The organism is Glutamicibacter soli (genome assembly GCF_003309065.1).
Lineage (GTDB): Bacteria > Actinomycetota > Actinomycetes > Actinomycetales > Micrococcaceae > Glutamicibacter > Glutamicibacter soli.
Genome location: NZ_POAF01000002.1, coordinates 343,638 through 400,958, shown reverse-complemented (window position 1 = coordinate 400,958; position 57,321 = coordinate 343,638). Strand labels below are relative to the sequence as shown.

Genomic DNA, 57,321 nt, shown 5'->3' with positions numbered 1-57,321 from the left:
AAGGCCCGGCGGGTGAGGATCAGCCGGTGGCTGAGCACCATTTCCGCCACCGCGCGCACGTCCTCGGGCAGCACGTGGTCCCGCCCGGAGATCGCGGCGTGGGACTTGGCGGCGCGCACCCACTGCAGCAGCGCGCGCGGCGAAGCGCCCAGCTGCACCTGCGGGTGCTCGCGCGAGGCTCGCCCCAGATCCACCACGTAGGCGCTCAGCCGGTCGGTGACCGTGACGAGCTTGACCTGCTCGATCATCCGGACCAGCTCCTCCAGCTGCAGCACCGGAGCCAGCGACTGCAGCGGCTCGTCCCGGTGGTGGCTGCCGAGCATCGCCAGCTCGTCGTCCCGCCGCGGGTAGCCCATGGAAATCCTGCCCATGAACCTGTCGCGCTGGGCCTCGGGCAGGGCGAAGGTGCCTTCGGAGTCGATGGGGTTCTGGGTGGCGACCACCATGAACGGGCGCTGCAACGGGTGGGTGATGGAATCCACGGTCACCTGCTGCTCCTCCATGCATTCGAGCAGCGCGGACTGGGTTTTGGCGTTGGCGCGGTTGATCTCGTCGGCAATGACGATGTTCGCGAAGATGGGGCCCGGGTGGAAGGTGAACTCGTGGGTCTGCGGGGAATACACGGAGACGCCGGTGACGTCGCTGGGCAGCAGGTCCGGGGTGAACTGGATGCGGTGCACCGAACCGTCCACGCTGCGCGCCAGGGACTTGGCCAGCATGGTCTTGCCGACCCCCGGCACGTCCTCCACCAGCAGGTGGCCTTGGGCCAGCAGCACCACCAGGGCGTTGGTGACCGCTTCGGGTTTGCCGGTGATGACGGTTTGCACCGCTTCGAGGACGCGCTGGCAATTGTGCCTGAACGACGAGTCGAGCGAAGGCAACGTTGGGTTTGCGCTCATGCGCATCCTCCTGACGGGTTCAGCCTGTCCGCAAGGTCGTTGCGGACAGTCGAATCCTGATAGCTGTTGCACATATCGTATGGGGTTCTTTTATCCAGTAACAGACTCTAATTGCCCGAATCCAGCCCCGTCGGCTTCACCTGCGCGCGGGCGGGGTGAGAGAATGACTGGTGGGCCCAGCGCCCGGAAGACCAGCGGATGTGAAGGACCAGCGGTGCCAGCAAAGAACGAAGCGACGAACTCCGGCGATATCTACGCCGGCATCCCCACGGCCTACCGCCCCGACGCCCAGCAGGCTGCGGCCGCGGACGGGGAGCGGGGCCGCTCCGGGACCAATGAAAAGGGCGGATCGAAGCGCAACCTGCGGTATCCCGAAGCGCCGGACCCGCTGCCGGTGGCGGTGGTGGACAACCACACGCACCTGGACTTCCTGGACGGAGAGGTCCGGGTCGAAGCCGCCGACGCGCTGGCCGCCGCGGCGGCCGTGGGGGTCAAGGGCCTGATCCAGGTCGGCTGCGACGTCGAGTCCTCCGAATACGCCGTCAAGGCGGCCAACGATTTCCCCAACGTGCTGGCCGCCGTGGCCATCCATCCCAACGATGCGGCGCGGCTGGCCGAACACGGTGCCCTGGATGGGGCAATCGCCCGGATCGAGCAGCTGGCCGCCGACGGGCGGGTGCGCGCCATCGGGGAGACCGGACTTGACTACTTCCGCACCGGCGAAGAAGGACACGGCGCCCAGGAATACTCTTTCCGCGAGCATCTGCGCATCGCCGTTGAGCAGGAAAAGGCCCTGCAAATCCACGACCGTGACGCACACGACGATGTGGTGCGGATCCTGAAGGATTCGACCCTGCCCGAGCGTGTGGTCTTCCACTGCTTCTCCGGCGGCGCCGAGCTGGCGCGGATCTGCAACGAGAACGGCTGGTACATGTCCTTCGCCGGGGCCGTCACCTTCAAGAACTCGCACGAGCTGCGCGAGGCATTGAGCCTTGCCAAACCCGAGTTGCTGCTGGTGGAAACTGACGCGCCGTTCCTCACCCCGCACCCCTTCCGGGGGCGTCCCAACGCCAGCTACATGATCCCGTACACGGTGCGTTTCATGGCCGAAACCCGCGGCGCCCAGCTGGCGGAATTCTGCGCGCAGCTGGAGGTGAATACCCGCGAGGTGTACGGGGCATTCTAGACCCGTCGAATGTGTTGATGGCCATATGACTGTTGCTTGAAATATAACAATTCGGTTACGGTAGATGCAGATGTGTTGCACGACGGCGCCCAATTACAGGGCGGCTGGTTGACGCGCAGCCTGATCCTGGTTCCACAGCTTGGGAAACACGGCGCAGAAACTGAATGATAGACAGGCGGCCAAGCCGCCGGGCCGAACAGCATTTCCGGGGCACCTTCCGGAGCCCGGCCTACAAACGATGGGGATCTCACTACCGTGACTCACTTGCTCAAGAACCGCTGGGCTAAATACCTGGTCCAGGCGCTCGCCGTGGCCCTGGTGATTGCCGGAACCGTTTTCTATATCGCCGGCCAGAAATCAATCACCATCTCCGTCGATGGCGAGAGCAAGGTGGTTACCACCCGCGCCGCCACCGTAGCCTCCGTGCTCGAGCAGCAGGACATCACCCTGGATGAGCGCGACGAGATCTCCGTGGCAACCGACGCCCCGGTGGTCGACGCACAGAACATCGAGATCAAGCGCAACAAGTCGGTCCAGGTCAACCTGGACGGCACAGAACGCGTGGTGCACACCACCGGCATGACCGTCGCCGATCTGGTCGAGGAGCTCGACCTGGAAACGGGCGCCGAGATCTCCATGGATGAATCGCAGAACCTGGCCGCAGTCGCCAGCGACATCGAGATCATCACCCCGAAGGCAGTCACCCTGCAGGTGGACAAGAAGAAGACCGAGGTTTCGACCACCGCGCAGACCGTCAAGGAACTGCTCGCCGAGGAAAACGTCTCCCTGGGCAACGACGACGAGGTCAACGTCAAGGTTAAGAAGGACACCGAGAAAGACGTCGAGACCAGCACCAAGATCGCCGACGGCCAGCAGATCGAGGTCATCAAGGTCAGCATCAAGACCTGGGATGAGACCCGCGACATCGCCTTCGAGACCGAGAAGGTCAAGGACAAGAACCTGGCCAAGGGCAAGACCAAGGTGGAAACCAAGGGCGAAAAGGGCGAGCGCGAGCTGACCCTGCGCCAGGAGACCCGCAACGGCAAGAAGGGCGAGGAAGAAGTCCTGAAGGCCAAGGTCACCAAGAAGCCTGTTGCCGAGGTTGTCAAGGTCGGCACCAAGGAAGAAAAGAAAGAAGAGAAGAAGGAATCCTCTTCCAAGTCCACCAAGGCCCCGTCCGGCAGCGTCTCCTCGACCTGGGCGGCCCTGGCCAAGTGCGAGTCCGGCGGCAACTGGTCGATCAACACCGGCAACGGCTACTACGGCGGCCTGCAGTTCTCGGCTTCCTCGTGGCGTGCAGTGGGCGGCACCAAGTACGCGCCGCTGCCGCACCAGGCAACTCCTGCCGAGCAGGTTGCCGCAGCCGAGAAGCTGCGTGCCAGCGGCGGCTGGGGCCACTGGCCAGCCTGCTCGTCCAAGCTGGGCCTGCGCTAAGCACCGCCCCGGACACTTCATTGAGCGCAACGCGCCGGTTCAGCGAACCGGCGCGTTGCGCTTTTTCCGCGCCCGACTCAGGCTGAACTAGAATTGAGAACGTGATGTCTAAGGAATCTTTGCCGCTGCTTGGGGCCACCGAAATCCGTCGCCTGGCTGATGAGCTGGGGATCCGGCCCACCAAGACCCTGGGCCAGAACTTCGTGATCGATGGGAACACCATCCGTCGCATCGTGGCGGCCGCCCACGTCTCCCCGGAGGAAACCGTGCTGGAGGTCGGGCCGGGGCTCGGTTCGCTGACCCTGGGCATCATGGACGCCGCCGACAAGGTGGTCGCCGTGGAGATCGATCCGCCGCTGGCCAAGCGCCTTCCGCAGACCATGGCCGAGTTCCGTCCGGGCCGTGAAAAGGACCTGACGGTGATCCTCTCGGATGCCATGAAGGTCACCGAGCTTCCAGGGGATCCCACCGCGCTGGTGGCAAACCTCCCCTACAACGTCGCGGTCCCCGTGGTGCTGCACCTGCTGGAGCACTTCCCCTCGATCCGCCACGGCCTGGTGATGGTCCAGGACGAGGTGGCCGACCGCATGAGCGCGAGCCCGGGCAGCAAGATCTACGGCGTGCCGTCGGTCAAGGGCGCCTGGTACGGAACCATGCGCAAGGCCGGGGTCATCGGCATGAACGTCTTCTGGCCGGCCCCCAAGATCCATTCAGGCCTGGTCGGGTTCACCCGCGACAAGGACCGCAGCGATGCGCCGGACCGCAAGCAGGTCTTCGCGATCATCGACGCCGCTTTCGCCCAACGCCGCAAGACCCTGCGCGCAGCGCTCTCCGGCTGGGCAGGGTCCGGCATGCGCGCCGAGCAGATCCTCACGTTGGCGGGCATCGACCCGAAGGAACGCGGCGAGAAGCTGGATATCGACGGGTTCATCGCAATCGCCCGCGCCGCCGAGCAGGTCCCGGCCGAACCGAAGCCAGAGTCCTAGGCATGGCCAAACAGCGAGTTATTGCCACTGCGCCGGGCAAGATCAATGTCTATTTCCGTGTCGGCCCGCCCCGCGAAGACGGCTACCACGAGGTCGCCAGCCTATATGTCGCGGTGTCGCTGCTGGAGCAGATCGAAGCGACGCTGCGCGAGGATAACGAACTGCAGCTGAGCCTTGAACCTGGTTCCGCGGTGGTTTCAGACCCGGAGAACTTCCCGCTGGGCGAGCACAACCTGGTGTACAAGGCCGCGCAGCTGCTGCGCGAGCACACCGGCTGCACCCTCGGCGCGAACCTGCATATCACCAAGCGGGTGCCCATTGCCGGCGGCATGGGCGGCGGTTCCGCGGATGCTGCGGCAACCCTGGTGGCCTGCAACGAGCTGTGGCAGACGGGCCTGGACCGCGAGGAGCTTGGGCGCCTCGGAGCCCGGCTGGGCGCGGACGTGCCTTTCGCGTTGATGGGCGGCGCGGCCATCGGCTTGGGGGTGGGGGACAAGCTCGCCCCGCTGCTGACCCGCGCCAAGACCCAGTGGGTGCTGATCCCCGCCAGCTACGGGCTGTCTACCCCGCGCGTCTACGCCATGCTCGACCGGTTGCGCAGCGGGCAGGAGATCGCGGTACCCCAGGAAGTGGACCCGGATGTCATCGAGGCATTGATGCACTCGGACGCCCAGGCCCTGTCGCAGGTGCTCGTCAACGACCTGACCCAGGCCTCCCTGGCCCTGGCCCCGGAGCTGGGCACCGTGCGCGACTTGGCCGAAGGCGCCGGCGCGCTGCGGGCCATGGTCTCCGGCTCCGGCCCGACCCTGGCTCTGCTGGTGCGCGATGCCGAGCATGCCGAGCAGGTGCGAGCCCAGCTGGGCGATGAAGTGGGAGTAGCCACGCTGGCTGTCAGCGCTCCGGCGCCCGGCGCGAAGGTCGAGCTCTCCGAGTAACCTCCGGTTATTTTGCCCCAAGCTCTTGTCAGGCTGTTGCCTGGATCATAGGGTGAATCCTGAACCCACAAAGTGAAGCACGTTCATTTTGCGATGCGGCAGTGAAGGATTCTCATGATCAACGGACACGTGTCCCATTGGTGGGAGCACATCGGTCTGCCCGAAGCCCGTCCGACCCTCACCGGCCACCACACCGCCGACGTGGCCATCGTGGGCGCCGGATTCACCGGACTGTGGACCGCCTACTACCTGGCCAAGGCGCAGCCGGGGCTGAAAATCACCGTGGTCGAATCGCGCCATGTAGGCTACGGCGCCTCGGGGCGCAACGGCGGCTGGCTGACCAACACCGTCACCGGCGGCCGCGAACGCTATGTGAAGAGCCACGGCCGCAGCGCGGCCGAGGCCTTCCAGGACGCCATGAACCGCACCGTCGCAGAGGTCATCGCCGTCTGCGAAGTCGAAGGCATCGACGCGGATATCCAGCAGGGCGGCGAATTCGAGGTCGCCTACACCCCGGCTCAGGAACACCGCCTGCGCTCGCACGCGAAAGCCGAAGCCCAGTGGGCGCACACGGACACCAAGCTCCTTGAAGCTTCCGAGGCCTCCGCGAAAATCAATGTCGCCGGAACCCGGGCGGCGCTGTGGCACCCGCATGCAGCGCGCATCCACCCGGCGAAGCTGGTCAAGGCCCTGGCCGAGGTGGTTGAGCAGCTCGGCGTCACCATCTACGAAAACACCCACGTCACCACCATCCGCCCGCGCCAGCTGGAATTCGAGGGCGGAACGCTCAATGCTGAATTCATCCTGCGCGCCACCGAGGGATTCACCTCCGGCATCAAGGGCCATAAGCGCCTGTGGCTGCCCATGAACTCCTCGATGATCGCCACCGAGCCGCTGAGCCAGGGCATCTGGGATGAGTTGAACTGGAGCCAGGGCGAGGTGCTCGGCGACTTCGCCCACGTCTACATGTATGCCCAGCGCACCGCGGATGACCGCATCGCCATCGGCGGGCGCGGGGTGCCGTACAAGTTCGGCTCGCGCACGGACACCGACGGCCAGACGCCGCAGGTCACCGTCGACGGGCTGACCGAGGTGCTGCACCGGATGTTCCCGCAGACCGCCTCCGCCCGCGTCGACCATGCCTGGTCAGGTGTCCTCGGGGTGCCGCGCGACTGGGCGGCCACCGTGGGACTGGATCCGGCCACCGGCCTGGGCTGGGCCGGAGGCTACGTGGGCACCGGCGTGGCCACGACCAATCTCTCCGGGCGCACCCTGCGCGACCTGGTGCTGGGCGACTGCACAGAGCTGACCGCGCTGCCGTGGGTCAACCACCGTGTGCGCCAGTGGGAGCCGGAACCGCTGCGCTGGATCGCCACCAAGGGGCTGTACGCAGCGTACGGCAAGGCTGACCGCAGCGAGCTAGACGGGCGCAGCACCACCTCGCCGATCGCCCGCATGGCGGACTTGATTACCGGCAAACCCTAGCCAGGACACCTGTTGCGTGGAGGGGTCGGAAGCACCGCCTGAGATTAGCTGGCCTCCGGCTCGGGACCGGCCACGTAGAGCAGCGCCCTGTCGTAGTCGCTGTGCAGGTCAATACGTGTCAGATGCTTGAACCGGACATTAACGACGTTGTCGTACCAGCGTGTGTTCGGATTGATCATGTGGATCCACGCTGATTTCCGGCGCAATTCGACAACCGTGCCAATCCACAATTGGTCCGGGGCACGCACTTCCTCGTAGAGCAGGATCAGCGGCGCGGCGGCAGAAGCCGTAGCGTAGATGCTCCCGGCAGATCCCAGATCGATGTCGTTGAGGTTCAGCTGAGGTGCTGCCGGTGCCTGCGATTCAATGAACGGCATGAATTTGCGCGTGAGCTTCACCCTTTCGAGGTCTGCAATCCGCAGGATCATGTATCCGTTGAAGTACGCCCTGTCGCGCAATTTCACGAGCAGGACCCAGTCCTCGCCCAGCTTGCGGACGATTCCTTCCTCGCGTTCGTCCGGCGCAACACTGCGTGTGAGCCTCACTGGAATCTGCCCGTCGAGCGAATGGGCCAGCTTCCGCCGGATTTTTGATTTCGACTGTTCCTTGCTCACAATCCATCCGCCTTCGATGCGGCCTGTCCCATGCGCTTGACGGCTTCGACCAGGATCGGGCGGGGGAGCGCGAAGTTCATGCGAACGAACCCCTCGGACCCTTCGCCGCATTGGGCGCCCTCGACCAGTGCCACGCGGGCCTGGCTGAGGAAGAACTCGGCCGTTCGTTCGCCGTGCCCCAACGCCCTGGCATCCAGCCAGCTCAGATAGGTCCCCTCCGGCGGGAGCCAGAACACCCCGGGCAGATGCTCTTCCAACAGCTCGGTGAGCAGATCCCGGTTGTCCCGAAGATAACCCAAGACCTGCTGGCGCCACGGTTCCCCGCTGTTGTACGCCGCGATGGTAGCCAGTTTGCCAGGCGTGGAGGCTCCATGACCGATGAAGAATCCCTTGTCCCGCCAGAGGTCCAGATCGGCCGGGTTGGAAAAGACCAGTTGCGCGCACTTGAGGCCCGGCATGTTGAATGCCTTGGTCGCCGAGGTTGCCGTGATGGCGTGCGCAGCAGTTTCCGGCGACAGCGAGGCATAGGGCGCATGGGCCCCCTCGAAAACCAGCGAGGAATGGATCTCATCCGAGAAGACCCTGGCTCCCTGCTCCTGGACGACTTCCGACAGCGACTGCAGTTCCTGCCGCGTGTAGACCTTGCCGATGGGATTGTGCGGAGTGCACAACAGCACCAGACCGCCGCCGTTCTGCAGCGCTTCGCGGATGCCGGACAGATCCATCTGCCATCCGGAGTCGCCGCGCAGCATCGGCACCTGGATAATTCGGCGGTTCTTGAGCGCCGGATAGGTCAGGAACGGCATGTAGGCCGGGGTTGGAACCACGACCGCGGCATGCGGTTCCAGGAAGATGTCCAGCACGGCACCAAGCCCGGCCAGCACATCGGCAATTGGCGCGATGAAATCAGGATCGGGCGTCCAGCCGAAGTTCCTGCCGTAGTAGTCGCTGGCCGCTGCCGCCAACTGCGCATCGAGCGCCGGAGGCGGGTAGCCGAAGAGTTCCGACTCGGCGTAGTCGCGCAGCGCTCGGCGGATGGGGGTGGCCAACGGGTAACCCATCTCCGCCACCCACGCCCCGATGGCGTGCTCATGGGCGGTCCACTTCAGCGATCCGTTGGCGCGCAGCTGCTCTTCGGTCAGCCCATCCCACTCAGCGGTAGACACGGAAGCCCACCCTTGCCGGGAGGTGTTCTCCCAGCACCATCTCAACTTGTGCCCGCGCCTGGTCCTCGATCGAGTCAGGGCTCAAGGCCGCGAGGTATTCGCGGTGTTCGCTTAATGCGGCGATGGCGGCATCGATGTCCTGCTGTTCGATCTGGACGCAATGCGTCGGCGCCCCGTCGGCGAAAACAGCGATCATCTGCACTTCGGTATGCGGTGGATCGGTGAGTTCGGGGAAGATCCAGGAGTTGGCTGCGTCGGAGACCGCATCGAGAACGGCTCGGCCCACGGCCTGGTGGTCTGCTGAGTTCCGGTAGACGCCGCCGAAGGTGCGTTCAAAGTTCAGTGTGATGACCACATCGGGGCGGTGGCGTCGGATCGCTGCGGCAAAGGCGCGGCGCAGCTCGATGCCGTATTCCAACCTGCCGTCGGGCAGACCCAGGAATTCAAGCTCCTGAACTCCGACGTGGGTTATGGCCCGCCGCTGCTCTATTTCGCGCAGCGGTCCGGCCTGCGCCGGGGCCATGGTCTCGATTCCTGCTTCGCCGGCGGTCGCCAAGACGTAGGCTACCTCTTTGCCCTGCCGGGTCCAGCGGCTCACCGCCAGTGCGGTCCCGTACTCGGGGTCGTCGGGGTGCGCCATGAGCACCAGCGCCCGCTGCCAGTTCTCGTCGAAGACTTCCAACTCGGGTTCGTCGATTCGCGTGGTATCCATGGGCTCGATTCTTCCCCAAAGGGCTGCGCAATACCAGCAATGGCGGATACGCTAAACGGCATGGACTTGGAACTTGATGGAAAAATTGTGCTGGTTGTCGGCGGGACTGGGCTGATCGGCTCCGCGGTGGTCCGCTGCCTGCGGGCCGAGGGAGCGATCGCCATCAGCGCCGCACGTTCTGCCAGCACGGACCTGCAGCTGGATGCAAGCGATGAGCACTCGGTGCAGGCTGGCATCCAGCAGGTGATGGACATGCATGGACGGATCGACGGCTTAGTGCATGCCGCCGCACCCAGCGCCAGGACACTGGATCCGGCCGGGAACTCCGACCCGGCCCGTGTCATGGAAGCGGTGCAGGGAAAGGCTCTGGGGTTCTTGCGCATGGCCAACGCGGTGCTGCCGCATATGCGGGCAGCCGGCTCCGGACGGATTGTCGGGGTCTCCGGCCAGAACGCACTGGTGACCGGAAATATCGCAGGTTCGGTGCGCAACGGGGCGCTGATCACCATTGCGAAGCACCTGGCCGATGAGCATGTGGGGACAGGGATCGGCATCAATACCGTAAGCCCGGGAATCGTCAGCGAGCATCCGGCGACCTCGGTAGCGCCTGGCGGTTTCGGCGATACTACGCCGACGCAGGTCGCCGAGGTGATCGCTTTCCTGCTCTCGCCGCGGGCCGCGGGGCTCAGCGGTGAATCGATGGCGATCGGGCACCGGGTGCGCGGCGTTGTGTCGTTGTAGCAGCGAAAGCGGTCGTTTTTGGTGTCCCATAAGCCGAACCTTCTGTGGGACAACGTGAGTTGCCTATTCGTAGAGCGACGCTTTGGACTAAAAACACCTGATTGAGGTGCCTGCCGTTCACTTCGCATCGTGGCAAAGAATTGATAAGGATGAGAAGATAAACCGCTTGGCATTTCAGCTTGAATATATGCAAGACCCCGAGGCAGTCCGCCGCATCTTGAAAGCATTGCCGGAATGGTTCGGAGATCCGGAAGCGATCGAACAGTACGTTGTAGATGCAGGAAACGACGATTATCTGAGTATCGTCGCTCGCCAATCCGGAACCACGATTGGCGTGGCCCTTATCCGTCGACACTTCCCCGAGTCCGCAGAATTACACCTCGTCGCTTTGTCCCCCGAAGCTAGAGGTAAAGGAGCCGGACGGGCACTTATCGATAGGGTGGCAGCTGACCTTGCCAACGACGGGTGCGCATTGCTCTCCGTTCACACTGTCGGTCCGTCCTTCGATAGCGAGTCATACGCCGAAACTCGGGCATTTTACCGAGCTACCGATTTTTATCCTCTGGAAGAGCACCACAACCTCGACTGGGCGGGACCGACGCTTATTCTTGTCCGGCGGCTAGCATCAGTTTCATAAGACGAACCCTCTGCAGGACGAATATGAACGAGCAACCGCGGATTCGCAGAGCCCAGCCACGACTTGGCGATGACCGGACAATTGCGGCTACGCGCCAAGGGCCAAATTCGGGTGCCCACCCGCTATTCATGGTCTACATTAGAACGACAGTTGACCCTGAACGCGTGAGGACACCACCGAATGAGAACATCAACGCTGGCCTCCTACCTCAGTACCGTTGACCACGGGAATCTGATTTACAACAGATACAGCGCCATCGACTTAAAGAACTTGGCCGAGCTAAGACCGCTGTGGTCTGTGGGTGTGTTTTACGCAAAGGTAACGAGCCTTCCGGCTGGATACGACTGGTCCCCGGTGACAGCCGTTGGTTTTCGGTGGCATGAATGTTGGGTCCCGGTGCTCCGACAGCCCCAGATCAACGACATCTGGATTTTCAACGCGACGCAGGATGCACTATCGACGCTGGACAGGAAGCTCACTAACAAAGACGCCCCTGGCGTGCTTGAGTTAGTCAGGCCTCGAATCTCGGCCTGTGATTCCTGGTTCATGCCATACTTTGAAGCTGACCGCGTTGGGATAGTGAGGTGTCCAGAGGTCGATTTTGCCGGAGCTGGAGCCTTTGGCCGCATTGAACGTCTGGAGTTCTCAGAGGTTTCGAGGGTGCGCAATCTCGCCCACTTCTCCGACCAAGGAGAACTGAACCTCCTGGTCCTCGAGAACATCGAAATTCCGGATCCCGAAACTTTCTGGGACATTCAAGCCCAACGCATCGTCGTGAGGGGCTACGGCAGGAACCTTCTGTGGTTGTACAAAATTTGGCCCGATCGACCTGATGATTGGGCTGATCGGGTCCGTCTTGATGAAAGACTGGCTGCCGACCTAGACCCTGAGGGAAGCTCTGGGGATCTATTTGAGGGCTACTGCGGACCTGTTGTCGAAGGGGACTCTTCCGCTCAGGACGCCGATATCGAAGCCACCGCGGTTGTACTCGAAGAAATCACCGAGCAGAGGTTCTGGCACATCATCGGCCGGGCACGGGAATCCTGTGACGGGGATGCTGAGGGTCTGTCCGAGGCACTGCGCGAAGAACTACGGCAATCCACCCAGCAAGAGATCGTGGCCTTCGACCGGCTGTTCGCCCTCAAGACCCATGCCTTGTACTCCTGGGAGCTGTGGGGTGTGGCGTACTTGCTGCTAGGTGGATGCGGCGACGATGAATTCACCGACGTGCGCACTTGGGTCGTGGCGCAGGGTCGGGACTTTTACCACTCCTGTCTCGCGGATCCGACGCTGCTGGGCAACGGGCAACTCAAGGACTCGGCCGTGGTGATGGACGCGGAAGAGATTCGATACATCCCCGAGGAGATCTTCATGGAGATGACCGGAACCTCAATCGAGGAGCAATATCGCGACCAGCCCTCGGCATCGATGGCAGGGCAGGCCCCGGCTGGGATGCCCTGGGATGAGTACATTGGAGGGCTCGAAGCCCGATTCCCGCATATCCGTGCGCTTGAAGGATTGTGACTGCAGTTGACAGCTCTGGGAGGGCAGTTGATTCACCGGTCCGATAGCGGTTTCCGTGTCCCGCAGTCCAACCCTCTATGGGGCGAGAACTGTGCTTGTACGGCATGGACATGAATGGCTGTAGCCTTGTGGGTACGACCGAGGCTTGGGTCGAAAGAAACCCGGTTACCGGCATGAAAATTGAAGGGCAACTATGAATACTGACCAGCAGCCTGAGCCTCCTAGCCCGCCCCATTTGGATAGAGAAAAAGTAGTTGAGCTAGTTTCCTACGCAGAGCGTAACGTCTTGCTGTTGCAGTGGGAGGAGCGCGAGCTCCGTAGGCTGAATCGCGATTCTTCAGATCTGCTGCCGATCATCCAGGGCTGGGAATTCATGTCCATTGCTCTTCGAGAATCCTACGATTTAGAAGAAACCGATTTTCCTCGGTAGATCTCGTAGCCCTGTCCCAATTCGGCAGATTTAGATGCTGGGTGACCTCTAAAGTTCGATTTCATGTCCATAAGAGGAACGCTAAGCGGGAACGCCGTTAAGGGATGGGGTGAACCTGTCCCCGCATTGAAGCCCCTGCCATGGTGCTCAATTCCCATCGCGCGCGTGTACAGGTTCTAGCGGCCCGAGTCTTTGTCATTGCGACTGCGTCGAATGAAAAACAGAGTCAGGGCAGTTACCGAAACGGCCAACAGGATCCAGACGGGAATTAGCCTTGCCCAAGTGGGAGCCTCGACCAGTATCAGGACTACGTTTGCAGCTGCGAAGGCAAGCAGAAAAAGCCCAAACGGCCACCACTTGATGGGTTTTCGCTGATGAGAATCCATAGCTAGTCCTGTCGATTTCGGAGGTCGAAAGTTGAATTCCTGGTGAGGACGGTTCTGGCTCAGACTGTAGCAGCTGCTCTGAATAGAAATGTCTCCCACAGCCTGTGCGTCGTTTTTTTATTTGTCACTGTTAGTCGTATGCCAGCAAGGAACCCCACCGAGTAGCTTCGTAGACGGTTGGACAGGCTTCAACCTCGGTTGCACAAATGGCCCTGCGGCCGAGGCGGCGGGAAATTAGCGCGCGTCGACGAGAGAGTGCAGGGAACGCTTCGAGATATGGAGAAAGCAAAGGGTAGTAAGTACGCTCCCAAAGAGCAAAGCTAATGACAAGAGGTAGAAGAATCCCGTGTTGGTGGCAATGAATTGAACAAGGGGGTTTGGATTTCCAACTACATACCCCCCCCATACGGGAACACCCACCCTGACTAAGTGTCAGTTTCCGAAGTCGTCAGCACTTCTGTCCACAGTCCTCAGCACTGAGCCGCACCGCCCGCAAGCGGAACCTTCTACGGGGACAGTGAGGCTGGACAGGTGCAAGCCGCGGGGTCGTTAGCAACTTTGGTTGACAGGAGGATCTTCAGCAACGTAGGTTGACAGTATGGAGTCTTCACAAATCGCGGCAGTGGCAGCCGACACCAGCGACCCGAGAGCGGGGCTGCGGGCGGTGTCGTCGTTGCGCTTGCTCGCGGACACCCTGGAGCTTCTGCAAGTCGAGGCCGCGCTGCGTTCGGGCATGAGTTGGCAGGACATTGCTGACGCGCTCGGGGTGACACGGCAAGCCGCTCACAAGAAGCACTCCAAACGAATTGACCCCACGATACCGACTCTCAGGAGGAACGCATGAATAAGCTCGTTCGCGCTGCTCAGACAAGTCAATCTCTCTCGCTTGCCGCCATGGAGGAAGCCTCTCGGGTTGGCCTTCGGGAAGCAGGCATTGGGCATCTGTTCCTCGCCCTTGTTATTAATGACCAATCCGCCGGACGCGCACTTCGCAGCATGGGCATTGACCTTGATGCCGCCCGTCGAGCGGTCGAGGAACAACACGAAGCGCAACTTGCTTCGCTCGGCATCGAGGCCTCATTCCCGGAGGCAGGACGGATCGTGTTCCACGAGACGGACGGGTATGCGTGGAGTCCTCGCGCTCTTGACCTCATCACCAAATCAAGTGGTAAAAACAAGACGGGCGATGCCGCGGCTGTATTGCGAGAGCTGGTCGCAGAGCCCAGCGGTTTGATCGCAGAGATCCTTGACCGGCTGGGAACGACGCCCGAAGCTCTGCTCAATCAACTCGACCAGATCGACTCACCAGCTGAGAATACCAAGCCTGTCGCTGCAAAGGTGAAAGGGCGGGCCTCGGGCTCGATGGAGACATTCGTTCCCGCCCCGATGGAAGAGGTCTGGGAATTCCTCGCAGATCCGATACTCGTTCCCGAGTGGGAACCCAGCATCGGCTCCATTGAACACACCGGACAGGAAGCGACGCTCGGTGGGGTCTGGCAGGGTCTCGCACCCGCAAGTCACCCAGACGGGAAGCCGGTGAACATAAAGCCGCAGTATCGCCGCCGCAGCATTGAACTCGTCTCCGCGCACCGGCCGGAAAGGATCGCGTGGAACTTCGCGCATCCCGACGTTTCCCGAAGTAGTTCGGTTCTGATGGAGTTTACCTTGGTGAACACGACCGGTGGCACCCAGGTTCAGATCACTAAGTCATGGTCTCGACGCAATGGTTGGCGGAGTCTCGTCGCATTGCCGTTGCGACCCATCCAGAAATTCCTCGCGTGGATCACACTGTTCCAGACTGGCAGTGCGATCAGCCGGGCATTCCGCTAATCCCAGCGGCAAGATCCAACTGGCTAGTTGGAGCCGCACCTGACGCCTAAAGCCGACATTGGGAACTGCGACTCATAGCCACACGTCATCGACTTCGTCTGCGAATCGCGCCGGCAAGGCCAACCTTGAACGGGACAGAGTCTTGCGGTGCTGGCAAACCCATCAACTTCGATGCCGCTGACCGCACACCCTGCGACCGGACAGTTGAAGATGCAACGCATAGGCGCGGAACAAGCATGAAGCTCAGTCATCTGCAGTAGGCATAACACCTTTCGACTGCTATCTCAGGTGTATGGCTGACTCGATCAAATAAATCACGACTCGACCAAATTCCGATTTCGACAGTTTCGTGTATTCGTTCTCGTAGGTTCCGGACTCGATTGCCATCCCATGGGCGACCACATCCGCGTGCGTCGTTCGACTGGCAGCCACCATGGCGAGTAGTTCGTCAACGAGCCCGAAGGCAATGACACGAGAATCAACAAATTCATCAGATAGGTTCAGTTCGCGCTCAATTTTTCCGTCAAACAGGGTCGGGGGAAACATCATTGACTGAATCGATTCGAGCCGCTCGAATACGAGATTCATCTTCTTGGATTCCCTCATCTTCAATTCCCCTCTTCCCCAATGTGTCTCAACGTTCTACGGGACAGTAGATCTGAGGCTATTGCCTCTTAACGCAATATTCACATGGGTAGACTCTGCAAAAAGGCTTTGGCTGCTCGATATGGTTGACTTGGACGATCTAAATTGAAAAAGTGAGCGATTGTAAGGAGCCACGGTAACAAATGTATATCCGGTACCAATCGAGCGTTCCAAATCATCGAGCAATATACCCAAGGGTTTTCGGTCTTGCCAATGTACTCGCCCACAAAGGCCAACTGAGCGATGCAGAATGGGTTACCTGGAGATCTGGAAATGACTGGTTCAATGCGGCCTACCCAGATCCGACCAAATCGATTCCCGATATCTACGACCCTCAGGTGAACCCTCGCGCAGCAGCTTGGTTCAAGGGCACTGCTACGCATCTGCTAGAACGGGTCGAGCCATATTTGGAACTTCTTAAACGGCATGACGTGCAAGCTGTGCGACTCATCAGCGACGATCCGGGCAAAATCATCTACGAAGATTCGGTGCAGATCGTCGTAGTTCCCTACGGAGCTTCAACCTAAAAACTTTTCAACTTCGATGACATGCTGCCGGCTACCGCCAGTTCGATGAAAATTTATCCGTGTCCCGCAAGACGGTCCGTAGGGGGGAGCCTCTAACGGCCGTGTCTCAATTCTTGCGAGGTAAGCTCACACTATGTCCGAGACTGACCCTTTGTTGGAATTGAATCCCACTCCTGGCACCGTCGTGAAGCTCGTCAGGAAATTAGTCGACGAGCCTTGGCCACGGTCTGATGAAGAACGCGAAAATCTTTTCGCGCACCTTGGATTCATATCAGGGAGCCGGTACGAGCTAGAGAACGAAGAATCACCCCACCAGATGAATGAGCTGGATATCGGCGTCGGTGGACAAGTGCTTGGTTCATGGGACACGTATAACTGTGAGTTCCTAGGCGTGACAATCCACCTCTACAGCACTCAAGAATCCGGTGCACCTGCAGTTCAAAGCGGATTCAACGAACTACGTATCCAACTCACCGAACTCTTTGGAAAACCAGAACATCCGTGGGAGAACGAAGAGACGCCACCCTGCATTTGGGAGGCCAACGGCCGGACGATCACTACGCACCTCTTCAACCGTCGGGACAGCACTGTGATGCTGAGTGTAGAAGATACAACTTTAGCTGCCGTTGCAGAGGCTGATGCAATTTCCGGCTGAGCAATTGTCGTTTTCCAAAGTCGTCTCCACTGATGTCGTTTTCCAAAGTCGTCTCCACTGAGATTGGGTGACCGCAAGCGGAACGCATAGTGGGACAGCGGGGCTTCACCTTGATATGGCCGCCCTGTGCAAAGCTGGAGTACAAGAAGTCCGAGAACCGAAGGGGGTAACGAAATGGAAAGTGCCGACTTCATCATGATCGGCGTAATCGTGACAATCGGATTGATTGGCGCGGGCTTCTTCGCGAAGAAGAAAAATCGAGACTAGTCAGTCTACTTGCACTTCCCTGGACGTATTTACTGGACCTCGGCGGAGGGCAGGCTCCACGGTTCAGTGTTCGCAGAGGAACGCTTTGTGGGACGCCGTTCTCTACTCCAGAGCTAGACTGAGACCGCCTGCGTCCAGCGCTGCGGAGCAGGTTCATGTTTAGATCGTAAGGAATGCGTGTGTCGTCAATGTTGGTAGTGATTCGCGGAAATTCAGGCTCAGGAAAAAGCACGATCGCGCGCATGTTGCAAACCAGGCTCGGCAAACTTACAGCGGTGCTTCAACAAGACCACTTCCGCAAAGTTATTTACCATGAGCGAGAGCAGGAAAGCTTAGCTCACGCAGACCTACTCGAAATCGCAGCAATACATTGCTTAAACCGTGGACACAACGTAATCCTAGAGGGGATCTTTAACGCCTCCAGATACGGCGGTATGTTAGAGCGAGTGGCCGCGCATACTGATGATGCCCGATTTTATTCATTCGATCTCGCTTTCGAAGAAACTGTCAATCGACATTCGACGAGGCCGCAAGCCTCTGAATTCAGCGATAAAGATATGCGCGGTTGGTACCACGGATGGCAGCCTCTTCCGTTCGTTTCAGAGATGCGAATTGTTGCTGATGAAACTCCCGAGCAAATCGTAGAACGTATTTTGCAGCGTCCCACCCGCTAGAAGGAACCTTTCACCTATAGGTGTCCCGTAAGCCGGTCCTCATTCGGGACATAAGTCTTGTTGGCTTGGCATATTTTCGAATCTCCGGGTTTCCAAAGATTTCAGATTCCCGTATACCCCGCCCACAAAAATGCCCGGTGAAGGTGCCTTATGCGGATATCAAAGTTGGTGGGTTTGGGATGGGATCCAGTACAAACATGTCGTAGCTTATTTGCTGGAAATGCATTGGCCATTGACTATTTCGCTCGGCTGATTTCGACCGATTCTGCTTCAAGCGTGAAGTCAGTTTGCTCGGATTTCTTGCCATTTGCTTGAGCCGTCACAGTGTGCACTCCGGGGTAGTACTTGCGTGTCGTAATGGGCCTGAACGAATGGGTTTTGCCCAGGGTGACAGTCTCGCCTGGCCCGATTTTCCGTGTGGCAAGTTTGAATGTCTTGGCCCCATGGGAGCCATTCGCCCTCAGGAAGCCGACGCTGTAATCGATGGCAACGTTGGCTTCAGTGCCACCATGGTTCGTGACCTGTGTGCTGAATGCGATCTCACCGTTCCAGAGGATGCGGTCGCTGGCAAGCAGCGGCGCGGAGATCGAAAGATCGTCACCGGAAAAACCGAGGAGGGACAACGCTTCGGGGTGGCCCTGCTTGGCCAGTGTTCGCAATCCGTGCCGAAGCACCCACGCGGTGTTTTCGTCGGCGTTGCCAGCCCATGCGGTGGCCGTCTCGATGAGGGCTCCCGGATCAACCCGGCTGAGGTCATTGAGGTGGTTCGCGACCGATCGGCGAACGTATTCCGCGGGATCCCGGTAGCTGGCGTCGAGAATAGCGCGGGTCTCCCTGGGGTTGGCAACGAGCCAGGGGACACGTTTTGCCCAAGGAAGGTACACACGAGTCCCTTCGGTGGCCAGACGGCGAACGTGTTCGTTCTCGTGCTGTGTCCAGTCTTGCGCGTGCTGGAGCGCCCGTTCTGGCCGGTCGATAATCATCGCGCGGATCGCGAATTCGCAGGTCAGTCTGTCGGTCAGCAGGGCAAGGGTTTCCATGGCCGCATCGAAGTCTTCGATAGTTCCGGAATCAAGTGCCTTGGCGGTGATGAGCTCGGAAACTGGCCAGATCATCCATCCTGTGAGCAAGGGGTCGCTGAGCGCCTCGTGGATGATTGTCCTGGTGCTGGAGAAGTCCGCGGGAAGGTCTTTCAGCAAGGCGTTCCGGACGATATCAACTCGGTCCCGCAGACGCATGCCTGCGATGCGTCCCGCTGAATCATGGAGATGGTCCAGTCCGCTTCCGGGTGCAACGTCTTGCAGCGAAGTGCGCAATTGCGCAATCACGGTTGTGTTGATGAGTTCGTCCATGGATCCCATAGGTTGTCCTTCAAGTCCGCTTGCTAGGGGTGAGCTGCTTAGCCCGTCAGACGGCTGGCGGGCCGGAACGATCGAGGGGAATAAATTCGGGGTATTTCGTCTGCTTCCCGGCAGAGGCGGCGTCCCACGCTTTGGCGATCAAAGACAGAAGCCTCCTGACTGTCGAATCGAGTGCCGGATTCAGCCAAGCCGTGAATACATGTACATGTCCTTACGTTCTCCACCAATTTCTTCCCAACTGCGCAGCAGACCTTCTCGCATGTAGCCGCAGTGCTCGGCTGTCTTCCATGAGCCTTCGTTCCAGGGCTCGACATAAAGTTCCAAACGATGAATATCTGGCTGCCCGAGCCCCCATCGAGAGATCGATTCCAAGGCAGCAGAGGTAATTCCTCGGTTGCGGTGCGACGGACCAACCCAATAGCCGATGCTGGCTCGGCCATGATTGGAGTTTTTCAGCCATAGTCCGATCTGGCCCAGCGCCTGATCCGAGTCTGCATCCGCGATGGCAAAAGAGTAGCCTGATCGTTCAACGAGTCGGTGGTGCTGCCGATCGATGAACTCGCTGATTTCTTTCCGAGTACCGTTGCAGGGAACTGTTGTGATCAGTGGAATCAGCGGATCAGAGGAAGCATCTTGAATCAACGGTGCGTCCCCTGCGTTAAACGGGCGAAGACGATAGCCGCAAGCATCTATGACAGGCTGAATCAACGGGTCCATCTTGAAAGACTAACTGGTCGATGGGGCCACTGGTTCCGCGAATCTTGCGGTGCGGCTCACAGATCATGCCTCGGGATGGAAACCAGTCGGCAGCATTTTCAACACATCATGGTTGGCAGGTCGATTGCACAAACGGGATCCGAGAGTCGAAAAGCCAATCGAAACTGACGGGATCGGCCTTGCCGCAGAGGAATGCTTCGAGGGATCAAGTTCCAGCTCAATGGGTCGTTTCCCCCATGCCAATCGGTATGGGCCAACTGGGATTCGTACGCGACCAGCGCGCCGCAGGCATCGCAAACCGGCATCTGGATACCCCTGCCGCTCTGCGAGTACCCGTCATGGAGAGGCACGGAATCCAGGCCCAAAAATTCTCGAACACTTGATTTGATTCTCACGCTTCAAACCTAATGCACTGCACTGTAGCTCTCAGGAATTTGCGTGACGGTCAGGGCGGGATAGTCGATCCCCGCAATGCAATGAACAAGAATGACGCTAGACCGCAACTGGAAGGAAATACAACGTTGTCGGATCTGTGTCTCGAAGAGCGCCTGCTGCTTTTACACGGAGGTGAACCAGAAGGCTGCGACAAACTACCAATCGGATTTCATGAAGTTGGTAGGCGGGCAAGACATGTTGAGAATCCGCCTTCTGCAAGCTTGCCGCGAAGCAAAAGCAAAGCGATGGCTACCATCGAACGGTTGTCGAGCCTCACAATGGTTCTCAACTTTTCGCGTTCGGAGTAGCCATCGCTGCCCGAGCTAGGCCCGGCAAGTATTGATCAAGCTGGCTTCGGGATCAGCCGACGATTTCGGAGAGTTCCAGCCAGCGTTCTTCCAGCTGGTCAACCTGGTCCTGCAGCTCGTTGATCTCTGCGGTGAGTTTGCCCAGCCCCTCGTAATCAGACTGGTCATGGCCGGCCATCTTCTCATGGATCTTGGCGATCTTCTCCTGCAGCTGGCCGACCTTGCGCTCGTTGGCGTTCAGTTCCTTCTGTGCGGCGCGCAGCTCGGCGCCGCTGGGGCCTGCGGGCTTGGCCTGCTCGGTGCCGGATGACTGGGTCGGGTTGGAGCCCGACCCGGTACCCTGGGCGCTGCGCAGTGCCAGGTATTCGTCCACGCCGCCCGGAACATGACGGAAGTTCCCGTCCAGGATCGCGTACTGCTGGTCGGTGACGCGCTCCAGCAGATAGCGGTCGTGGGAAACCACGATCAGCGTGCCCGGCCAGGAGTCCAGCAGGTCTTCCAATGCGGCGAGCATGTCGGTGTCGACGTCGTTGGTCGGCTCATCGAGGATCATGACATTCGGCTCGTCCATAAGGATCATCAGCAGCTGCAGTCGGCGGCGCTGGCCGCCGGAGAGCTCGCGGACCTTGGTGGACAGATGCGCGGAGGAGAATCCCAGGCGTTCAAGCAGCTGGGCAGGGGTCAGGTCCTTGCCGTCCACGTTGAAGGTGGTGCGGAAGCGGCCGAGCACCTCGCGGACCAGGTCCTCGCCGATCTGGTCCAGCTCGCGGAACTGCTGGTCCAGCACTGCCAGCTTCACGGTCTTGCCGCGCTTGATCTTGCCGCTGGAGGGCTCCACGGTGCCGGCGATCAGGCCCAGCAGGGTCGACTTGCCCGCGCCATTGGCGCCCAGCAGGCCGGTGCGCTCGCCGGGGCCGATGCGCCAGGTGAAGGGCTTGAGGATCTGCTTCGGGCCGAAGGATACCGAGGTGTCCAGCAGGTCGATGACGTCCTTGCCCAACCGGCTGGTGGCCATGCGCTTGAGTTCCAGCGGGTTGCGCACCGGCGGTACGTCGGCGATGAGCTGGTTGGCGGCCTCGACGCGGAACTTCGGCTTGGAGGTACGGGCCGGTGCGCCGCGGCGCAGCCAGGCCAGTTCCTTCTTCATCATGTTCTGGCGCTTGGATTCGGTGACCGCTGCGATGCGGTCGCGTTCCACACGCTGCAGCACGTAGGCAGCGTAGCCGCCTTCGAAGGGCTCGACGATGCCGTCATGCACCTCCCAGGTGGTGGTGCAGACCGCGTCGAGGAACCAGCGGTCGTGGGTGACGACCATCAGCCCGCCGGAGTTCTTGGACCAGCGGTTGTTGATGTGCTCGGCCAGCCAGGAGATGCCTTCGACGTCCAGGTGGTTGGTCGGCTCGTCGAGGATCACAACGTCCCAGTCCTGCACCAGCAGGGCTGCCAAAGCCACGCGGCGGCGCTGGCCGCCGGAGAGCGTGCCCACTGTTGCTTCCCAGTCCAGGTCTGCGACCAGGCCGGAGATGATGTCGCGGGTACGGGCGTCGCCGGCCCATTCATGGTCGGCCATGTCGCCCACCACGGCGTAATGGATGGTCGAGTCCGAGTCCAGGGTGTCGCTCTGGTCCAGGACTCCCACGCGCAGGCCGTTGCGCTGGGTCACGCGTCCTGAATTAGGCTCGATCTTGCCCGAGAGCATGCCAAGCAGCGAGGACTTTCCTTCGCCGTTGCGTCCAACGAGTCCGATGCGGTCGCCGTCGGAAATGCCGATGGTCACCGAGTCAAAAACGACGTGGGTTGGATATTCCAGATGCAGGGCTTCGCCCCCGAGTAAATGTGCCACGTCTCCAGTTTACTTTCCGGGGCAAATCGAGACGCCAAACTGTGGGGGAACAGCCACATTCCAAAGTTGCATCCGCACCACGTGTGGAATAAAGCAGAGAATAAAAGTGAGTCTCAATACGGTGTTTTGCGATTTCACACAGCACCGCAGGACATGGCAGAATACATAGCGTGCTTGGCTGGTTTACCTGCTGACCACATTTTCCGCCCTGGTGTAATGGCAACACGCCAGCCTTTGGAGCTGTGCATTCTAGGTTCGAATCCTAGGGGCGGAACAACTTTCCAAGCGCCGCCGCCGCGGCGCTTTCTTGGTATCAAAGTTCGGTTGCCCCCAATCTGCGCGATAGACTGGATCAGGGGTTTTTCTTCACTGCCCAAAACCCCGAAGCGACCCGCAGGAGAAAAGCAACTTGAGCGATCAGGTCAACGCACCAGTAGCCGTTATCGTCCTCGCCGCCGGCGCAGGCACCCGAATGAAATCGGCGAAGCCGAAAATCATGCATGAAATCGCAGGTCGCTCCATGGTTTCCCATGCGTTGCATGCGGCCTCTGCGCTCGAACCCCTGAACCTCGTTGCGGTTGTCCGCCACCAGCGCGATCTGGTCGCCGAGCACATCCTGAACCAGTTCCCGAACATCACCATCGCGGACCAGGACGACGTGCCGGGCACCGGCCGCGCAGTGCAGCAGGGCCTCGAAGCCATCGACCCGCAACTTGAGGGCACCGTCGTGGTGACCTACGGCGATGTGCCATTGCTCACCAGCGAGGTGCTGCAGGAACTGGTCGCCACCCATGAGTCCAACGGCAACTCGGTAACCGTGCTGACCACCGAGCTGGACGATCCTTCCGGCTACGGCCGCATCCTGCGCGACGCGAACGGGGACGTCTCCGGCATCCGCGAGCAGAAGGACGCCTCGCCTGAAGAACTGGCAGTCAAGGAAATCAACTCCGGCATCTACGCCTTCGACGCGCAGATGTTGCGTTCGGCACTGACCGAAGTCACCACCGACAACGCGCAGGGCGAAATGTACCTGACCGACGTGCTGGCCATCGCCCGCTCCCACGGCGGCCGCGTGGCCTCCTCTCAGATCGAGGACCGCTGGCAGATCGAGGGCGCCAACGACCGCGTGCAGGTCTCCAACCTCGCCCGCATCTACAACCAGCGCAAGAACGAATTCTGGATGCGCCAGGGTGTCACCATCGTTGACCCTGCCACCACCTGGATCGACGCCGAGGTCATGATCGGCCAGGATGCCACCCTCAAGCCGGGAACCCAGCTGCACGGCGAAACCATCATCGGCGCTAATGCGACGGTCGGCCCGGACACCACCTTGACCAACGTCGTGGTTGGCCAGGGCGCAACAGTCAAGCGCAGCGACGCGACCGACTCGCGTATCGCCGACGGCGCGTCCGTGGGTCCATTCGCCTACCTGCGTCCGGGCACCGACCTGGGGGCCGACGGCAAGATCGGCGCCTTCTACGAAACCAAGAACGTGACCATTGGTCGCGGCTCCAAGCTCTCGCACCTTGGCTACGCCGGGGATGCTGAAATCGGTGAGTTCACCAACATCGGTTGTGGCAACATCACCGCCAACTACGACGGCGAAAAGAAGCACCGGACCAAGATCGGTTCGCACGTGCGCACCAGCTCGAATACCGTGTTCGTCGCCCCGGTTGAAATCGGGGACGGCGCCTACACCGGTGCCGGTGCAGTCGTCCGCAAGAATGTCCCGGCCGGTGCCCTGGCGCTGTCCGTGGCCCCGCAGCGCAACACCGAGGGATGGACGTTGGAAAAGCGTCCGGGTACCTCTTCGGCAGACGCCGCGTTCAAGTCCTCGCTGAACACCTCGGCCTCCGAGTAGTTCCGCGACGGATTTTATTTCCTCAGTACACCTCATACGTGATAGCGAAGCGAGCGAGAAAGCATAACAATGAGTGAAATCCGCCATAACGTCAACAAAGAGCTGGTGCTTGCCAGCGGACGTGCGCACCCGGAACTAGCTGACGAGGTGGCCAAGGCCCTCGATATCGAGAAGCTGCCACTAAATGCCTATGACTTCGCCAATGGCGAGATCTACGTGCGTTCGGACGAATCGGTCCGCGGTAAGGATGTGTTCCTGCTGCAGTCCTACCCGGCCCCGTTGAACAACTGGCTGATGGAACAGTTGATCATGATCGATTCGATGAAGCGCGCTTCCGCCCGCCGCATCACCGTCGTGGCGCCGTTCTACCCGTACGCCCGCCAGGACAAGAAGGGCCGCGGCCGTGAGCCGATTTCGGCACGTCTGGTTGCCGATTTGTTCAAGACCGCAGGCGCCGACCGCGTGATCTCCTGCGACCTGCACACCGCGCAGATCCAGGGCTTCTTCGACGGCCCGGTGGACCACCTGTTCGCCTTCCCGCTGCTGGCCGACTACATCAAGTCCAAGGTCGATGTGGCCAACGTGACCGTGGTTTCCCCTGATACCGGCCGCGTGCGCGTCGCCGAGCAGTGGGCAGAGCGCCTGGGCGGTGCCCCGCTGGCGTTCGTGCACAAGTCGCGTGACTTGACCGTGCCGAACCAGGCCGAGTCGAAGACCGTGGTGGGCCAGGTCAAGGGCCGCACCGCGATCCTGATCGACGACATGATCGACACCGGCGGAACCATCGCAGGCGCAGTGCGCGTGCTGAAGGAAGCCGGCGCCAAGGACGTCATCATCGCCGCAACCCACGCAGTCTTCTCGGATCCAGCCGCGCAGCGCCTGGCCGAGTGCGGGGCCACCGAGGTTGTTGTCACCAACACCCTGCCGATCCCTGAAGAGAAGCGCTTCGAGAACCTTACCGTTCTGTCGATCGCCCCGCTGCTCGCTCGCGCGATCTCCGAGGTCTTCCACGACGGTTCGGTCACGAACCTCTTCGACGGCCGCGCCTAGCAGCCCTCGTTTCGCAAGCTTTCGGCCGGCACCCTTCGGGGGTGCCGGCCGAAAGCCGTTAAAACCGAGCTAACAGACTCATGGAGCGCTGGTCTCAGCCCAGGGTCGAGTCATCGGACAGCGTTTCCTGCAACGATTTCTCGATCAATTCGCGCAGGATCCCCTGATCCACCGACGAAAGCCGGGTCAGATAAAGGCAAGCTTTGCTGCTTCGATGCTTGCCGAACTTCTCCAGCAGCTCCGGCCAACGTTCGGCGAAGCCGGAAACCAGATAGATGGTGTGGTTGCTCGGCCCCGGTGCGAATGCCAGCAGCGGGGCGATGCCTCCGTGCCCCGAGTCGTAGCGGTACTCGTACTGGCCGAAACCCAGGATTCGCCCTGCCCAGACCACCGGCTCGGCGCCGGAGATCTCCTTGAACAGCGCAAGCAGCTCATCTGCCTCGGCGCGCCGGGGACCGGTTGCCCTGTCCAGCACCGGGGCGACCGGAAGATCGGAAGGGGACATTGCGGGCTGCTTGGTGGCCATGGGATTCCTTCCAGCACCGTAGGGCGGCTGCAGCTGGTTGCGGAGAACTGACTCAACGCTACCTGCAAGCTCCGCAACCGACAGTGTTCTGGGCGACAGATTTTCGTACACGCGCCCCCGACTGCTAGAATTATTCACTGTGCCCAGGCGAGGGAACCACCAGCGATGGTGTGACCGTTATCGACAAGGCCGGAAAAGCTCTTTCATCTCCTAGATGTTGGTTGCTTCCCGAGTCCACGCAAGGGCCTAAACGAAGCAATCATTTCCTAAGGAGAATCATCATGGCATCTGTCAACCTTGACGCCGTTGTACGCACCGATTTCGGCAAGGGCGCTGCCCGCCAGGCCCGCCGTGCAGGCCAGATCCCAGCAGTCGTTTACGGTGCAGGCTCCGAGCCACAGCACGTTCTGCTGCCAGCACAGGCCACCACCCTGGCCGTTCGCGACCGCAGCGTTGAGCTGGTCCTGAACATCGAGGGCACCGAAGTGAAGACCACCATCAAGGACATCCAGATCCACGCGCTGAACCGCACCGTTGATCACCTGGACCTGCTGGTCGCTGCCTAAGCATTGCGATAAGGCATTTAGCTAAGCATCATGAGCAATGACACTTGGCTCGTAGCCGGGCTCGGGAATCCCGGGCCCGGCTACGCTGGCAATAGGCACAATATCGGGCAGATGGTGCTCGACGAGCTGGCCAACCGCGCCGGCTCGAAATTCAAGACCCACGCATCGCGCGCCCAGATCGTCCAGGGCCGCATGGGCGTGGGCGGTCCTCGCGTGGTCCTGGCCAAGCCGATGACCTACATGAACCTCTCCGGCGGCCCCGTGGGCAATCTGGCGAAGTTCTTCGGCATCGGGATTGAGAACCTGATCGTGGTTCACGATGAGATCGATATTCCGTTCGATACCATCAAGCTCAAGCGCGGCGGGGGAGAAGGAGGCCACAACGGCCTGCGCGACATCTCCAAGGCCATGGGCTCCAAGGACTACTTGCGCGTGCGCACCGGGGTGGGCCGCCCGCCCGGACGCATGGACACCGCCGACTGGGTCCTGCAGGACTTCTCGAAGTCCGAAAAGCAGGTGCTGCCATTCTTGATCGACAACGCGGCCGACGCGGTGGAGTTGTTGATGTCGCAGGGGCTGGAAGCAGCCCAGGGCAAGTTCCATACGGCCTGAAAACTTTCGGGAATGCTCCGGACCAACCGGTCCGGAGTTTTCCATATCCGCTGCAGCCCAGCGTAATTCAGCGCGGCGGGGGCACATGCCGTGAATGAGGAGAATTCTTCTCCGTTTCCCTGTTATTGTTTTTGAGCATATTAGTCTTCGCTGACCAGCAGGAAGTTATCAAGCAAAGCGAGTGATACCGGTGCCCTCACACCACACCCCTCAAGACCAGTCTCTGCAGCTCGAGCGTCGGAACAACGGTGGGCTGCCGCGGGGCGAGAACGGCTTGCCGCTGAACGGCGCCCAGGCCTTCAGCGAGTCCTCGGAGCGAGTCGTCGCCTACCTCAACGCGCATACCCCGCTGGCCGACTGGTCGGTGTCGCGCGTGGTGCACGGGGAGCAGGTCCACGTGCATGTCCATCAAGAACAACTGCTGAGTACCGGGGCGCGAATCGACTGGAACGAGTCGTTCTGCAGCCGCATGGCATCCGGTGCCGCTCATGTGGTGCGCGATTCCCGCGCCGACCCGGATTACTCGGACCTCGGCGCCTCCGAATATGTGGGGGCCTATGCGGGCTATACCATCAGCGACGACCGCGGCGAGATGTTCGGCGTGCTGTGCGGAGTCCGGCCCGAACCGCTGTCCGATGACGAGCAGCTCGACGAGCAGCTGTTGAACCTGCTCAGCGATCTGCTGTCCACGCAGCTGGAGCTGGCGCGAGGCATCGACCGGGAACGGCGACGGATCGAGATGTCCGAGGCGCTGGCGAACACGGACGCGTTGACCGGCCTGCTCAACCGCCGTGGATGGGACGCCATCGTTGCCGATGCCCAAGAGCGGCTGGAGAGCTTCGGCGATGCCGTGGCAGTCGCCATTGTCGACCTCGACGGACTGAAGCAGGTTAATGACACCCTGGGGCACGCTGCAGGCGATGACCTGATCGTGCGTGCCGCCCGGACCTTGAGGGAAGCAGGCACGACCGCCTGCCATGTAGCCCGATATGGCGGGGACGAGTTCACGATCCTGGCCAACGGGGTTGTTCCGTCACAAGCCGCAACATTCTTCGAGACCTTCGACGCGGCGCTGGAGTCCGCCGGCATCGCGGCATCCTGCGGTTTCGCCGCGGCGGAGCCGGGACTGGCCAGCCTCGCGGACTGCTTGTCCACGGCGGATCGCATGATGTATCAGCGCAAGCACGGCGCGAGGTAGCTCCGGAATTCGGGCAAATTCGGGTCTCTCGGGCGACTGGCGCGGATTCCGCCTTCGTTATGGCTAGGGCCCTTCGAGACTTCAACTGGCACGTCTTTGAGGCGAAACTTACTAAGGACTAACTTAGGTGTGCAACGGGGTCCGGAGTGGAATAATTACCTAATGTACCTATTGCCTAATCGCATTGCAGCCGGATCTGACGGCGGAGTGCGCGGCGATTCATGACGAGAATTCGGAGGACCCGTGCACACCATGACTGGTCAGACTGGAACGGCCGAGGCGCTTACCGCCAACGAGGTGGCACGCATCAAGGCGGACTTCGAGATCCTTGAGCACCAGGTCAACGGTGCCGATATCGTGTACCTCGACTCAGGCGCCACGAGCCAGAAGCCGCGCTGCGTTTACGAGGCTGAACAGCACTACTACGAAAACGCCAACGCGGCGGTGCACCGCGGTGCGCACACCCTTGCCGTGGAGGCTACCGACCTTTTCGAACAGGGCCGCGAAACCGTGGCGAAGTTCATTGGCGCCAAGACCAACGAACTGGTCTGGACCTCGAATGCCACCGAAGCGCTGAACCTGATCAGCTACTCGATGTCCAACGCCTCGCTGGGACGCGGGGGAGAAGCCGCCGCGCGGTTCCGACTCGGCCCGGGCGACGAGATTCTCACTACTGAACTTGAGCATCACGCGAACCTGATCCCGTGGCAGGAGCTCGCCTTCCGCACCGGCGCGACCCTGCGCTACGTGCCGATCGCAGAGGATGGCTCGCTGCGCTACGACCTGATCGTTTCGCTGGTCACCGAACGCACCAAGCTAGTGGCGTTCACCCATGTTTCGAACGTCTTGGGCACCATTACCGATACCCGTCGCTTCGTGGACGCCGCCCGGAAAGTCGGCGCCCTGACGGTGCTGGACGGCTGCCAGTCCGTTCCGCACCTTCCGGTGGACGTCAAGTCCCTGGACGTGGACTTCATGGCCTTCTCCGGGCACAAGATGCTCGGCCCGACCGGCATCGGCGGCCTCTATGGCCGTGAAGAGCTGCTCAACGCCATGCCGCCGTTCCTCACCGGTGGATCCATGATCACGGTGGTGGACATGGAGCACGCGGAATACCTTCCAGCTCCGCAGCGCTTCGAAGCCGGAACCCAGCGCATCTCCCAGGTCCATGGTCTCGCCACGGCCGCCAGCTACCTCGACGAGATCGGCATGGACCGCATCGCGGACTGGGAAGAGCACTTGGGTGAGCTGCTGTACCAGGGCCTGTCAGCCCTGGAAGGCGTGCGGGTCTTCGGCCCGGCCGATGCCAAGCGGATCGGCACCGTTCCCTTCGAGGTCATCGGAGTGCACCCGCACGACGTAGGCCAGTTCCTGGACTCGCGCGGCATCGCCGTGCGCGTTGGCCACCACTGCGCGCAGCCGCTGCACCGCGCCCTAGGTGTCACCGCGACCACCCGCGCCAGCACTTATCTGTACAACACCGAAGAAGACATCAAGGCCCTGATTGAGGCAGTCGCTTCGGTGCGTGAGTATTTTGGAGTCTAAAATGAACGAACTCGATCAGCTGTACCAGCAGGTCATCCTCGACCATTCAAAGCGCCGCATCGGTTCCCCGCTCGTGGAACCGGAGGGCGGCCACCGCCACGGTGAATCGCACCAGCACAACCCGATCTGCGGGGACCAGATCCGCGTGCGCGTGGAGCTGGAAGGCGAGAAGTTCACCGCCATGAGCTGGGAAGGCGACGGCTGTTCCATCTCCATGGCCTCAGCCTCCGTGCTCAGCGAAATGCTCCCGGAGCTGACCCGCGAAGAGTTCCTGGACAAGCTGGATCTCTTCCGGGAAATGATGCGCTCCAAGGGAACCATGACCCCTGATGAGGAGGTCCTGGAGGATGCGGTGGCCTTTGCTGGGGTGTCCAAGTTCCCTGCCCGCGTCAAGTGCGCCATGCTGGCCTGGGTGGCGGCAGAGGTCGCCATGCTGGAAGCAGCATAACAACACGCTGAGCCAAAAAAATCTCTGGTTCCGCCCGAGGGCGGAACCAGAGATTTTTCGCGTTGCGATCCAGTCAGGGACTAGTTGTCCTCACCCTGCTGGTAGACATCCGGGATGCCGTCCTTGTTGTCGTCGCGGGACTCGCGCGCCGCGATCTCCTTGTAGCGGCGGTTGCGCGGAATCAGCCACAGGGCGCCGAGGATGGCGGCGATGAACGAACCGGCCAGGATGGCGACCTTAGCGTGCTCGTAGTGCGCCGACTCCAGGCCGAAGGACAGCTCGGAGACCAGCAGCGAGACGGTGAAGCCGATACCTGCCAGCAGCGTCACGCCGAACAGGTCGCCCCACTTGGCGTCCTTGTCCAAGGATGCCTTGGTGAATTTGGTCAGCACCCAGGTCGAGCCCATGATGCCGATCGGCTTGCCCAGCACCAGGCCTAGTACGATGCCCCAGAAGACCGGGTCGGTCAGCAGCCCGCCGCTGCCTGATTCCGGGGAAATCACGGTCACGCCGGCGGCGAAGAACGCGAAGACCGGGATGCAGAAGCCAGAGGACAGCGGACGGAAACGGTGCTCGAACTGCTCGGCCAGGCCGATGCCTTCGCGTCCGTCGGTGCGCTTGACCGGGACGCAGAAGCCCAGGATCACGCCGGCGATGGTGGCGTGGATGCCGGATCCGAAGACGAAGATCCAGGTGACGATGCCCAGCGGCAGCAGGATGACCCAGGCGGCCCACAGGCGGGTGGCGAAGAACTTCGCCAAGGTGCGGGCCAGGACGGTGAACAGGATGATCGGAATCAGGGACAAGGCCAAGTAGGCCGGCTTCAGATCGTCGGTGAAGACGAACGCGATGATCACGATGGCGATCAAGTCGTCAACCACTGCAAGGGTCAGCAGGAAAATGCGCAGCGCGGTCGGCAGGGAAGAACCAATGACCGCCAGCACCGCCACCGCAAAGGCGATGTCGGTTGCCGTGGGAATCGCCCAGCCCTGCATCAGCTCGCTGCCGAAGCCTCCGGAGGCTGCAGCCACGATCACGAAGATGATGGCCGGGACGGCCACGCCGCCGAACGCCGCCGCCACGGGAACCGCGGCGGTCTTGACGTTGCGCAGGTCGCCGATGACGAATTCCTTCTTCAGCTCCAGACCGGTGAGGAAGAAGAACACTGCCAAGAGGGCATCGGCCGCCCAGTGGCCGATGGAAAGATTCAGGTCGACCCCGAAGAGGGTGGGGCCGAAATGGAAGTCGCGCAACGCGAAGTAGGAATCGCGCATTGGGGTGTTGGCCCAGATCAGTGCCAGCACTGCGCCGACAATCAGGACCAGGCCGCCGACGGTCTCCTTGCGCAGGATGTCGCCGATGCGCACGGATTCGCTATAGCTCGGCCGGGAAAATAGGTTCTTTGGGGAACCCGAAGAGGGAGTGTTGGTCATGCGTTGTACTCGCTTACTTCGTTAAATGAACATTTCACGCCGACCAGACTTCCCGGCACACCGTATTCAACCCTAACGTAATTCACGTCCCAAAACGCAGACGCCCGGAGGCCTGGCGAAAAATCGCAGGTCCGGCCGTCTGTGTCGGGCGTCATAATCGACGCTGTCGAGGCTACTTCGAAAGCCAGGCGTTAACCTGCGAAGCCTGCAGGTTCAGGGCCTTGCCGAGGTACGGCTCGGCTGCCGAGGCGAGCTTGCCGCCGATGAACGGAATCGATGAGGAGACTTTTCCCTCAATCGCGAATTCGGTGGTGTCGCCCTGGGCGGTCAGCTTCTCGCTGCCCGACACCGACACCGGCACACCGGCGACATCGATCTTCACGCTGGCCGAGCGGTTGCCTGCGGCATCCGGGGCGCTCCACTGCTCGACCTGGGTGACCTGGATCGAGGCGCCGACGAACTTGCGGGCGATGTCCGGCACGCGGTCGGTAGGCATGGCGCGAACGGTGGTCAGGGTGAAAGCTCCTGCGGTGTCGCCGCTGACGGTGAAGTCCTGCAGGGTGCCGTTGGCCAGCGAGGTCAGGTGCTCAGCGAAGCCGCGGTCAGCCAGCGTGGCGATGACCTGGTCGGCCGGATGGGCGATCTGCGTGCTTGCGTTCAATGCCATGAATGGGTATCCCAATCTAGAAATCTGGGCGGCCGGGAGAACCGGCAGCTGCCGGTCCCGGGTACTGGACACCATTAACCCTATCTGTTCACCTCGATTAGGTAGGCTAGGAAGGCATCAAAACAACATATTGGCATTTAGCCGGCCGCGGAATCGTTTTGCGGTCGGTGTTCGTGGTGTCATACCGGGCTGAACGCCTCGTGCGCGTTGGCCCCTAACCTGCCCGAGAGGACACGAAAGCCGCATGAGCCTAGTTGGACTTCATGATTTCCTGCGCGAGGAATCGTCATTCCGCCGTATCCGCCAAGGTGCATCACAAAGCTTTTCGACCCGCAGCGAAGAGCTGGAGATCGCGGCGCCGCAGGGCATGCGCCCGATTCTCGGAGCCCACGTCAGCCAGGGCCTGTCCGAGGGACACGAGCGCGCGGTCACGCTGATCGTCACCGCGACCGGCCGAGAGGCCGAGGACATCTCCGCGTCGCTGGCCGCCTACCTCCCGTCCAAGCACGTTGCCGAATTCCCTTCCTGGGAAACCCTGCCCCACGAACGGCTCTCCCCGCGCAGCGACACCGTGGGCCGTCGCCTGGAGGTACTGCGCCGGCTGCATGACGGGGACCCGGACCTGAAGATCATCATTGCGCCGATCCGCGCCGTGCTGCAGCCGCTGGTGGCGGGCCTGGGCGAGCTGCGCCCGGTCACCCTTGAACTGGATGCCGAGCCCGGCTTCGACACCGTGATCCGGGACCTGGCCGCGGCGGCCTACGCCCGGGTGGACATGGTGACCCACCGCGGCGAATTCGCAGTGCGCGGCGGCATCATCGATGTCTTCCCACCCACCCTGGAGCATCCGGTGCGCGTGGACTTCTTCGGCGACCAGATCGACACGATGCGCTACTTCTCCATCGCAGACCAGCGCTCCCACGACGGGGCCGGGCCGAGATCGATCACCGCGACCCCGTGCCGTGAAATGCTCATCACCCCCAAGGTGATGAGCCGCGCGGCGAACCTCAAGGCCAGCTTCCCGGCCGCCACTGAAATGCTCACCAAGATCGCCGGAGGCATCGCGGTGGAAGGCATGGAGTCCCTGGCCCCGCTGCTGGTGGACAAGATGGTGCCGCTGCTCTCCTTGCTCCCCGAATCCTCCATCGCACTGGTCATGGAGCCCGAACGCGTGCGCGCCCGCGCCCACGACCTGAACGAAACCAACGCCGAGTTCCTGGCCGCGGCCTGGGCCTCGGCCTCGGACGGAGCCAGCGCCCCGCTGGATTTGAGCACCGCCGAAGCCGGGCGCAAGCTCGAAACCGGCGATTTCGCTTCGCTCGCCCAGACCGTCGAGCACGCGCGCCAGGCCAAGGTCTCCTGGTGGGCGGTCACCTCGCTGGGCTCCGACGAGGAACTGGACCTGGGCGCTGCGACCATCCGCGTCCCGGCCCGCGAACCGCACGGCTACCAGGGCGATATCGAAGCGATGATGGAATTCATCGCCTCCCGGGTGGCGGACGGCTGGCGCCTGGTGGTTGCCACCGAAGGCCCCGGCCCGGCCGCGCGCCTGTCCGAGCTGTTCGGTGAATACAAGATCCCGGCCCACCGCGTGGAAGACCTCTCGGCCGAGCCCACCGCAGGGCTGATCGAAATCACCCAGGCCGCCGCCGGTCGCGGGTTCGTGTTCGAGGAGCTTAAAACCGGTTTGCTGACCGAGGCGGACCTGCTGGGACGCTCCAGCGCCTACCCGAACCGCAAGTCCCGCAAGCTCACGGTCAAGCGCAAGCGCAATGCCGTGGACCCCTTGAGCCTGCAGGCCGGGGACTTCATCGTCCACGAGCAGCACGGCATCGGCAAGTTCGTGGAACTGGTGTCCCGCAAGGTCAACGGCGCCGGCAAGGACGCCAAGCGCGAATACCTGGTGGTCGAATACGCCTCCTCCAAGCGCGGCGCGCCAGGGGACCGGCTTTTCGTCCCGATGGACCAGCTGCACATGATCACCCGCTACGTGGGCGGCGAGGCCCCGACGCTCTCCAAGATGGGCGGCTCCGATTGGGCCAGCACCAAGTCCAAGGCCCGCAAGGCGGTCAAGGAGATCGCCGGAGACCTGATCAAGCTGTACTCCGCGCGCATGGCCAGCCGCGGCCACGCATTCGCCAGCGACACCCCGTGGCAGGGCGAACTGGAGGAGGCCTTCGCGTTCATCGAGACCCCCGACCAGCTCACCGCCATCAACGAGGTGAAAGCGGACATGGAGAAGGAAATCCCCATGGACCGGCTGATCTCCGGCGACGTGGGCTTCGGCAAAACCGAAATCGCGGTGCGCGCAGCGTTCAAGGCCGTGCAGGACTCCAAGCAGGTCGCCGTGCTGGTGCCCACCACGCTGCTGGCCTCCCAGCACTACCAGACGTTCACCGAACGCTATTCGGGCTTCCCGGTCCGTGTGAAGACGCTCTCCCGCTTCCAGACCGCCAAGGAATCCAAGGAAATCCTGGCCGGGCTCAAGGACGGCAGCGTGGATATCGTGATCGGCACCCACCGGCTGCTGTCCAAGACCGTGGAGTTCAAGAACCTGGGCCTGGTGATCATCGATGAGGAGCAGCGTTTCGGCGTGGAGCACAAGGAAGAGCTCAAGAAGATGCGCACCAACGTGGACGTGCTGGCCATGAGCGCCACCCCGATCCCGCGCACCTTGGAGATGTCCCTGACCGGCATCCGCGAAACCTCCACCCTGGCCACCCCGCCGGAGGAGCGCCACCCGGTGCTCACCTACGTGGGTCCGCGCAGCGACAAGCAGATCAGCGCCGCGATCAAGCGCGAGCTGATGCGCGACGGCCAGGTGTTCTTCGTGCACAACCGCGTCTCCTCCATCGACCGGGTCGCCGCGGAACTGCGCGAGCTGGTTCCCGAGGCGCGCGTCGAGGTAGCCCACGGCAAGATGAGCGAGTCGCGGCTTGAACGGATCATCCAGGACTTCTGGGAGAAGAAGTTCGACGTGCTGGTCTCCACCACCATCATCGAAACCGGCCTGGACATCTCCAACGCCAATACGCTGATTGTCGACCGCGCGAACAACTACGGGCTCTCGCAGCTGCACCAGCTGCGCGGACGCGTGGGCCGCGGCCGCGAACGCGCCTACGCCTACTTCCTGTGGGACGCGGAGAAGCCGCTGGGCGAGGTGGCCCTGGAACGCCTGAAGGCCGTGGCCGCGCACAACGAACTGGGCTCGGGCTACCAGCTGGCCATGAAGGACCTGGAGCTTCGCGGCGCCGGCAACCTGCTCGGCGGGGAGCAGTCGGGCCACATCGCCGGGGTGGGCTTCGACCTGTACCTGCGCCTGGTCGGCGAGGCGGTTGCCGACTACAAGGGCGAGGGCGAGGAAGAAGCCACGGAGATGAAGATCGACCTGCCGGTCAACGCGCACCTGCCGCACGACTACGTGCCGGGGGAGCGCTTGCGCCTGGAGGCCTACCGGAACATCGCCTCCGCGGAATCCAGCGAGGCGTTGGCCGAGGTCCGCGAGGAGCTCGAAGACCGCTACGGCAAGCTGCCGCTGCCGGTGGAGAACCTGCTGCGCGTCGCGGCCCTGCGTATCCGCGCCCGCGCGGTGGGTCTGCACGACATCCAGCAGGTCGGCAACCACATCAAGCTGTCGCCGGCGAAAATCGAGGACCTGCCGGCCAGCCGCCAGGTGCGCCTGGAACGCTTGTACCCGGGTTCGGCGAACAAGCCGGCGCTGAACTCCATCTTCATTCCGAAACCGAAGACCTCGCCGGTCGGCGGCCGGGATCTGGCGGACGAAGCCATGCTGGACTGGGCGGAGAACCTGGTCTACGCGATCTTCGAACCGACCCCGGCAGCTGCGGCCAAGGGCTAGCGAGTTTCGGGCAGATGCCTGTTCCCTAGCTCCTGCGCGTAGCGGCGCACCGGTCCAGCATAAAGTTGCAGGGCCGGTGCGAGCGCCGTCAGAGCGGTTTTCAATGCTGCCGACGCTTCTGCGGCGTCGAACAGCGCGAGCGCCAGGAACGCCTGCGCATCGGCATGCAGCGGGTCGTCGGGCCCGATGTCCTGGAGCACTGCGGCCGCCGGTCCGGGTTCACCAATATTCCTCAGGCTGCTGGCGAGCTGGATTCTTGCCTCGCTGCATTTGGCAGGGCTCAGCGTCCCGCTCTCCAGAGCCATCCGGTACAGCGGTATCGCTTGTTCCTCCTCGCCGAGGTAGTCGTGCAGGCTGGCGCGTTCGAATGCCGCATGCCCGGCAGGAATCCCGGACTCCACAAGGAGCTCCAGCTCCACACCCAGCGTCATGGCGTCTTTGCTCGGGGCTGCTTGCCAAAAGCCATCGATCCGATGTTGCCAAGAATCCATGATCAACTCAGTCCCTGCTGCGCACATGCTGCGCCAAGGCGACGGTCGAGGGGGCCGGCAACGCGCCGTGGAAGTTGGCGGGGCGGGGTCCGCGCAGCGTGCGCAGCGCATAGACGATGACTACCAGATCCACGACTTCCTGCAGCAGGGCTCCGGTCACGGCCGGGATCACGCCAGTGGTGGCGACCAGCATCAGCCCCACGCTCAGGCCGATGCCGATCCAGATGGCGCTGTGCGCGACACTCAGGGTGTAGCGGCTGATGGCCATCACCTGGGCCACGGGTTCCAGCGAATCACGCAGGACCACCGCGTCGGCGGCCTGGCCGGCAGCGGTGGAACCGCGCGAACCCATCGCCATGCCGATGTCCGCGGCGGCCAGCGCCGGGGCGTCGTTGGTGCCGTCGCCCAGCATGAGCACCGGCCGGGGCTGCATGTCCTTGAGCAGCTGCACCTTCTGTCCCGGGCGAAGCTCCGCTTCGACCTTGCCGATGCCCACCTGGGCGGCGACGCCGTGCGCGGTCTGTTCCACGTCGCCGGTGAGCATGACCTGGTTTTCCACGCCGTGGTCGCGCATCCAGCGCAGCACCGCGGAGGCTTCCGGACGCGGGGCATCGGCCATCAGGAGTGCGCCGGCAAACTTTCCGTCCACCGCGACGTAGGCGGCGGATTGACCGGGTTCAAGCTCGACCCGCTGCAGGGACGGGTCCAAGACGGCGATGAACGACGGCTTGCCCACGGCTACCCGGCGTCCGTCCACCAGGGCGCTGACGCCGTTGGTGGCGACTTCCTGCGCGTCTTCGGCCGGGAGCAGCGGCAGCCCGCGGTCGGCGAGCGCCGCGGTCAGGCCTGCGGCCATGACATGGGTGGAGAACTGCTCTGCGGAGGCCACGAGCTGCAGCAGGTCATCGGGATCAAGTTGGCTCCGGATGCCTACCAGCGTGGGCCGGCCCGCGGTCAGCGTGCCGGTTTTGTCGAAGGCCGCGCTGCGTACCCTGGCGAGCTGTTCGAGCACCGAACCTCCCTTGACCACCACGCCCTCCTTGGACGCACGGGACATGCCGCCCAGGAAGGCGACCGGCACGGCAATCAGCAGGGGACAGGGGGTGGCGAGCACCAGGACCTGGGCGAAACGCACCGGATCCCCGGACACCGCCCAGGCGATCCCGGCAATCAGCAATGAAAGCAGGGTGAAGGGAATCGCGAACTTGTCGGCCAAACGCACCACCGGCGCCTTGGAATCCTGGGCCTGTCGCACCAGCTCGATGATCTGCTGGTACTGGCTGTCGCCGCTGTGCCGCAACGCCTGCAGGTACACGGCCTGCGACCCGTTGACCGACCCCGACATCACCTCGGAACCCCTGGCATGGACCACCGGAACCGGTTCGCCGGTCAGCGAGGATTCGTCGAAGCTTCCTGCTTCGGAACGCATCAGGCCGTCAACCGGCACCAGCTCGCCGGGACGCACCAGCAGCAGGTCCCCGACCTCCACCTGCTCCACCGGGACGTCGGTGACGTCCTGGCCGGATTCGTCGGCAGCGAGGTGGGCCTGCAGGGGAGAACGGTCGAGCAGCGCGGAGAGCTCACTGGTGGCCCGGCGCTGGGCGAAGTCCTCAAGGGCCTCGCCGCCGGAAAGCATCAGCACGATGATCAGGGACGCCAGGTACTCGCCGACCAGCAGGCAGGCGATGATCGCCACCAACGCCAGGATATCCAGCCCGTAGCGGCCTCGCAGCAGGTCCTTGACCATTCCCGAGCCGATCCACAGCACGGCGACTGCGATGGCAGTCCACGCGATCCACCGGCTGGCGGTGCCCATACCGGCCAGTGCCGTGGCACCGGTGGCCAGCAGGGCGATGACCGCAACGGCCAACAGCGGATAGCGTCGAATCTGTTGTCCCAGCTTCACGATGTCTCCCTATCGACTGGTCAGCGCCTGTGAACCGAATAATCTCACCATAGCAACGATGTCCGGCATGGAGACGGGATAAGTTCGTGGATGAAGTTCAACGGGCCAGTCGTGACGGAAATATCAGGCAGATCTTCACAACTGCCTAAGCCTCGTGGCCGGGATCCTGGTCCTCCGACATCCAGCGGCGGTTAGTTTCCTTCGCTGGACCCTTGATGAGCTTGTAGACCACGACGGCCAGAACCACGGTGACAATCAGGGGGACAACGTAAAAGACAATTACTTCAAACGCGTTGGGTATCAAAGGATTCATGGGTCCTACACTACAAGCCGGGATGCCGGCCGCGCCGGAACCAGCGCCTGGGACCTGGGCCGAACCCCGGTTAAAGCAACAGCGGGGAGGCCCGAAGGCCTCCCCGCTGTGATGAAGCGATTTACTTCTGGAACTCCGAAGCGGAGGCAACCAGGTCCTCGGCCTTGTCGGCGCGACCCATGAGGTGCATCGGCACTGCGAAGGCGATGATGGTCAGGCCGAAGCAGAGGATGGATGGGATCCAGGCGTTTTCAAAAGTCCAGAACGACAGCGAGTACAACGCGGCTGCGAAGACCACGAAGAAGATAACGAAGGCGACCAGGTTGCCAGCCAGGCGACCTTCACCGGAATGGGCAGTGTTCTTGCCGTTCGAGTACACTTTTGCTCCTTGTTGACTTTCGATGCGGCTGCCTAGTAGCTGGAACCGCTTTGCTCTCCCTCTAGGATAGCAACTCCTGAGCTGGAACCTAGCCTTGTTGCACCGGCTTCGATCATTGCGCGCGCGGTTTCCAGGCTGCGCACGCCGCCCGAGGCCTTCACGCCCATCTCGGGGCCAACAGTGCGGCGCATCAGTGCCACGTCTTCCACGGTGGCCCCGCCGGTGGAGAAGCCGGTGGAGGTCTTGACGAAATCGGCGCCGGCGGCCTTGGCTGCTTCGCAGGCCAGGACCTTCGCATCTTCGGTCAGCAGGCAGGTCTCGATGATGACCTTCAGGATCGCTCCGCCGTCATGGGCGGCCTGGGCGATGGCGAAGATCTCATTGACCAGTGCGTCGCGGTCCCCGCGCAGGGCGGCGGCGATGTCGATGACCATGTCGATCTCGTTCGCGCCGTCGGCGACGGCCTGGGTGGTTTCGAACACCTTGGTGGCGGTGGCGGAAGCTCCCAGAGGGAATCCGATCACCGTGCAGGTCAGGACGTCCGAGCCCTCCAGCTCGCGGGCGACAGTCGAAGTCCACACCGGGTTCACGCACACGGACTTGAATTCGTACTTCTTGGCTTCCTCGCAGATCGCCACGATCTGCTCGCGCGAGGCGTTGGCCGCCAGCAGGGTGTGGTCGATGTAGCCGGCGATGTCGCGGGCGCTTAGTTCAGTCATGATGTCCTCGAATTGTTGGTGCCGCCTACGTGGGCGGCAGGTACTAGTTGGCGTTCAGGTACGCGGCCAGTTGTTCCTTGATGGCCAGGACCTGAGTCGTGGCATCGAGGCGGGCCTGGGCAACCTGCGCGATGTCATCCACCGGCTCGATGGTTTCCAGGTAGCACTTCAGCTTCGGCTCGGTTCCCGACGGGCGGATGATGACCCGCGCACCGGAGAATGTGTGCAGCACCATGGCATCGGTGGCCGGGAGCTTCTCGGAGCCCTGGGAAAGGTCGGTGACCTCGCTGACCGCGGATCCGCCCAGATGCTCCGGGGGATTGGTGCGGATCTTGTCCATGAGCACTGGAATCTGCGCCAGGTCGGTGAAGCGCAGCGAGAGCTGGTCGGTCACGTGCACGCCGTGGCGGGCTGCCAGCTCATCCAGCCGCTGCGGGATGCTGCTTCCGGCGGCCTTCAGCTGCGCGGCCAGGTCTGCGAGCATCACGCCGGCGGAGATGCCGTCCTTGTCGCGGACCAGGTCCGGGGCGACGCAGTAGCCCAGCGCCTCCTCGTAGCCGAAGCCGAGGTTCTCCACGCGGGAGATCCACTTGAAGCCGGTCAGGGTTTCCTCATGCTCGCGCCCTGCATCCTTGGCGATGGCAGCCAGCATGCGCGAGGAAACGATGGAATTGCCCAGCTTGCGGCCTTCGGGCAGGCGGGTGGCCAGGTGGTCGCCCAGCAGCCAGCCCACCTCGTCGCCGCGCAGCATGCGCCAGGCGCCCTGGTCTTCCACTGCCGCGGCGCAGCGGTCGGCGTCTGGGTCGTTGGCGATCACCAGGTCCGCCCCCACTTCGCGGGCCAGTTCCAGCGACAGGTCGATGGCTCCCGGCTCCTCGGGGTTGGGGAACTTCACGGTGGGGAACTCCGGGTCCGGATGCTCCTGCGCGGCGACCATGTGCACGTCGCCGAACCCGGCGTTCAGCAGGGCTTGGCGCATGGTGTGCCCGCCCACGCCGTGCATGGCGCTGACCACCACGCGCAGCTGGTCGCGATCCGGCTGCGGCTCGACAACCGGGCCGATGGCGGCCAGGTACTCGGCTTCGATATCGCCCTCGGCGCCCGCGGCGGGCAGCACCAGCCATCCGGAGTCCGCCTGCGGGATCTGGCAGGCCGGCTGCTCGTGGTCGATCAGCGCCGCGATTTGGGCGTCGATGGGGGAGACGATCTGCGCGCCGCGGCCGGCGTCGTTAGAGGCGCGGCCGCCGATGTAGACCTTGTAGCCGTTGTCGCGCGGAGGGTTGTGGCTTGCGGTGACCATGACGCCGGCTTCCGCGGCAAAGCGGCGTACCGCCCAGGCCAGCACCGGGGTGGGCAACGGCGCCGGCATCAGCAGCACATCGAAGCCCGCGGCGGTGAATACGGCGGCCGAATCCCGGGCGAATACGTCCGAGTTGTAGCGGGCATCGAAGCCGATGACCACTTTCGGGGTGTAGGCCCCGTCGGCCTGCTGCTCAAGGAAGCGGGCGATGCCCGCTGCGGTGCGCAGCACCACGACGCGGTTCATCCGCATGGGGCCTGCGCCCAATTCGGCGCGCAGCCCGGCGGTGCCGAATTCCAGCACCCCGCTGAAGCGGTCGGACAGGTCCTCCATTGCCGCGGCGTCGGTCCCCGCGCGGGAAACCAGCTCCTGCAGCTCGGTGCGGGTCGCCTCGTCCGGGTCTGCGGCCGCCCAAGCGGTCGCGGTCTCCAGCAGCTGGCCCTGTGCGGATACGTTTTCCATTCTTCTCCCTGCCTAGTTCTTACTCACACGCGCGTTACGAAGCGGCGACCGGTTGGCCGCCGCCCCGGCCCGGGCCTAGAGACGGGCGATGATCTGCGCCAGGAGCTTGGAAATGCGCGGGCCGGCGGCCTGGCCGGCTTCGATGACTTCCTCGTGGCTCAGCGGCACCGGGCTGATGCCGGCAGCCAGGTTGGTCACCAGGGACATGCCGAAGATCTCCATGCCTTCATGGCGTGCGGCGATGGCTTCCAGCGCGGTGGACATGCCCACCAGGTCGGCGCCGATGCGCTTGGCCATCTGCACCTCGGCAGGGGTCTCGTAGTGCGGGCCGGTGAACTGGGCGTACACGCCCTCGTCCAGGGTGGAATCGACCTCGCGGGCGATGCCGCGGATGCGCGAGGAGTACAGGTCGGTCAGGTCGACGAAGGTCGCGCCCTCCAGCGGGGAGGCAGCGGTCAGGTTGATGTGGTCGGAAATCATGACCGGGGTGCCCGGGGCCCAGTTTTCGTTCAGGCCGCCGCAGCCGTTGGTCAGCACCAGCTGGGTGCAGCCTGCAGCCGCCGCGGTGCGGATCGGGTGGACCACCGCGCGCACGCCGCGGCCTTCGTAGAAGTGGGTGCGGGCGCCGAGCACCAGCACGCGCTTGCCGGATTCGGTCAGGATCGAGGAAATGGTGCCCTTGTGGCCTGGGACCGCGGCGGCGTGGAAGCCCGGAATCGTGGTGGCGTCCAGGGTGTGGGTGGTTTCGCCGACCAGCTCTGCGGCCTGTCCCCAGCCGGAGCCCAAGACCAGGGCGATGTCATGCTTTGCTACTCCGGTCTGCTCGGCGATCGCCTGGGCAGCCTCGGCAGCGAGAACTTGTGGGTCATTATGCATATCAGTCACGTGAAATACGCTACCGTCCACGGGGCGCTTTGTCAGGCGAAACCAGTGCTTCACAACCAAAATCACGCCCGGCGGCCAACGGCGGCGATGTGCGCAATATCCGCCCATGGTGAACAATAGGAAGCGTGAGCGCAGAACGTAGGAATGAAGCAACCCGATTGGTAATTCTCGGCGGCGGTCCCGGCGGCTATGAAGCGGCCATGGGCGCGGCCCAGCTGGGAGCCAATGTCACCGTGGTGGAACGTGCGGGCATGGGTGGTTCAGCCGTGCTGACCGACGTTGTGCCGTCGAAGACCCTCATCGCCACCGCGGACGCGGTGCGCCGCGTCAAGCACGCGGAGACCTTCGGCGTCCACGTGGACGGACTGGATTCGGCAGTAACCGACTTTTCGGTGGTCAACCACCGGTTGCTGGCCCTTGCCAAGGAGCAGTCCGGCGATATCCGCACCACCCTCGAACGTGCCGGCGTGCGCATCATCATTGGCGAAGGCCGCCTGGTGGACAACCGCACCGTCCAGGTTTCCCGCCCCGACGGATCCGAGCAGACCGTCGAAGCCGACGCGATCCTGCTGTCGGTCGGCGCCCATCCGCGTGAGCTTCCGACCGCGAAGCCGGACGGGGAGCGCATCTTCAACTGGACCCAGATCTACAACATGAACGAGGTGCCCGAGCACCTGATCGTCATCGGTTCCGGTGTCACCGGTGCCGAGTTCGCCTCCGCCTACAACCTGCTGGGCGCCAAGGTGACCTTGGTCTCCTCGCGCGACCGCGTGCTTCCGGGCGAGGACGCGGACGCGGCCGGCGTGCTGGAGGACGTGTTCAAGTCCAATGGCGTGAACGTCGTGGCCCAGGCCCGCGCCGAAGGCGTGGAGCGCAAGGGCGACAAGGTCTTCGTGACCCTGGCCGACGGCCGCGTGCTGGAAGGCAGCCACTGCCTGGTCGCAGTGGGTTCCATTCCCAACACCGAAGGCCTGGGCCTGGAAGAGGCCGGCGTGCAGCTGACCAAGTCCGGACACATCCAGGTTGACGGCGTATCCCGTACCACCGCCACCAACATCTACGCCGCCGGCGACTGCACCGGTGTGTTCGCGCTGGCTTCCGTCTCCGCCATGCAGGGACGCATCGCCGTCGCCCACCTGCTGGGCGACTCGGTCAAGCCGCTGAACCTCGACCTGGTGGCCTCCAACATCTTCACCTCCCCGGAGATCGCCACCGTCGGCGTGACCCAGCGGGCCGTGGCCGAAGGCAAGTACCAGGCCAACATCATCAAGGTCGACCTGAACACCAATGCCCGCGCGAAGATGATGAACGTGGACCAGGGCTTCGTCAAGATCGTTTCCCGCAAGGGGTCCGGAACCGTCATCGGCGGCGTGGTCGTGGCGCCGCGCGCCAGCGAACTGATCTTCTCTTTGGCTCTCGCCGTGCAGAATTCGCTGCATGTGGATGACGTGGCTGAGACCTTCACGGTCTACCCGTCGCTCTCCGGCTCGTTGGCCGAGGCGGCACGCCGCCTGCATCGCCACAGCTAAGCGCCGCATGCGCAGAGCCGCCGTTCTTCCGACTTCCGGACGAGCGGCGGCTCTTCTCGTTTGTGACCTCGACTAAAACTGAATTGTTGCCAGGCTCTTCCTAAGACGCCATTGCTCTGATATTGGAGTATGCGAATACATTACAAATCGTGCCGGATTCGAGGGTATGCGTATTTTCGCAAGTGGGATGTCGAATCGAGGGTTCGAGATTGACGCAATCGAATCAGGTGTCCAAATGCTGGACATGGATATCCGTATGCTGAGCACCCGGGCATAGGATTGTTACATTCGATTCTCGCTCATCACTAAGGAGACGCCTCCATGTCGAAGGCCAACCCCGCGGTAGCGCCTAAGGAGAATACCCGTGGCCGGGTGCTGTTCGCCAGCATGATCGGCACCACGGTCGAGTTCTTCGACTTCTACGCGTATGCCACTGCATCTGTGCTGGTTTTCCCGGCCCTGTTCTTCCCGAATGCCACGACGATCAATGCGATCCTCTCCTCGTTCGCCATCTTCGGCGTGGCCTTCCTGGCCCGCCCGCTGGGCTCGGTCGTCTTCGGCCACTATGGCGACAAGCTGGGCCGCAAGGGCACCCTGGTCGCGTCCCTGCTGCTGATGGGCATCTCCACCTTCCTGATCGGCTTCCTGCCGCCGGCCCAGGGCATGTGGACAGTGCTGGCCCCGCTGGCGCTGGTGCTGCTGCGCTTCGCCCAGGGCCTGGCGCTGGGCGGTGAATGGTCGGGCGCCGCGCTGCTGGCCACCGAGAACGCCCCGAAGAACAAGCGCGCCGTCTACGGCACCTTCCCGCAGCTGGGAGCCCCAGTCGGCTTCATCATCGCCAACCTGATGTTCGTTTTCCTGCAGACCTCGCTGACGCCAGAGCAGTTCATGGCCTGGGGCTGGCGCATTCCGTTCTACTTCTCCGCAGTCATGGTCATCATCGGCCTGTGGGTCCGTCTGAAGCTGGTTGAATCGCTGTCCTTCCAGAAGGTGGTTTCCCAGGACAAGGTCCTTAAGTCGCCGTTCAAGGCGACCATGAAGCACCATTGGCGCCCGGTTGTCGCCGGCACCTTCATCATGGTGGCCACCTACGTGCTGTTCTACCTGATGACTTCCTTCACCCTGACCTACGGCACCGCCCCGGCCACCGAGGAAGCGGCCCGTGCCGCGGCCGAGGCCAAGGGCAAGGTCTTCGACGCGGCAGGATTCGTTCCGGGCCTTGGCATCGACCGTCCGGTCTTCCTGACGATGCTGATCATCGGCGTGGTGTTCTTCGGCATCTTCACCGTGGTCTCCGGCCCGCTGGCCGAGAAGTTCGGCCGCCGCAAGTTCCTGATCTGGGTCACCGTGGCCATCCTGATCTTCGGAGCCGGCTGGACGCTGTTCTTCGGACCGGGCCAGGGCGCCGCCATGGTGGGCCTGATTGTCGGCTTCACCCTGATGGGCCTGACCTTCGGCCCGATGGCCGCCTACCTGCCGGAGCTGTTCCCGTCGAACGTCCGCTACACCGGGTCGGCCATCGCCTACAACATGTCCTCCGTGATCGGCGCGGCCCCGGCCTCCTTCGTGGCCATCGCACTGTGGAACGCCGGTGGCGGCAACACCGTGGGCGTGGGCATCTACCTGGCCATCGGTGCAGTCCTGACCTTGATCGCGCTGTTCATGACCCGGGATACCTCGGACGTGGACATGGAAGAGTTCGTCGAGTAATTCGTCGCGGCTCCGCCTGATAAAACAATCGAAAGGCTCGCGTCAACCCGTTGGGGTTGATGCGGGCCTTTCGCCCGCTTAAGCAGGCAATGCCCACCCTGTAACTCGGTTCCATGCACACAGCGGTATTTTCGCTGGGACAAGGCCTCGGGCCGGCAGCCCTTACAAACGACGTTCGAACGTGGAAGCATGGCAGTGTCGCGCCAAACATCCAGAGGTGAGGATCCAGCATGAGAATCGCAGTGGCCGGAGGGACCGGCGTTATCGGGAAACAAGTTGTCGAGCAGGTTCTTGCGGCAGGGCACGAACCGGTTGTGTTGTCGCGTTCAGCGGGTTGCGACCTGACCAATGAGCACTCGGTGCGGCAATGGCTTGTCGACTGCTCCGCGGTGATCGATGTTTCGGGATCGTCAACCACCAGCGCCTCGGCCTCCATGCGCTATTTCACGCAGTCCACCGCCAACCTCCTGATCGTCGGCCGCGAGTCCGGAGTGGAAAACCATGTGGCGCTGTCCATCGTCGGCGCGGCTCAGATCGACGCCGGATACTATGCGGGCAAGGCGGCGCAGGAGCGGATGCTGCGCGTCCTGCCCGGCGGCTACACCTTGCTGCGCACCACCCAGTTCCATGAATTCGTGGGACAGAACATCAACAGAATGTCGGCTGGACCGGTCCAGGTGGCGCCCAAGATGCGCCTGCAGCCGATTGCCGGTAGCGAGGTGGCGCAGGCACTGGTTGAACTGGCGGTGCAGCCAGCAGCGGGAATCGTGCAGGATCTGGCAGGCCCCAAGGAAGAATGGATGCCGCAGCTCTTCGCCCAGTATTTGGCCAAGCAGAACCAGTCGCCGAAAATCATCGAGGTGCCCTTGCCCGGCGCAATGGGCAAGGCCATGCGCGACGGCGGGATCCTGCCGGGGCCTGGAGCCAGGCTGGGCACCGAATCCTATACCGAATGGTTAGGCAGGCAATAGCAGGCGTGGGTGGTGAACTAACGAATCGCAGGTCGGCGAAGAACCGCTACCAGTCCGATGACAGCAACAAGTGCAGCAATCCCGCTGGCCACGTATAAGGGCTCTTCCAAGGTGAAAGCGGCGTCGGAGTTCCAATCGTAGAATGTGTCGCCGACGGAGTTCATGTTTCCGAAAGAGAAGGAGAAGTATGCCGGAGCTCCCAGCGCGATTATCGCTCCCCAGGAAGTCAATGCCGCCCAGTTTGAGGCAATGAACCGGCGCTGTGAAACGAGGAATCCCCAACCCAGCGCCAACACTACGCCCAACGACGCGAAGACGATTCCTCCGTTCTTCGAGTAATTCTGCTCGGCCCGGCGCATTTCAGCGACAGTTTCCTCTAGCGGCAATTCACTTGCAGCGGTGACAGCCCAATCATTCATCAAGAATGCACCGAAAAAAGCTTGCATGCAGATGACGAGCACACCAAAAATAACCACGCTGATTCGCATTTTTCAGTCTAGCGGGAGTCCGAACGGTCAAGGTTACTTGTCGCAGACACGATTTGGTTGCAGTCCCTAAAGAGGCCGCTGCGGAGAGGCAGTGGCTGCCATCAGAGACGGTTGGCGTTTTGGTCCGCCCCGCCGGGGGTGTCGGCCCGGAGTCGCCCGACATGCCATGTCCGCCATGGCGGGCGGCTTTCCGGGATACACGATGTTCCGTGGCCAGGCAACTACTCTGGTTTCATGGACTACATGACGCCCAGCAAGACGCAGCGCGCCTTGCTCGACAAGCTCATCGCCGCGGCTGAACCCGGACTTGCCGCTGCCCTGCAGAGCCAGTTCGAGGGAGCCTTGGTAGCCCCGGAGGAACACTGCTCGGAATGCTTCAAGCTGAAACCCGCCAATCGCATTGTCCGTTTGCCCCGAGGCGTCGGCCGCCCGGTGTCCTTCGACATAGCTGAAACCGCGGAGGCGACGACGGCTGTGGACGTCCTGCTCTGGCATGAAGGCGGTTGCATCGAGTCAGTGGAGATCAGCTGGGTGGGCGATGCGCACCCGAAGCTGGAAGACATAGATCTGGAATCCCGTTGATACGCAACGGCCGCCGCGACCCGAAGTTACCGGGTGGCGGCGGCCGTTGCGTGAGCTGCCGGGAGCTCCGGCAGCGCCAAGCGTTTTACTTTTCGTCGCTGATCGTGGCGATCACGGCGCCCGACGAAAGGGTTTCACCCGGGGTGACTTCCAGACCCGAGATGATGCCATCGCGGTGTGCGGTGATCGGCTGCTCCATCTTCATGGCTTCCAGCACCACAATCAGGTCGCCCTCGGAAACCTCGGCGCCGTTGTCCACGGCAACCTTCACGATGGTGCCCTGCATCGGGGAGCGCAGCTCGGCGCTGTTGCCGCCCGCGGCCCCGGCTGCCTTGCGGCCCGGCTTGCGCTTCTTCTTGGCTGCGGTGCTCTTCTCCGCGCCGTTGGAGGATGCCGAGCCCAGCGATGCCGGCAGGGTCACCTCCAGGCGCTTGCCGCCCACCTCGACGGTCACCGAGGTGCGCTCGGTGTCCTGTTCCTCGGCCTGCTCGGTCGGGAACGGATGCGGGGCGATGAAGGTGTCGAATTCGGTCTCGATCCAGCGCGTGTGCACGCGGAACGGGCCCTCGGCCGGAACGAAGGCCTGGTCGCTCATGACGGCGCGGTGGAACGGCAGCACGGTGGCCATGCCCTCGATCTGGAATTCCTCCAGGGCACGGCGGGCGCGGGCGGCGGCGATCTCGCGGGTCGGGCCGGTGATGATCAGCTTGGAGATCATCGAGTCGAAGTTGCCCGAGACGCTCTCGCCCTGCTCGATGCCCGAGTCGACGCGCACGCCGGGGCCCGACGGGAGGGTCATCTTGGTGATGGTGCCGGGGGTCGGCATGAAGCCGCGGCCTGCGTCCTCGCCGTTGATGCGGAACTCGAAGGAGTGGCCGCGCAGCTCGGGGTCGCCGTAGCCCAGCTCTTCGCCGCGGGCGATGCGGAACTGCTCGCGCACCAGATCCATGCCGGCGACCTCTTCGGAAACCGGGTGCTCGACCTGCAGACGGGTGTTGACCTCCAGGAAGGAGATGACCCCGTCCTGGCCCACCAGGAATTCGCAGGTGCCGGCGCCGGAGTAGTTGGCCTCGCGCAGGATGGCCTTGGACGACTCGTACAGGCGGGTGATCTGCTCCTCGCTCAGGTAGGGGGCCGGAGCCTCTTCCACGAGCTTCTGGTTGCGGCGCTGCAGCGAGCAGTCGCGGGTGGACACCACCACGACGTTGCCGTGCACATCGGCCAGGCACTGGGTTTCCACGTGGCGCGGGGCATCCAGGAAGCGTTCGATGAAGCATTCGCCGCGGCCGAAGGCCGCCACGGCCTCGCGGACTGCGGATTCGTAGAGCTCGCCGATTTCCTCGCGGTTGCGCACCACCTTGATGCCGCGTCCGCCCCCGCCGTAGGCAGCCTTGATGGCCAGCGGCAGGCCGTGCTCGTCGGCGAAGGCGTAGACTTCCTCGGCCGACTCGACAGGATCCTTGGTGCCCGGAACCAGCGGCGCGCCGACCTTCTCTGCGATGTGACGCGCCTTGACCTTGTCGCCCAGCTTGTCGATGGCCTCGGGGGACGGGCCGATCCAGGTCAGGCCGGCGTCGATAACCGCCTGGGCGAACTCGGCGTTCTCCGAGAGGAAGCCGTAGCCCGGGTGGATTGCGTCGGCGCCGGAGCGCTCTGCCGCATCAAGGATCTTCTCAATGCGAAGGTACGATTCTGCAGCGGTGGTGCCGCCCAGCGCATAGGCCTCGTCGGCCAGGCGCACGTGCAGGGCATCGCGGTCGGAGTCTGCATAGACGGCAACCGACTCGATTCCCTCATCGCGGGCGGCACGGATAATGCGCACTGCAATTTCGCCGCGGTTGGCGATAAGTACCTTCGTCAATGGATTCATCATGAACCTTGTCTTCAAAAATTGGGGTTTCTCATCTAGGAGCCTATCGTTTTTGTGGGAACTATATGTAGTTAACCGCTCAAACCCGGGTGTTTGGCCAGAAACTTTGGAGGATTCCTACAAAATGTGCCTGCTGATGGAGAAAGCGTCGGTCAATGATTAATTGACGCCTACTACAGGTTTCCGCCCGTCCCGGTCCCTGCGAGTTCAGGCGCGGGCACGGTGGCGGCGCACGGCAGCGCGATTCGCGCAGCGCACTGAGCAATAGCGCTGGCGTCCGTTGCGGGTCACGTCTACCACGACGTTGGTACACGGGGAAGCTTCGCAGCGGTGCAGGCGATGCATGCCGCGCGTGGTCAGGTGCAGCGCGGTGCCGGTGCAGATGACCGATCTGAGTACTTGGGGCATGCTTTGGCCATCGTCGCGGTAGTGCAGATGCCAGCCCTCGTTGTCGTGGTCGACCAGGCGCGGATAGGCGGCGGCCGAAGCCAGTTGGGTGTTGAGCAGCTGCGCGCGCTCCAGGTCCGAGGGCGCATCGACCACGGCAAGCCAATCGTCAATCACCGAACGCACCTGGGCATGGTCGTCGGGCAGCCGCGGGAAAGGCATGGACATGCCTACCTCGCGGGTGCGTTCCTCGATGCCGTCACGGTCCGAAGGCCAATGATTGGCCAGGGAAGACGCGAGCAGGACGGCGTATTCTCCGTAAGGGTTGAGTTGCATAAGGACATTACACCATGCTGAACTCATGACGAACACAGCCAAGGCAGAACAGCCGGAAACCCTGAACCACCGCGCATGCGACGAGCACAGCTGGGAAGTCGAATCCCGGCACTGGACTTCCGAAGGCGAGGTGGTCTACACGCAATGCAGCGCTTGCGTTACCCGCCGCATGCAGCTGCGGCCAGTTGCGCAGCAATTATCGATGGGCAGCCATGAATTGCGTCTATAACTCGACGGGACGCGCCGGCGCCCCGGACTGCTAGCGCGTCACGACGTGCGGAATGAAATTCGCGAAGTTGTCGGTGATCGGCCCGTGGCTTTCGCGGATGGCCAGCCCCGAAGGCTCGCCATCGATCATCCAGACGCCCAGCACCGTGCTGACATCCTTGTGCTCGTCCTCGCGGTGGAAGACCGGCGGCAGGGCGAGCTCCTGGAGGATGAACCCTTCCTCGCCGTAGCCCTGTACCTCGCCCAGGGTGAGTTCCCCGTTGGGGCTGTGCAGGGTGATGTCCGCGCCTTCCCGGCTGAGCAGCGGTTTGCGCACGTAGCCCAGGCGTTCCAGATATGACGGCTGCTGACCCTCGAACCAGGCAGGCAGCAGGTAATGCGAGCGGTCCGGGTCGTTGCCGAAGAGCTTCCACAACACCGGCAGGATGGCCTTGGTGCTCCACAGCATCTTGTAGGGCGGTTCGATCCAGATGGTGCCGCCCTGGTAGGAGGCGCCGTTGAACCCGGAATCAAGCATGTCGTTGAACAGGGCATCGGCGTGCTCGCTGTGGACCATGTGTTCCCACGGGTAGAGCTTGAAGATGACCTGGATAGCCGGTCCGTCTTCCCCGGCGCGGTAGCGCCCTTCGCCGTCTACCCACAGGTTCTCGATATAGATGGTCTCGGTACGGTAGCCGGCCGCGGCGCAGGTGTCGCGCAGCACCAGCGTATTCATCTCATCCTCGTGGGAGGTGTCTTCCGCGCTGCAGGCGAAGTAGACCGTGGGCATGCTGCCGATCTTGCGGGTAATCAATTCCAGGTTGCGCTGCCAGGCGACAACGAGGTCCTCGTACATGTTGGTCCACTGGGTGGCGCCGAGGTTGCGGTTGTCCTCGAACCATTGCCACTGCACGAGGGATTCGACCAGCGAGGTCGGGGTGTCGGCGTTGAACTCGTAGAGCTTCGGGATACGCTGGTCTGCTTCCGGATGGTCCAGTCCGCCGAAGCGGAAGTCGAAGCGTCCGTACACCGAGCCGCAGGCAGGCTCCTCGTTCCAGCTGTCGATGATCGCGCGCATGGCGCGGCGGGGAATACCGAATCGTGCAAGGTCGGCGGCGCCTGAGGGGGAGAGCAGGTAGTCCCCGGCCTCCTCCAGCATCGCGAAGACCGATGCCGAGGCGCGGTGCAGGACCTCGATTTCCTTAGGCGACAGCTCGTAGTAGGCGTCATCGCGCCAATAGCGGTAGAGCTCGGGAGACGTGCTCACCCGATCCTCATGGGTGTAGACCAGCCCGGCCGCATTGACCTTGGCAAGGTAGTCCGGGCGGGCGGTAGTCATTTTGCGCTGCATCGTGCTTAGCCTCCCGAAGACCCGCCGCCGAAGCCGCCCGAATGGCCGCTGCCGCTGTTCTGCTTGGAAGTCGAGTTCTGCTTGGAGGGCGAGCCGAATCCGGCCGGCTTGCCGGTGGACGCCGAGTAGCCGTTGCGCACGGTGCCGGACAGGCCTGCCTTGCTGCGGGCGGCCGCATCATCGGAGCGGAAACGCTGGGTTGACTGCGACGGATCGAGCTTGGTGCCCGGGCGCAGGCCGCCGGCGTAGCGGCCGATCATGAAGAACATCAGCGCGGTGCCGATTCCGGGCCCGTGGTGTTGCGTGGAAGTCTGCTGGGCATCATCGCACTGGGTCTCGTCGACAATGACATTGTCTTCATCCACGCAGTACACCGTGTCCTCTGCGGCCGCAGTGCTGGGGTCTGGGGTGGACTCGAAACCGGAGTCGCTGCCGCAGCTGGTCAACACCAGCGCCGCAGCGGTGGCTACCGCTGGCAAGGTGAATCGTCGTTGGACGTTCAAGATCTAGGTACTTTCTGAAGGGAATAGGATTCCTACAGCCATGCTATCTAGTTCAGGCAGCAGGTCGGTGCAATGACAGCACTTGCCGCCGCGCGCAACTACCGGGACTGCTCACACCGGGCCGCAGCTAGACGCCGACACCTGGAGACGATAACCGCTGCCTGCGGCCGGGGGATACCCGGTGATTGTTCCAGCAACCAGCCGCCAACGAGGTAACGATTCTGACTCGTTTTCGAGCAATCAAACGCTGTCCTCACGCTCTCCGATAGGCTCTGGTCAACGGGAACTAAGGAGCATGCCTAGTGAGAATCCGTTTTCTTGGCCCGGCCCTGCTGCTCGGCATGAGCGTCGCAATGCTCGCCGCCTGCGCAAGCGGTTCGGGCATTCCCGCCATCCACCAGCAGGCGCAGGAAGAAGACCGTTGGCCCGGCGACCAGGCATTGCTTTCCGACAGCGGCATGGCCGTTGACACGTCCAGGCTGCTGGCCAGCCACAATGACTTGGACTACTACGTCGCCACCTCCGAAGACCAAAAGATGGCATGCCTGTTCAAATTCGATCACGCTGATCCCAGTGAAGGGGCGATGGGTGGATGCGGCGGGCTGGGCGGAACAGATTTTATCGTCGAATTTTCAACGCCCGAGGGCCACACGGCACTCGTGCGCAATGACGCCGAGATCCGCAATTACGAGTCCAAGGGATGGCAGCAAATCCACGAGAACATCTTCATCAGGGGTCCCTGACCGAACCACAAAGCGGAGCCTGCCACGAAGAATTCGTGGCAGGCTCCGCTTTGTGGTGATCTAGCTGGATGCTACTTCCAGAGGTCGATGATCTGCACTCCCGCTTGGCCCAGCAGGGCGCGAAGCGTGGAAACGTCCAGCCCCACAACGTTCTGGAAATTTCCCTCGATTGACTCGATGAAGGAAGCCGCCAGTCCGTCAATGGTGAATGCCCCGGCGCAGGGCAGCGGCTCCCCGCTGGCCACGTAGGCTTCGATCTCCGCCTCGCTGACCTTGGAAAAATGCACCACGGTGGAGGAGATTCTGCCCTGGGCCGCCTCCGGGTTGGCCGTGTCGATGAGCCAGTGGCCCGAGTGCAGGACTCCGGTCGAACCGCTCAGCTGCTGCCAGCGCTCGCGCGCCACCTCGGGAGTGTGCGGTTTGCCGTAGGCCACGCCGTCCAGCTCGAACACCGAATCGCAGCCGAGCACCAGGGTGCCTTCCCGGTGGTCGGCGGCTGCGACATCCTCCGCCTTGGCCTTGGCCAGCAGCAACGCTGTTTGCGCAGGAGTCCGCGGGCCGAGCTCGTCCACTGCGGACTGGAGCACTGCATCCTCATCGACATTCGACACCTGGGTATCGAACGCCAGACCTGCATCGGTGAGCACCTTCTTGCGGCCCCAGGACGCGGAGGCGAGCAGCAAGCGCGCCGGAGTCTCTACGACTTCACTCATACGGTGACATCCTCCTTGGCGCCGGCGGCGCCGCCATGCGGGTTGTTGTTGTCCTCGGCCTCAAGCATGGCGTTCAGCTTGGAGCCTTCCACGTCGACGTCCGGCAGGATCTTGTCCAGCCACTTCGGAAGGTACCAGGCTTTGTCGCCGAGCAGGTGCATGAGCGCCGGGATCAGCGTCATGCGCACCACGAAGGCGTCGAAGAGCACACCCACCGCCAGGGCGAAGCCCAGCGGGCGGATCATGGACAGGTGCGAGAACACGAAGCCGGCGAATACCGAGATCATGATCAGCGCGGCCGCGGTGACCACCGGGGCCGCCATGGAGAATCCTGAGCGCACCGCATCGCGGGCAGGCTCGCCATGGGCGAAGCGCTCGCGCATCGCCGAGACCAGGAAGACCTGGTAGTCCATGGCCAGACCGAACAGGATGCCGGTCAGCAGGATCGGCAGGAAGCTGAGCAGCGGGCCGGGCACGTTCACGTCGAAGACGCTGCCCATCCAGCCGAACTGGTAGACCATGACGCTGGCGCCGAAGGCCGCGGCCAGCGACAGCAGGAACCCGCCGGTGGCCAGCACCGGCACCACCACTGAACGGAAGACGAGCAGCAGCAGGATCAGCGACAGGCCCACCACGATGGCCAGGTACGGAACCAGCGCCTCGGTGACCTTCTCCGACACGTCGATCTGGGCGGCCACTTGGCCGGTCAGCGAGATCGTGGCGCCGGTGGCGTCATGGAACTTCGAGTAGTCCGCGCGCAGCTGGTGTACCAGCGCCTCGGTGGCTTCCGAGGACGGGCCGTCGGTCGGGATGACCTGGATTGCTGACAGCGTGCGGTCCTCGGTCATGGTCACGGGGATGGCAGCCACCACTCCGTCGTAGTCGCGCAGCATATCCGCCACGTCCAGCGACATGGTGTCGGCGTCGCGCTGTGACAGTCCTTCCGGCAAGTCCGCGAGGACCAGCAGCGGGCCGTTGTAGCCGGCGCCGAACTTGTCGCTGGTCTGCTCGAAGGCCTGGAAGGCCTGCGAGTCGGCCGGCTCGGCACTGCCGTCCGGCAGCGCGGTGCGCATCTGGGCCGAGGGCAGGGCGATGGCGCCGAGCACCACAACCACCAGCAGGACGGCCGGGATGGCCACCTTGGTCACCGTGCGCACCCAGCGCGAGGAGATCGGTTCCTTGATGGTCGGGTTCTCCGCTTCGGCGGCGGCCTTGGCACGGGCCCGCTTGGAGACCAGCCGGTTGCCGGCCAGCGACAGCAGCGCCGGCAGCAGGGTGATGTTCAGCAGCACCGAGCAGAGCACGGTGAACGCGGCCGAGAGGCCCAGCACGCTCAGGAACGGCAAGCCCGGCACGGTCAGCGCGGCCAGCGCGATGATCACGGTCAGGCCGGCGAAGACCACCGCGTTGCCGCTGGTGCCCACGGCGCGCGCGATGGATTCGCCCACGTCCATGCCGCCCAGCAGCTGGGACCGGTGCCGGTGGATGATGAACAGCGCGTAGTCGATGCCCACCGCGAGACCCAGCATGAGCGCCAGCGCGGGGGTAATCGAGGCCATGTCGATCAGCGAGGAGAACGCCAGGGTGGTGCCCACGCCGGCACCGACGCCGAGGATGGCCAGCAGCAGCGGCAGCCCGGCGGCGACCAGCGTGCCCAGCATTGCCAACAGCACGATCGCGGCAATCACCACGCCGATGACTTCGGCCGCGCCGAAGATCGAGGACATGTCCTGCAGGATCTCCTTGGAGAACAGCACCTCGACGCCGTTGGCCTGCGGGCCGGCGGCGATGGCGGTGATCATGTCTCGTTCGGAGGTGGTCAGCGCATCGGTCTGCACTTTGAAGGTCACCTGCGCGACGGCGGTGCTGCCGTCCTCGGAAACGAAACGCATGCCATTGCTGGAGTTGACCTGGCGGGAAGCGAACTCAAGCTCGGCCCGACCTGATTCCAGGTCCTTCTCGGCGGTGACAATGTCCTTTTCCGCCTGCTCCAGCTCGGCGGTCTTTTCCTTGACGGTCGCTTCGCCTTCTTCAAGCTTGGTCTTGGCCGCGGCCAGCTCGGCCTTGCCGGCTACGAACTCCGCCTTTTTCTTGTCGAATTCGGCCTGTCCGGCAGCCAGTTGGGACTTGCCTGCGCGCAGTTCGGCCCAGCCGCTGTTCAGCTTGGCGCGGTTGGCGGCGAGCTCCGACTTGGCGGCGTCCAGCTGGGACTTCGCTCCGGTCAGTTCGGCCTTGGCGGATACGAGCTTCCCGCGGTTCTTATCCAGTTCAGCCTGGCCGGTCTTCAGCTCCGCGGCACCGGCATCCAGCTGTTTGCGGGCGGCGTCCAGCTTGGCCAAGCCCTCCTCGGCTTTGGCAATGTCGGCAAGTGCCGCATTGGCTTCGGCCTTGCCTTCCTGTACGGCTGCTTCGACCTGCGGACGCTGCTGCTTCATTCCGGCCAGAGTGCCTTCTGCGGTGGCGAGAGCGGTCTTCAGCTCGGTAATTTTCTCAACGTCGCCTGCTAGCTCTGCAGCTGCGAGCTGGTCCTTGAGGACCGGAATTTGCTGTTCAAGCTGGGCGATTCCCGCATTGAATTCAGCGAGCTTCTGATCGGCTTCCTTCAGCCCGGCGGTGGCCTGCGTCTTGCCCTGCCCGAGCTGCGCTTCGACCTTGTCGCGAGGCTGGCCTTGCAGGATGGCATCCATGCCGGCGGCGTATTCCTTCTCGCCGGCATCGATCTTGGCCTGGGCGGCGTCGAGCTTCTTCTCTCCGGCCTGGAACTGCTTTAGTCCCTTGTCGTACTGCGCGCGGCCGGCGTTGTACTCCTGCAGGCCCGCGTCGTACTTCTTCTGCCCTGCATCCAGCTGCGCCTGGCCGTCGGTCAGCTGCGCTTCGGCCCGCTCCAGCTCGGCGCGGCCGGTGGCCAGCTGGGCCGCGGCCGCATCGATCTGCGGCTGCCCGGCGGCGATCTGGTCCTGGCCCTTGTTGTACTCGGCCCAGCCGTCGGTGATGTCCTGCTTGGCGTCTGCCAGCTGCTGCTTGCCGTCGGCGATCTGCTTTTTGCCGTCGTCCAGCTTCTTCTGCCCGTCGACCAGCTTCTGCTGCGCCTTGTCCAGCTCAGGCTTTGCATCGTCAAGCTGCTCCTGCAGCTTGAACGGGCTCGTGGCGTCCACCACCTGCGGGTGCAGGCCCAGCTGCTCCAGCGAGTCGGCAATCGACTGCTTCTGCGCTTCGTTCAGCGGTTTGCCCGAGCTTTCGCGGAACACGATGGAGCCCGAGCCGCCGGCGAGATCCGGCAGCTCTTCCTTCATCCGGTCCAGGGTGCGCTGGGT

The 57,321-nt window shown here is 62.8% G+C and carries 52 protein-coding genes, 1 tRNA gene and 1 pseudogene (2 of these 54 running past the window's edge); 29 read left to right on the top strand and 25 right to left on the bottom strand.

All coding sequences use genetic code 11. The features are described from left to right. A protein-coding gene (locus C1H84_RS05430; RefSeq protein WP_082344653.1) for an AAA family ATPase crosses the window boundary here: on the bottom strand, nt 1–899 show its 5' portion. The gene continues 64 nt to the left of window position 1, outside the view; 899 of the gene's 963 nt are visible here — the first part of the coding sequence; the start codon lies at nt 897–899; its stop codon lies off the left edge, out of view. Nucleotides 900–1,113: 214 nt separating this feature from the next. Between C1H84_RS05430 and C1H84_RS05425 the strand changes: the two genes are divergently transcribed. From C1H84_RS05425 to C1H84_RS05405, 5 genes are all read left to right on the top strand, one after another. After that, the gene (locus C1H84_RS05425; protein WP_244910813.1) at nt 1,114–2,085 is read left to right on the top strand and encodes a TatD family hydrolase; all 972 of its coding nucleotides are present in this window, start codon (nt 1,114–1,116) and stop codon (nt 2,083–2,085) included. Between the two features lie 255 nt (nt 2,086–2,340). Beyond that, nucleotides 2,341–3,519, top strand: coding sequence for a resuscitation-promoting factor (locus tag C1H84_RS18615; protein WP_113606771.1), 1,179 nt, complete (start codon nt 2,341–2,343; stop codon nt 3,517–3,519). A gap of 104 nt (nt 3,520–3,623) precedes the next feature. After that, nucleotides 3,624–4,505, top strand: coding sequence for a 16S rRNA (adenine(1518)-N(6)/adenine(1519)-N(6))-dimethyltransferase RsmA (rsmA, locus tag C1H84_RS05415; protein WP_113606770.1), 882 nt, complete (start codon nt 3,624–3,626; stop codon nt 4,503–4,505). A gap of 2 nt (nt 4,506–4,507) precedes the next feature. After that, entirely contained in the window at nt 4,508–5,440 is a 933-nt protein-coding gene (locus tag C1H84_RS05410) for a 4-(cytidine 5'-diphospho)-2-C-methyl-D-erythritol kinase (protein WP_053797524.1), read from the top strand. 114 nt (nt 5,441–5,554) lie between these two features. Continuing rightward, nucleotides 5,555–6,925, top strand: coding sequence for an NAD(P)/FAD-dependent oxidoreductase (locus tag C1H84_RS05405; protein ID WP_113606769.1), 1,371 nt, complete (start codon nt 5,555–5,557; stop codon nt 6,923–6,925). Nucleotides 6,926–6,969: 44 nt separating this feature from the next. On the opposite strand, the gene C1H84_RS05400 is transcribed toward C1H84_RS05405, so the two are convergent. The 3 genes from C1H84_RS05400 to C1H84_RS05390 are packed head-to-tail and all read right to left on the bottom strand — an operon-like array spanning nt 6,970 to nt 9,417. Further along, on the bottom strand, nt 6,970–7,539 hold the full coding sequence (locus C1H84_RS05400; protein WP_113606768.1) for a hypothetical protein: 570 nt from the start codon (nt 7,537–7,539) through the stop codon (nt 6,970–6,972). Next, on the bottom strand, nt 7,536–8,705 hold the full coding sequence (locus C1H84_RS05395; protein ID WP_113606767.1) for a MalY/PatB family protein: 1,170 nt from the start codon (nt 8,703–8,705) through the stop codon (nt 7,536–7,538). The genes C1H84_RS05400 and C1H84_RS05395 overlap by 4 nt, the downstream gene beginning before the upstream one ends. Then, entirely contained in the window at nt 8,692–9,417 is a 726-nt protein-coding gene (locus tag C1H84_RS05390) for a PIG-L deacetylase family protein (RefSeq protein WP_220124878.1), read from the bottom strand. Before C1H84_RS05390 ends, C1H84_RS05395 begins: the two co-directional genes overlap by 14 nt. A 60-nt stretch (nt 9,418–9,477) precedes the next feature. On the opposite strand from C1H84_RS05390, the gene C1H84_RS05385 reads away from it, so the two are divergent. From C1H84_RS05385 to C1H84_RS05360, 6 genes are all read left to right on the top strand, one after another. Continuing rightward, nucleotides 9,478–10,158 carry an SDR family NAD(P)-dependent oxidoreductase gene (locus C1H84_RS05385; RefSeq protein WP_113606766.1) on the top strand — a complete coding sequence of 227 codons (681 nt, stop codon included), beginning with the start codon at nt 9,478–9,480 and terminating at the stop codon, nt 10,156–10,158. Between the two features lie 106 nt (nt 10,159–10,264). Beyond that, complete coding sequence (locus C1H84_RS05380; RefSeq protein ID WP_220124877.1) at nt 10,265–10,795, top strand: GNAT family N-acetyltransferase; 531 nt, start codon at nt 10,265–10,267, stop codon at nt 10,793–10,795. Nucleotides 10,796–10,975: 180 nt separating this feature from the next. Further along, nucleotides 10,976–12,319 (top strand): DUF4240 domain-containing protein, encoded by a 1,344-nt coding sequence (locus C1H84_RS05375; RefSeq protein ID WP_113606765.1) that lies wholly within the window; start codon nt 10,976–10,978, stop codon nt 12,317–12,319. Between the two features lie 193 nt (nt 12,320–12,512). Further along, nucleotides 12,513–12,749: a hypothetical protein gene (locus C1H84_RS05370; protein ID WP_047118475.1), complete on the top strand. Its 237-nt coding sequence runs from the start codon at nt 12,513–12,515 to the stop codon at nt 12,747–12,749. A 984-nt stretch (nt 12,750–13,733) separates the two neighbouring features. Then, nucleotides 13,734–13,979, top strand: a complete 246-nt coding sequence (locus C1H84_RS05365; RefSeq protein WP_047118476.1) for a helix-turn-helix domain-containing protein — start codon at nt 13,734–13,736, stop codon at nt 13,977–13,979. Next, the gene (locus C1H84_RS05360) at nt 13,976–14,965 is read left to right on the top strand and encodes an SRPBCC family protein (RefSeq protein ID WP_113606764.1); all 990 of its coding nucleotides are present in this window, start codon (nt 13,976–13,978) and stop codon (nt 14,963–14,965) included. The genes C1H84_RS05365 and C1H84_RS05360 overlap by 4 nt, the downstream gene beginning before the upstream one ends. A gap of 279 nt (nt 14,966–15,244) precedes the next feature. Here the strand turns inward: C1H84_RS05360 and C1H84_RS05355 are convergent, their stop codons facing one another. Then, complete coding sequence (locus tag C1H84_RS05355) at nt 15,245–15,553, bottom strand: hypothetical protein (protein ID WP_146955896.1); 309 nt, start codon at nt 15,551–15,553, stop codon at nt 15,245–15,247. 200 nt (nt 15,554–15,753) lie between these two features. Between C1H84_RS05355 and C1H84_RS05350 the strand changes: the two genes are divergently transcribed. From C1H84_RS05350 to C1H84_RS05340, 3 genes are all read left to right on the top strand, one after another. Next, nucleotides 15,754–16,137, top strand: coding sequence for a hypothetical protein (locus C1H84_RS05350; RefSeq protein ID WP_113606763.1), 384 nt, complete (start codon nt 15,754–15,756; stop codon nt 16,135–16,137). 133 nt (nt 16,138–16,270) lie between these two features. Then, entirely contained in the window at nt 16,271–16,792 is a 522-nt protein-coding gene (locus C1H84_RS17935) for a hypothetical protein (RefSeq protein WP_146955894.1), read from the top strand. A 455-nt stretch (nt 16,793–17,247) separates the two neighbouring features. After that, the gene (locus C1H84_RS05340; RefSeq protein WP_160309070.1) at nt 17,248–17,733 is read left to right on the top strand and encodes an AAA family ATPase; all 486 of its coding nucleotides are present in this window, start codon (nt 17,248–17,250) and stop codon (nt 17,731–17,733) included. Between the two features lie 236 nt (nt 17,734–17,969). Here C1H84_RS05340 and C1H84_RS05335 read toward each other — a convergent pair whose 3' ends face one another. From C1H84_RS05335 to C1H84_RS05325, 3 genes are all read right to left on the bottom strand, one after another. Then, the gene (locus tag C1H84_RS05335; RefSeq protein ID WP_244910812.1) at nt 17,970–19,085 is read right to left on the bottom strand and encodes a DNA alkylation repair protein; all 1,116 of its coding nucleotides are present in this window, start codon (nt 19,083–19,085) and stop codon (nt 17,970–17,972) included. 189 nt (nt 19,086–19,274) lie between these two features. Further along, a complete protein-coding gene (locus C1H84_RS05330) occupies nt 19,275–19,811 on the bottom strand; it encodes a GNAT family N-acetyltransferase (RefSeq protein ID WP_113606760.1) in 537 nt (178 codons plus the stop codon). A 795-nt stretch (nt 19,812–20,606) separates the two neighbouring features. Beyond that, nucleotides 20,607–22,397: an ABC-F family ATP-binding cassette domain-containing protein gene (locus C1H84_RS05325; RefSeq protein WP_113606759.1), complete on the bottom strand. Its 1,791-nt coding sequence runs from the start codon at nt 22,395–22,397 to the stop codon at nt 20,607–20,609. A 202-nt stretch (nt 22,398–22,599) separates the two neighbouring features. Between C1H84_RS05325 and C1H84_RS05320 the strand changes: the two genes are divergently transcribed. The 3 genes from C1H84_RS05320 (at nt 22,600) to C1H84_RS05310 (ending at nt 25,308) form a co-directional block, all read left to right on the top strand. Beyond that, nucleotides 22,600–22,671, top strand: a tRNA-Gln gene (locus C1H84_RS05320). A 135-nt stretch (nt 22,672–22,806) separates the two neighbouring features. Next, a complete protein-coding gene (glmU, locus tag C1H84_RS05315; RefSeq protein WP_113606758.1) occupies nt 22,807–24,258 on the top strand; it encodes a bifunctional UDP-N-acetylglucosamine diphosphorylase/glucosamine-1-phosphate N-acetyltransferase GlmU in 1,452 nt (483 codons plus the stop codon). Between the two features lie 69 nt (nt 24,259–24,327). After that, nucleotides 24,328–25,308: a ribose-phosphate diphosphokinase gene (locus C1H84_RS05310; protein WP_047118482.1), complete on the top strand. Its 981-nt coding sequence runs from the start codon at nt 24,328–24,330 to the stop codon at nt 25,306–25,308. 94 nt (nt 25,309–25,402) lie between these two features. Here the strand turns inward: C1H84_RS05310 and C1H84_RS05305 are convergent, their stop codons facing one another. Further along, the gene (locus tag C1H84_RS05305) at nt 25,403–25,834 is read right to left on the bottom strand and encodes a DUF1801 domain-containing protein (protein WP_113606757.1); all 432 of its coding nucleotides are present in this window, start codon (nt 25,832–25,834) and stop codon (nt 25,403–25,405) included. Between the two features lie 278 nt (nt 25,835–26,112). On the opposite strand from C1H84_RS05305, the pseudogene C1H84_RS05300 reads away from it, so the two are divergent. From C1H84_RS05300 to sufU, 5 genes and pseudogenes are all read left to right on the top strand, one after another. Further along, nucleotides 26,113–26,388 (top strand): annotated as a pseudogene (locus C1H84_RS05300) (50S ribosomal protein L25); the annotation flags it as partial. 42 nt (nt 26,389–26,430) lie between these two features. Next, entirely contained in the window at nt 26,431–27,012 is a 582-nt protein-coding gene (pth, locus tag C1H84_RS05295) for an aminoacyl-tRNA hydrolase (RefSeq protein WP_113606755.1), read from the top strand. A gap of 190 nt (nt 27,013–27,202) precedes the next feature. Then, nucleotides 27,203–28,210, top strand: a complete 1,008-nt coding sequence (locus C1H84_RS05290; protein WP_146955892.1) for a GGDEF domain-containing protein — start codon at nt 27,203–27,205, stop codon at nt 28,208–28,210. Between the two features lie 252 nt (nt 28,211–28,462). Next, nucleotides 28,463–29,755 carry a SufS family cysteine desulfurase gene (locus C1H84_RS05285; RefSeq protein WP_113606912.1) on the top strand — a complete coding sequence of 431 codons (1,293 nt, stop codon included), beginning with the start codon at nt 28,463–28,465 and terminating at the stop codon, nt 29,753–29,755. Nucleotide 29,756: 1 nt separating this feature from the next. Further along, nucleotides 29,757–30,203, top strand: coding sequence for a Fe-S cluster assembly sulfur transfer protein SufU (sufU, locus tag C1H84_RS05280; RefSeq protein WP_047118486.1), 447 nt, complete (start codon nt 29,757–29,759; stop codon nt 30,201–30,203). Between the two features lie 80 nt (nt 30,204–30,283). Here sufU and nhaA read toward each other — a convergent pair whose 3' ends face one another. Next, nucleotides 30,284–31,636 carry a Na+/H+ antiporter NhaA gene (nhaA, locus tag C1H84_RS05275; protein WP_053797534.1) on the bottom strand — a complete coding sequence of 451 codons (1,353 nt, stop codon included), beginning with the start codon at nt 31,634–31,636 and terminating at the stop codon, nt 30,284–30,286. Nucleotides 31,637–31,808: 172 nt separating this feature from the next. Continuing rightward, entirely contained in the window at nt 31,809–32,303 is a 495-nt protein-coding gene (locus tag C1H84_RS05270) for a DUF2505 domain-containing protein (RefSeq protein WP_047118488.1), read from the bottom strand. A 244-nt stretch (nt 32,304–32,547) separates the two neighbouring features. Between C1H84_RS05270 and mfd the strand changes: the two genes are divergently transcribed. Continuing rightward, the gene (mfd, locus tag C1H84_RS05265; RefSeq protein WP_113606753.1) at nt 32,548–36,162 is read left to right on the top strand and encodes a transcription-repair coupling factor; all 3,615 of its coding nucleotides are present in this window, start codon (nt 32,548–32,550) and stop codon (nt 36,160–36,162) included. Here mfd and C1H84_RS05260 read toward each other — a convergent pair. From C1H84_RS05260 to C1H84_RS05235, 7 genes are all read right to left on the bottom strand, one after another. Beyond that, a complete protein-coding gene (locus tag C1H84_RS05260) occupies nt 36,159–36,653 on the bottom strand; it encodes a tetratricopeptide repeat protein (protein ID WP_244910811.1) in 495 nt (164 codons plus the stop codon). The genes mfd and C1H84_RS05260 overlap by 4 nt on opposite strands. Nucleotides 36,654–36,660: 7 nt before the next feature. Then, entirely contained in the window at nt 36,661–38,559 is a 1,899-nt protein-coding gene (locus tag C1H84_RS05255; protein ID WP_181728042.1) for a heavy metal translocating P-type ATPase, read from the bottom strand. Between the two features lie 145 nt (nt 38,560–38,704). Beyond that, nucleotides 38,705–38,872 (bottom strand): hypothetical protein, encoded by a 168-nt coding sequence (locus C1H84_RS18190; RefSeq protein ID WP_157359290.1) that lies wholly within the window; start codon nt 38,870–38,872, stop codon nt 38,705–38,707. 121 nt (nt 38,873–38,993) lie between these two features. Continuing rightward, complete coding sequence (locus C1H84_RS05250; RefSeq protein WP_047118490.1) at nt 38,994–39,251, bottom strand: hypothetical protein; 258 nt, start codon at nt 39,249–39,251, stop codon at nt 38,994–38,996. A 32-nt stretch (nt 39,252–39,283) separates the two neighbouring features. Further along, nucleotides 39,284–39,970, bottom strand: a complete 687-nt coding sequence (gene deoC, locus C1H84_RS05245; RefSeq protein ID WP_047118491.1) for a deoxyribose-phosphate aldolase — start codon at nt 39,968–39,970, stop codon at nt 39,284–39,286. A 43-nt stretch (nt 39,971–40,013) separates the two neighbouring features. Then, entirely contained in the window at nt 40,014–41,732 is a 1,719-nt protein-coding gene (locus C1H84_RS05240) for a phospho-sugar mutase (RefSeq protein ID WP_113606751.1), read from the bottom strand. A 75-nt stretch (nt 41,733–41,807) separates the two neighbouring features. Then, complete coding sequence (locus C1H84_RS05235; RefSeq protein ID WP_053797540.1) at nt 41,808–42,608, bottom strand: purine-nucleoside phosphorylase; 801 nt, start codon at nt 42,606–42,608, stop codon at nt 41,808–41,810. Between the two features lie 134 nt (nt 42,609–42,742). Between C1H84_RS05235 and C1H84_RS05230 the strand changes: the two genes are divergently transcribed. The 3 genes from C1H84_RS05230 to C1H84_RS05220 all read left to right on the top strand — a co-directional run bounded on the left by C1H84_RS05230 (nt 42,743) and on the right by C1H84_RS05220 (nt 46,827). After that, nucleotides 42,743–44,146: an NAD(P)H-quinone dehydrogenase gene (locus C1H84_RS05230; protein ID WP_047118494.1), complete on the top strand. Its 1,404-nt coding sequence runs from the start codon at nt 42,743–42,745 to the stop codon at nt 44,144–44,146. A 321-nt stretch (nt 44,147–44,467) separates the two neighbouring features. Beyond that, on the top strand, nt 44,468–45,856 hold the full coding sequence (locus C1H84_RS05225; protein ID WP_113606750.1) for an MFS transporter: 1,389 nt from the start codon (nt 44,468–44,470) through the stop codon (nt 45,854–45,856). A gap of 230 nt (nt 45,857–46,086) precedes the next feature. Next, nucleotides 46,087–46,827 carry an SDR family oxidoreductase gene (locus C1H84_RS05220; protein WP_113606749.1) on the top strand — a complete coding sequence of 247 codons (741 nt, stop codon included), beginning with the start codon at nt 46,087–46,089 and terminating at the stop codon, nt 46,825–46,827. 17 nt (nt 46,828–46,844) lie between these two features. Here C1H84_RS05220 and C1H84_RS05215 read toward each other — a convergent pair whose 3' ends face one another. Further along, on the bottom strand, nt 46,845–47,315 hold the full coding sequence (locus C1H84_RS05215) for a hypothetical protein (RefSeq protein ID WP_113606748.1): 471 nt from the start codon (nt 47,313–47,315) through the stop codon (nt 46,845–46,847). Nucleotides 47,316–47,549: 234 nt separating this feature from the next. Between C1H84_RS05215 and C1H84_RS05210 the strand changes: the two genes are divergently transcribed. Continuing rightward, nucleotides 47,550–47,897, top strand: coding sequence for a hypothetical protein (locus tag C1H84_RS05210; protein WP_113606747.1), 348 nt, complete (start codon nt 47,550–47,552; stop codon nt 47,895–47,897). An 85-nt stretch (nt 47,898–47,982) separates the two neighbouring features. Here the strand turns inward: C1H84_RS05210 and C1H84_RS05205 are convergent, their stop codons facing one another. Both C1H84_RS05205 and C1H84_RS05200 read right to left on the bottom strand, forming a co-directional pair. Beyond that, nucleotides 47,983–49,767 (bottom strand): acetyl/propionyl/methylcrotonyl-CoA carboxylase subunit alpha, encoded by a 1,785-nt coding sequence (locus C1H84_RS05205; RefSeq protein WP_237562230.1) that lies wholly within the window; start codon nt 49,765–49,767, stop codon nt 47,983–47,985. Between the two features lie 207 nt (nt 49,768–49,974). Further along, nucleotides 49,975–50,490: a CGNR zinc finger domain-containing protein gene (locus C1H84_RS05200; RefSeq protein WP_113606746.1), complete on the bottom strand. Its 516-nt coding sequence runs from the start codon at nt 50,488–50,490 to the stop codon at nt 49,975–49,977. Between the two features lie 25 nt (nt 50,491–50,515). Here C1H84_RS05200 and C1H84_RS05195 point away from each other — a divergent pair, with 25 nt between their 5' ends. Further along, nucleotides 50,516–50,719 (top strand): hypothetical protein, encoded by a 204-nt coding sequence (locus tag C1H84_RS05195; protein ID WP_113606745.1) that lies wholly within the window; start codon nt 50,516–50,518, stop codon nt 50,717–50,719. Nucleotides 50,720–50,749: 30 nt separating this feature from the next. Here C1H84_RS05195 and C1H84_RS05190 read toward each other — a convergent pair whose 3' ends face one another. After that, nucleotides 50,750–52,036 carry a glutathionylspermidine synthase family protein gene (locus C1H84_RS05190; RefSeq protein WP_181728041.1) on the bottom strand — a complete coding sequence of 429 codons (1,287 nt, stop codon included), beginning with the start codon at nt 52,034–52,036 and terminating at the stop codon, nt 50,750–50,752. A gap of 17 nt (nt 52,037–52,053) precedes the next feature. Beyond that, entirely contained in the window at nt 52,054–52,551 is a 498-nt protein-coding gene (locus C1H84_RS05185; RefSeq protein ID WP_146955890.1) for a hypothetical protein, read from the bottom strand. Between the two features lie 302 nt (nt 52,552–52,853). Between C1H84_RS05185 and C1H84_RS05180 the strand changes: the two genes are divergently transcribed. Beyond that, nucleotides 52,854–53,294, top strand: a complete 441-nt coding sequence (locus C1H84_RS05180) for a hypothetical protein (RefSeq protein ID WP_113606742.1) — start codon at nt 52,854–52,856, stop codon at nt 53,292–53,294. Between the two features lie 71 nt (nt 53,295–53,365). Here C1H84_RS05180 and C1H84_RS05175 read toward each other — a convergent pair whose 3' ends face one another. Then, the gene (locus C1H84_RS05175) at nt 53,366–54,007 is read right to left on the bottom strand and encodes a Maf family protein (RefSeq protein WP_113606741.1); all 642 of its coding nucleotides are present in this window, start codon (nt 54,005–54,007) and stop codon (nt 53,366–53,368) included. Beyond that, on the bottom strand, nt 54,004–57,321 hold the 3' portion of the coding sequence (locus C1H84_RS05170; protein WP_113606740.1) for an MMPL family transporter. It continues 153 nt past the right edge of the window; only the last 3,318 of its 3,471 coding nucleotides appear in the window; its start codon lies beyond the right edge, outside the window — the gene reads right to left on this strand; it ends in the stop codon at nt 54,004–54,006. Before C1H84_RS05170 ends, C1H84_RS05175 begins: the two co-directional genes overlap by 4 nt.

Coding starts and splice junctions, on each gene's coding strand:
- rsmA (WP_113606770.1), top strand. CDS start 3,624: ATGTCTAAGGAATCTTTGCCGCTGCTTGGGGCCACCGAAATCCGTCGC.
- C1H84_RS05410 (WP_053797524.1), top strand. CDS start 4,508: ATGGCCAAACAGCGAGTTATTGCCACTGCGCCGGGCAAGATCAATGTC.
- C1H84_RS05405 (WP_113606769.1), top strand. CDS start 5,555: ATGATCAACGGACACGTGTCCCATTGGTGGGAGCACATCGGTCTGCCC.
- C1H84_RS05390 (WP_220124878.1), bottom strand. CDS start 9,417: ATGGATACCACGCGAATCGACGAACCCGAGTTGGAAGTCTTCGACGAG.
- C1H84_RS05385 (WP_113606766.1), top strand. CDS start 9,478: ATGGACTTGGAACTTGATGGAAAAATTGTGCTGGTTGTCGGCGGGACT.
- C1H84_RS05375 (WP_113606765.1), top strand. CDS start 10,976: ATGAGAACATCAACGCTGGCCTCCTACCTCAGTACCGTTGACCACGGG.
- C1H84_RS05370 (WP_047118475.1), top strand. CDS start 12,513: ATGAATACTGACCAGCAGCCTGAGCCTCCTAGCCCGCCCCATTTGGAT.
- C1H84_RS05365 (WP_047118476.1), top strand. CDS start 13,734: ATGGAGTCTTCACAAATCGCGGCAGTGGCAGCCGACACCAGCGACCCG.
- C1H84_RS05360 (WP_113606764.1), top strand. CDS start 13,976: ATGAATAAGCTCGTTCGCGCTGCTCAGACAAGTCAATCTCTCTCGCTT.
- C1H84_RS05355 (WP_146955896.1), bottom strand. CDS start 15,553: ATGAATCTCGTATTCGAGCGGCTCGAATCGATTCAGTCAATGATGTTT.
- C1H84_RS05350 (WP_113606763.1), top strand. CDS start 15,754: ATGTATATCCGGTACCAATCGAGCGTTCCAAATCATCGAGCAATATAC.
- C1H84_RS17935 (WP_146955894.1), top strand. CDS start 16,271: ATGTCCGAGACTGACCCTTTGTTGGAATTGAATCCCACTCCTGGCACC.
- C1H84_RS05340 (WP_160309070.1), top strand. CDS start 17,248: ATGTTGGTAGTGATTCGCGGAAATTCAGGCTCAGGAAAAAGCACGATC.
- C1H84_RS05335 (WP_244910812.1), bottom strand. CDS start 19,085: ATGGACGAACTCATCAACACAACCGTGATTGCGCAATTGCGCACTTCG.
- C1H84_RS05330 (WP_113606760.1), bottom strand. CDS start 19,811: ATGGACCCGTTGATTCAGCCTGTCATAGATGCTTGCGGCTATCGTCTT.
- C1H84_RS05310 (WP_047118482.1), top strand. CDS start 24,328: ATGAGTGAAATCCGCCATAACGTCAACAAAGAGCTGGTGCTTGCCAGC.
- C1H84_RS05305 (WP_113606757.1), bottom strand. CDS start 25,834: ATGGCCACCAAGCAGCCCGCAATGTCCCCTTCCGATCTTCCGGTCGCC.
- pth (WP_113606755.1), top strand. CDS start 26,431: ATGAGCAATGACACTTGGCTCGTAGCCGGGCTCGGGAATCCCGGGCCC.
- C1H84_RS05285 (WP_113606912.1), top strand. CDS start 28,463: ATGACTGGTCAGACTGGAACGGCCGAGGCGCTTACCGCCAACGAGGTG.
- sufU (WP_047118486.1), top strand. CDS start 29,757: ATGAACGAACTCGATCAGCTGTACCAGCAGGTCATCCTCGACCATTCA.
- nhaA (WP_053797534.1), bottom strand. CDS start 31,636: ATGACCAACACTCCCTCTTCGGGTTCCCCAAAGAACCTATTTTCCCGG.
- C1H84_RS05270 (WP_047118488.1), bottom strand. CDS start 32,303: ATGGCATTGAACGCAAGCACGCAGATCGCCCATCCGGCCGACCAGGTC.
- mfd (WP_113606753.1), top strand. CDS start 32,548: ATGAGCCTAGTTGGACTTCATGATTTCCTGCGCGAGGAATCGTCATTC.
- C1H84_RS05260 (WP_244910811.1), bottom strand. CDS start 36,653: ATGGATTCTTGGCAACATCGGATCGATGGCTTTTGGCAAGCAGCCCCG.
- C1H84_RS18190 (WP_157359290.1), bottom strand. CDS start 38,872: ATGAATCCTTTGATACCCAACGCGTTTGAAGTAATTGTCTTTTACGTT.
- deoC (WP_047118491.1), bottom strand. CDS start 39,970: ATGACTGAACTAAGCGCCCGCGACATCGCCGGCTACATCGACCACACC.
- C1H84_RS05240 (WP_113606751.1), bottom strand. CDS start 41,732: ATGGAAAACGTATCCGCACAGGGCCAGCTGCTGGAGACCGCGACCGCT.
- C1H84_RS05235 (WP_053797540.1), bottom strand. CDS start 42,608: ATGCATAATGACCCACAAGTTCTCGCTGCCGAGGCTGCCCAGGCGATC.
- C1H84_RS05225 (WP_113606750.1), top strand. CDS start 44,468: ATGTCGAAGGCCAACCCCGCGGTAGCGCCTAAGGAGAATACCCGTGGC.
- C1H84_RS05220 (WP_113606749.1), top strand. CDS start 46,087: ATGAGAATCGCAGTGGCCGGAGGGACCGGCGTTATCGGGAAACAAGTT.
- C1H84_RS05215 (WP_113606748.1), bottom strand. CDS start 47,315: ATGCGAATCAGCGTGGTTATTTTTGGTGTGCTCGTCATCTGCATGCAA.
- C1H84_RS05210 (WP_113606747.1), top strand. CDS start 47,550: ATGGACTACATGACGCCCAGCAAGACGCAGCGCGCCTTGCTCGACAAG.
- C1H84_RS05205 (WP_237562230.1), bottom strand. CDS start 49,767: ATGAATCCATTGACGAAGGTACTTATCGCCAACCGCGGCGAAATTGCA.
- C1H84_RS05200 (WP_113606746.1), bottom strand. CDS start 50,490: ATGCAACTCAACCCTTACGGAGAATACGCCGTCCTGCTCGCGTCTTCC.
- C1H84_RS05195 (WP_113606745.1), top strand. CDS start 50,516: ATGACGAACACAGCCAAGGCAGAACAGCCGGAAACCCTGAACCACCGC.
- C1H84_RS05190 (WP_181728041.1), bottom strand. CDS start 52,036: ATGACTACCGCCCGCCCGGACTACCTTGCCAAGGTCAATGCGGCCGGG.
- C1H84_RS05175 (WP_113606741.1), bottom strand. CDS start 54,007: ATGAGTGAAGTCGTAGAGACTCCGGCGCGCTTGCTGCTCGCCTCCGCG.